Source organism: Streptomyces daliensis (genome assembly GCF_054782395.1).
Map to the genome: position 1 here is coordinate 30,184 of NZ_BAAGSO010000078.1, position 57,671 is coordinate 87,854.

The following is a 57,671-nucleotide window of genomic DNA, read 5'->3' on the forward strand; positions in this document are numbered from 1 at the left end:
GGTGGATCGGGCGGCAGCACCGCCGCTAGAGCTTGCGAAGTCCACTGAGCACCCTTTCGAGCAAGGTCACGTCTGGCTGGCCGTCGGCGGTCGTCTCGTCGCCACCGGGCTGGTGGATGGCCACGAGTCCGGCCTCGGCCAGGTCGGCGACGAGGATCCGGGCGACGCCGAGCGGAATGGAGAGGAGTGCGGAGATCTCGGCGACTGACTTGATCTCGTAGCACAGGCGGCAGATCCGCTGATGCTCGGGCAACTGGCCCTGGAGCTTGGCGGGTTCGGCCGTGGTGTGCACCAGTGCCTCGATGGCGAGCTGGTAGCGGGGACGGGTCCGGCCACCCGTCATGGCATACGGGCGCACGAGCGGCTGCTGCTCGTTGCGCCCACCCGAGCGGGACTCGGGACGCTGGCGGGGCGGGGGCTGCACCGGCTGGATGCGGGGCGGCGGGGGCGCCTGGCCGTACTGGGGAGGCTGGTGCGGCTGCTGCTGGTACTGCTGCCGCGGTGCCTGGGGCTGCTGCTGAGGCTGGTGGGGCTGGTGCGGCTGCTGATACGGGGGTGGCGGTTGCGGGCTCTGCGGCTGCTGCGCTTCGTAGTGCTGCTGCTGCGCGGCCCGCCACTGCTCGTACTGCTGCTGCTCGTAGCGCCGCTGCTGCTCTTGTTGCTGCTGCTCGTACTGCTGCTGTTGCTGCTGCCTGACGTGCTCGCTGGGCGCGGAGGGGAAGTTGAACCGCTTGAGAGCCGGGGACTCTCCGCCTGCGGCAGAGGACGGCTCGTCCTCATGACCACTGCCGTACGACGACGGACCGCCTGGGGGCGTTGCCACGATTCCTCCTCCGAGTCACTGACGTGCGGGCCACATCTTCCAGTACTGCTTCAGCTCCTGAGCGGGCGCCGCGTCTCCGCACCCTATGGCGCGGAGACGCAATGCGCACGGCGTGTCTACTGGTTGAGAACTAGTTGAGGAGGCTGCCCTGCAGTTCGGCGCGGAGGTCCGGGGTGAGGACGGTGCCCGCGCGGTCCACCAGCAGTGCCATCTCGTATCCCACGAGACCGATGTCGGCCTCCGGGTGGGCGAGGACCGCCAAGGACGATCCGTCCGAGATGGACATGATGAAGAGGAAGCCCCGCTCCATCTCCACCACCGTCTGATTCACGGCGCCACCCTCGAAGATCCGGGAGGCACCGGCGGTGAGCGAGGTCAACCCGGAGGCGACCGCGGCCAGTTGATCGGCCCGGTCGCGCGGGAAGCCCTCGGACATCGCGAGCAGAAGTCCGTCCGCGGAGACCACCACCGTGTGCGACACCCCTGGGGTGTTGTCCACGAAGTTGGTGATCAACCAGTTCAGGTTCTGCGCCGCCTGGCTCATCGGGCTCACACTAACGCTCCTGATCGTAGGTGCTGCCGGGGCCGAAGCCCTGTTGGTCATTCTGGGTCGCGTCGCCCGCTGTACGCCCGCGGCGGACGCCACGGTGCAGATTGCTCAGCCTGCCCCGTACGTCCTCGGGGGCGCGGGAGACCGAGGGGCCGCCCTGCGAGCTCTGCTCCGCGGTGCCCTCGACCAGGTTGGCCCTGGGCACCCGCCTCGGGAGACCGGAGGCGGTGACACCGCCGGCCTGCGGGTCGCGCAGCCTGCCCGCCCGGTCCCAGCGCTCGTCGTTGGCCGAACGCCACTCCGAACCGGTTCCGGTCTCTCCGTCGGCCGGAGCCGCTGAGAACCCCTGCGCCTGCTGGGCCGGAGGTTCCGGTTGGGTCTGCTGCGCTTCCGAACCGTCTCCCATGAGCGGTCGCGCCGACTCACGACGAGGAAGACCTGCGCCGGTCGTGGAGCGGAAGTTGCTCGGGGAGGGGCCCGGACGATCGAAGCCTACGCGGTCCTGGGGGGCGTCGGGAACGCCGGGAGCGGATTCCGCTTCGGGCTCTTGAGTCCTGTACTGCCGTTCATACAGCGGCTCTTGGGGCTGACCGTACTGTGCGTACCCCGGCTGCTCGTACTCCTGCCGCGCCTGCTCATGGGGCTGCCCGTACGGCTGCTGCGGCGCCGCGTCCTGCGGCGGCACCTGCTGTCCCGGCTGCTGTCCCGGCTGCTGAGGCGGCTCGTGCCCCTGCTGCGGGGAGGGCTGAGCGGGCTGGGGCGGCCGTGGGGGCTGGAAACCCCCGGACTCGTCCTGCTGGGCCTCCAGCGCCGCTCGGCGGCCCTCGCGCATCAGGGACCTGTTGACCGGGTCCAGCGTCGAGAGGTCGTCGGGGACCTCGTAGCGCCTGTCGTCGAAGCCCAGCTCGGCGGCCGAGGGTGCCTGGCTGTCGTAGCCGGGCTGGATCTGCGGCTGCTGGGGCTGCTGCGGTTGTTGTGGCTGCTGCGGCATGATCCGGGAGACGGTGAAGTCCTCCTCGTACTCCCCCTCGCCGCCACCGCCGTGGGTGATGGCCTCGGGGAGCATCACGAGCGAGGTGGTGCCCGCCTGCTCGCCCGAGGGGCGGAGCTGGACGCGGATGCCGTGCCGGTCCGCGAGGCGGCCGACCACGAAGAGGCCCATGCGCTGGGAGACCGCCGCGTCCACGGTCGGCGGATTGGCCAGCTTGTGGTTGATGTCGGCGAAGTCCTCGGCGGTGAGGCCGATGCCCTTGTCGTGGATCTCCGTCATCACCCGGCCGTCGGGGAGCCGGGTCGCCGTGACCTGGACCTTGGTCTGCGGGGAGGAGAACGAGGTGGCGTTCTCCAGCAGCTCGGCGAGGAGGTGCACGAGGTCGTTGACGACCTGGCCGTGGATCTCGGTCTCCGGGACGCCGGACAGCTCGATGCGCTCGTAGTTCTCCACCTCGGACGAGGCGGCGCGCAGGATGTCCACCAGCGGGACGGGCTCGGTCCAGCGGCGGCCCGGCTCCTCGCCCGCGAGGACCAGCAGGTTCTCGCCGTTGCGGCGCATACGCGTGGCCAGGTGGTCCAGGCGGAAGAGGCTCTCCAGCTGGTCCGGGTCGGCCTCGTTGTTCTCCAGGTCCGTGATCAGGCCGAGCTGGCGCTCGATGAGGCCCTGGTTGCGGCGGGAGAGGTTGGTGAAGATCGCGTTGACGTTGCCGCGGAGCATGGCCTGCTCGGAGGCGAGCCGTACGGCCTCGCGGTGCACCTGGTCGAAGGCGCGGGCGACCTCGCCGATCTCGTCGCGGGTGTCGATGGGGATCGGGGTGACGCGGGTGTCCACGCGGCCCGGGTCCGTGCGGGAGAGCTGGTCGACGATCGCGGGGAGGCGCTGCTCCGCGACGTCGAAGGCCGCCGTGCGCAGGCTGCGCATGCTGCGGCTCATCGAGCGGGCCATGCGCCCGGCGACGATGAAGGCGAGCAGCAGGGCGAGCAGCACGATGACGGAGTTGATGATCGCGTCGCGCTTGGCGTCGGCCGCGATCTGCTCGGTCTCCTCCACCGCGTGGCTGGTGAGGTCCTGCTCGACGGCGCGGTAGGCGTCGAACTTGCCCGTGGCCGTGGCGAACCAGGTGTCCTGGGTGATGCCCTTGCCCTTGAGCGTGGAGGCGCGGGCCCCGGTGCCGATGGCCTCGATCATCTTGTCCATGGCGGGCGGCGTGACGAAGGGCACACCCTTGGCCGCGGCCTCGTTCTTCGCCGCCTCGGACTTCTTCTTGCCCGCTGCCTCCGCCTTGGCCAGCTCGCGCTTGAGGAGGGAGACGTCCTCGGGACGGCCGCCGCCGATGTACTCCTCCAGCGCGATGCGCTCCAGGTAGGCGTACGAGGCGAAGGCGGTGAGCTGCTTCTTCTTGTCCGCGGCTTCCGGGCCCGGCTTCACCAGCAGGTGGGTGCCGATGGAGCGTTCCAGGGACTCGGCGGCCTTGGCGAGGGAGACGGAGTAGACGGTGCGCCCGTAGGAGGTCACGTTGCCGGTGCCGAAGCCCAGCTCGTTGGCGAACTCCATCAGGGGGTGCTGGACGGCTACGTAGCCCTCTTCCGTCTTCACGCCGCTCAGCCGGTCGCTGTAGGCGGCCTGGCGCAGGGCCGCCAGCTTGGGCTCCTGCTTCTCGAAGACGGCGAGCCGGCGCTTGAGGCCTGGCTTGTCGGGCATGCGCTTGACGGCCCGGTCGAACTTCCGTCCGGCCTCGTCCGTCGCAGCGCGGACCTTCTGGACCTCGGGCGCGTTGCGGTCGCCCTTGAGGAGGGGCTCGGCGGTGCGGTCGCGCTCGTCGATGAGGGCGTTGCCGTAGGTGGCGGCTGCCTCGACCAGCTCGGCCGTGCGCTGGGCGTCCTCGGCCTCGTTCCAGGTCGAGATCGAGTCCCACACGCGGAACCCGCCGAGGATGAGGGCGACGATGACGGGGATCAGAAGGATCGCGTTCAGGCGGGTGGGCACCCGCCAGTTGCGTACGGCCATACGGCTGCGGCTGCCGCCACCGCCACCGCCACCAGATCCTCCGGAAGCTCCCCCGGGCGCCGTCCGGACACCGTGGGACGCCGCAGCCGCGCGGGACGGCGGGGTGAAGTTGCCCCGCGACTCTCCACGAGCCTGCGGTGCAGAGCCCGTCTTGCTACGCCTCACTCGACTCCTCACCTCTCGGCGCTCGGCACCCCATCGTCGGCGACGCGCCGTTCGCTACTGCTGAGTTCAGCGAATTCCAGCACGTCAGGGCGACCCTTTCCAAACACTTGGTTGAGCCGCATACGACGCGGAGGCGGCCCGCTGAAACCGGGCATTGCGGTCGCGCTGCGCCAAAAGACCAGAGAATCGTGCGCGGAGTGAAGCCTTCCGCTCGCCAGCAGTGTTCACGGCGGTTCAATTCTCTGTCGAAACGTTATGAAGGTGGAGCCGGGCATGGCGAAGAACACAGGCCGAGTCATTGGCATATGCCACAGCACTGTGTGGTCAACTCCGCGTCCAGAGCGGCCACTTGACCTCGTGCGGGACCCTAGGGCCCGCACGGTCAGCCGCCGCCCCGGATCCGTTTCCTTACCTGCCGGTTCATTCGGGCGGGACCGGCGGTTTTATTTCAGGCGGGCGAGCAGAGCGTGCTCGACGAGCGTGATGAGCCCGCTCTTCGCGTCGGCGCGGTGGCGCGCGTCGGTGGTGATGATCGGCGTGTCGGGACCGATCTGGAGCGCCTCGCGCACTTCCTCCGGCGTATAGGGCTGGTGCCCGTCAAAACCGTTCAGCGCGATGACGAAGGGGAGGCCCGAGTTCTCGAAGTAGTCGACCGCGGGGAAGCAGTCGGCGAGTCTCCGGGTATCGACGAGGACGACGGCGCCGATGGCACCGCGCACCAGGTCGTCCCACATGAACCAGAACCGGTCCTGGCCAGGCGTACCGAACAGGTACAGGATCAGGTCGTCGTCCAGCGTGATGCGGCCGAAGTCCATGGCCACCGTCGTGGTGGTCTTGTCACCGGTGTGCGTGAGGTCGTCGATGCCCGCCGAAGCGGAGGTCATGACGGCCTCGGTACGCAGCGGATTGATCTCCGACACGGCACCCACGAAGGTCGTCTTGCCCACACCGAAGCCACCGGCCACCACGATCTTCGCGGAGGTCGTCGAGCGGCCTGCGGCGGGCGCCCCGTATCCCGACATCTGGCCCGCCTGCGGGCTAGAGCTTGCGAAGTCCACTGAGCACCCTTTCGAGCAAGGTCACATCTGGCGCGCCACCGGGCTCGGCACCGCCGCCGGGCTGGTGGATGGCCACCATCCCGGCCTCGGCCAGGTCGGCGACAAGAATGCGGGCCACTCCCAACGGGATGGCGAGCAGTGCGGAGACCTCCGCCACCGACTTCACCTCGCGGCACAGGTGGCAGATGCGCTGGTGCTCCGGCAGCAGACCCTGCAACTGGACCGGCTCGGCGCTGGTGCTCACCAGTGCTTCTATGGCGAGCTGGTAGCGCGGCCTGGTACGTCCGCCCGTCATTGCGTACGGGCGGACCAGCGGCTGGTCGCCCTCACCCCCGTACGGCGCGTGATGATTCGGGGCACCGTACGGGCCGGGCGAGGCGGGCGGCGGGGTCATGGCTCCTCCGGGCGAGGCATGAGATCGGCTAGCGGACTGTGGTGCTCATGTGGGGGGAGCTGACACGTCAGTGGAGAATGCTCCCCTGGAGCTCCGCGCGCACGTCCGGTGTGAGGACCGTGCCCGCGCGGTCGACCAGCAACGCCATCTCGTACCCGATGAGGCCGATGTCGGCCTCGGGGTGGGCGAGGACGGCCAGTGAGGAGCCGTCCGAGATGGACATGATGAAGAGGAAGCCCCGCTCCATCTCCACCACCGTCTGATTCACCGTGCCGCCCTCGAAGATCCGGGAGGCACCTGCGGTGAGCGAGGTCAGCCCGGAGGCGACCGCGGCAAGCTGATCGGCGCGATCGCGCGGGAAGCCCTCGGACATGGCCAGAAGGAGGCCGTCCGCGGAGACCACCACCGTGTGGGAGACACCTGGGGTGTTGTCCACGAAGTTGGTGATCAACCAGTTCAGGTTCTGCGCCGCCTGGCTCATCGGACTCAACTAACGCTCCTGCTGGTAAGTGGGACCAAGACCGCGGCCATCCGTGTTCCCGGCCTGACGACCCTGCTGGATACCGCGACGGAGGTTGGTCAGCCGACCGCGTACGTCATCGGGCGCACGCGAGACCTGCGGACCTGACCTCGCCGTGGACTGCTGCTGTGCGGTACCCGCGACGAGGTTCGCGCGGGGCACGCGGCGCGGCAGACCCGAGGTGGTGACTCCCCCCGCGGCGGGCTGGCGGACCTGTTCGGCCCTGCGCCAGACCTCGTCGTTCGGGGAAGCTCCCCAGCCGCCGGATTCGCCGCCGCCGTTTCCGGCCGCGGCGTCGCCCGCTGCTCCGCCCGCCGCGGTGCCGCGCGCCGTCTGGCGCTGTGGCATCGGGGGGACGGCGGAAGCGGCCTGCCCCGGGCGCGGGGCGGGCGCCTGTGGCTGCTCCCGTTCCTGGGAAGGCTGGTTGCCGAACAGGTCCGCGGACTGCGGGACCTGCTGGTTCTGTGGAGCCGCCTCCGGCTGGGCAGCGGCGCCCGAGGAACCGCCCGAGGTACGGAACCAGTTCGACTCCATCGACGCGAAGATCGGCGTCGGCGCGTCGGCCGCGGCCGGGGGGACGCTCGGTATGCCGAAGTCCGGGTCGGTGTCGGGGCTGCCGTAGGACGGGGCGTACGGGTCAGGGCCGAGGCCCTGGTCCTGCTGCGGGTCCTGGTTCTGGCCCAGGCCGGGGACGGCGAACTCGCCGGTGTCGTGCGGGCCCTGGCCGCCCTGCGGCTGGTGCGGGTCCTGGTGCTGCTCGTACTGCTGCTGACCCGGCTGCCCCTGCTGACCGGCCTGCGCCGGGAGCCCGCCGGTCTGCTCCTGGGCCCGCTCCTGCGCGTAGCGGTCCTGACCGGCCGGGTTGGCCGGGTTCTGGCCGCCGCCGGACGCGCTGGTGTAGCCGGGGCGGGCGAACTCGCCGGTGGACTCCGGGTCCTCGTGGCCGCGCGGCGCGTCATCGCCGGAGAGCGGCCCGGACGCCCAGCTCGGGCGCGCGAGCGGGACCTGCTCGCCCTGGTCGTCGGACGGTATGTCCGACTGGACGGGGCCGCCGATCTCGGGACGGGGGAACTCGCCGACGGGGATGCCGTCGCGCCAGCCCTCGCCGTCACCGGGCGGCGGGGCGTTGAAGTCGGGCCGCGCGAACTCCGCGGTGTCGCCGGGGCCGCGGCTGGGCTGCGGACGCGGGAACTCACCGGTGTCACCGGGACCGCCCACCTGGGGACGCGGGAACTCGCCCGTGTCGCCCGGACCGCCCACCTGGGGACGCGGGAACTCGCCCGTGTCGCCCGGACCGCCCGTCTGGGGACGCGGGAACTCGCCCGTGTCGCCCGGACCGCCCTGGCCGCCCGTCGAGGGGGCGCCGGGCAGTTCGCCCGCGGGGCCGCCTCGGCTGGGCAGGGGCGGCGGGCCCTGGCGGCCCGTGCCGGAAGCGCCCGAGGGCGCGGGGGCCTCGCCGGGTGTGCCGGGACGCGGCGGCGTGGGCTGGGGCGCACCGGCGCTGGGCCGGGGGCTGCCGAAGAAGTCGGTGGCGGGGGCCTCGCCGCCGGAGCCCGAGCCGACGCCGGCGGGTGCTCCGGGGCGCCCGGGATCGCCGCTGCCGGGGAGCGCTGGGCGCTGGGCTCCGCCCGCGACCTGTCCGCGCGGCGGCAGCGCGCCGAGACGGCTGCCCGCACCGGTCCCGGCGCCGGGGCCCGCTCCCCCGGGGCCGCCGCGCTGGAGTGCGGCGGCGAGACCGCCGCCGCCCTTCGGCGCGCCCGGGCCTCCGTTGCCGCCCGGCAGTCCGGAATTCGTGGATCCGGGCTTGCCCTTGGCGGCCTGCGCTCCACCCTGCGCGACGTCGACGGGGAGCATGACCAGCGCGGTCGTGCCCCCGGAGTCGGAGGGGCGGAGCTGGATGCGGATGCCGTGCCGGAGTGAGAGGCGGCCGACCACGAAGAGGCCCATGCGGCGGGAGACGGAGACATCGACCGTCGGGGGGTTGGCCAGCCGCTCGTTGATCGCGGAGAGGTCCTCGGGCGAGAGCCCGATGCCGGTGTCGTGGATCTCCACCAGCACCCGCCCGTCGGGCAGGGCGTGGCCCGTGACCTTGACCTTCGTCTGCGGCGAGGAGAAGGAGGTGGCGTTCTCCAGCAGCTCGGCGAGGAGGTGCACGAGGTCGTTGACGACGCGGCCCGCGACCTCGGTGTTCGGCACGGAGTTCAGCTCGATGCGCTCGTACTGCTCCACCTCGGAGGCGGCGGCACGCAGCACGTCGACGAGCGGGACGGGGCGGGTCCAGCGGCGGCCGGGTTCCTCGCCCGCGAGGACCAGCAGGTTCTCGCCGTTGCGGCGCATACGCGTCGCGAGGTGGTCGAGCTTGAACAGCGAGGAGAGCTGGTCCGGATCGGCCTCGCGGGACTCCAGCTCGGAGATGAGCGAGAGCTGGCGCTGGATGAGGCCCTGGCTGCGGCGCGAGAGGTTGGTGAACATCGCGTTGACGTTGCCCCGCAGCAGCGCCTGCTCGCCCGCGAGGCGGACGGCCTCGCGGTGGACGTCGTCGAACGCGGCGGCCACGCGGCCGATCTCGTCCCGGCTGTGCACACCGACGGACTCGACCGAGGTGTCCACGTCGTGCGGCTCGGCCTCGGACATCTGCTTGACCAGCTCGGGCAGCCGCTTGCGGGCGACGTCCTGGGCCGTGTCCTGGAGGCGGCGCAGCGAGCGGACCATGGAGCGGGCGACGACGAAGGCGCCGACGAGCGATATGCCGAGGACGAGGAGGATCACGGCGCCGTTGAGGAACGCCTGCTGCTGTGCGTCGGACCGCAGCTCGCGGGCCTGCTGCTCCATCTGCGAGAGGAGCGTGGCCTCGATCTTCGACATTTCGTCGATCTTGGTGCGGTCCTGGTCGTACCAGTCCATGTAGGACCGGTTCTCGCGCGTGATGCCGTCCGAGTTCTGGAGGACGCGGTCCCGGTACTTGTCGGCCGAGGTGATGTTGACGATGCCGCCGTCGAGCGGCTTCGTCAGCTCGGCGGCGCGCTCCTCGCCGTAGATCTGGCCGAAGCTGTTGAGCGAGGCGCGCTCGCTCTCGCTGGCCGTCTTGGCGTAGAGGCGGTCGCTCTCGGAGAGTTCGGGGCCGCCCTTGCGGGCGAGGCCGGCGGAGATGATCGCGCGCTGGATGGACGCGTACTCCTTGGCCGTGGAGAAGGCCGCCAGGGCACGCGTGCTCTGGATCATGTCCGAGTTGCTCGTGGCCTGCGCCATGTCCTGGGAGAGGGACAGCAGGGACTCGATGAGCTGGTTGTAGCTGTTGACGGACTGCGAGACGTAGGCCGGGTTCTCGTAGGCCCGCTCGCGGATGTCCTTGATCGCGGTGAGCTGACGGGTGATGTCCAGGACGGTCGACTGGACGCCCGCCATCACCTTGTCGCTGCCGTCGATGTCCCCGGTGGCTTCCTTGAACGCCTGGAACGCCTGGTCGGTCTTCTCGCGGGGCGCGACGACGGTGTCGTCCTTGGCGTTGCCCGTGCCGACCAGGGGGCCCGCCGAGCGGTCGCGCTCCTCCTGGAGAGCGGCGGCCAGCTCGGTGGCCTGCTCCGTCATCTCCGTGAGGCGCTTCATGTTGTCGAGCTGGTCGACGTCATAGAGGGAGGTCTGGATACGCAGCGCACCCAGCGTCGTCGCGGCGACCACGGGGAGGGCCAGCAGCGAGACGAGGCGGGTGCTGATCCGCCAGTTGCGCAGGGCCATCCGCGTCCCGGGACCACTGCCGGACTTGCTCGCGGCACCTCCGTCGCCGCCGCCCTTGCGGTCCGGCCCCGTGCCGCTTGACTCCTGCACGGCGGCCGTGGGGCCGCTCTCGTGGGCGCGCTGGGGTGAGGAACCGCGGTCGGTCGTACCGCGCGGCTCCGGGTTCGCCGCAGCTTCCCCTCGGCCCTGGCGGGCCTGGGGAGACCCCGTACCTTCCCTCTTGAAACGTCCCTGCACTAGCGTCGCAACCTCTGGACCAGGCGTCCCCCCGCTCAGCGACGGCGGGACGGTATCGAGTCGTGGGGGTCCCCGGTCCCCCTTGGCGGTCGTGGGTGTGACCGGCGCGTCCCCCTCATCCCGCCACGCGGCGCTGCTCTGCGCCCCCTGCGCGCCGGCTGTTCTCCTGCGGCGGTCCGTGGAATTCCAGCACAGTGCCGGATCTCCAACAAGGTCTGTGGATAACCCTGTGACGCACGTGACGCTGCGCAGACGGAGCGTCACGTGCTGTGTAGACCAATGAAGGAGATAACGGACTTCCTCGGGCGAACAGCTCAGCCGCACCCCCTGTCCGGCTAGCGAGCAGTGGGTACGGAACTTCGCTTCTGAACCTGAATGTCCGCTTCACCGCGTGGAGCTGATGCCCCGCTATGCCCAATTTGCCCGTACCTAAGTGAGGAAACTCACAGCCCTGGCGTTGTCTAGGTCACGTCGCTGAGGGGAATAGCGGGCCTACTCTCGGCGTTTACACGGGACGTCAGAACGACAAGTCACAGCAAGTACCGACGAGCTGAGCGAGGAACGGTCGAGAGTGAAGACCACGATGATTATGCGGAACATAGCCAACCCGCGTCGCACCACCCTGGCCCACCTCGGTGACGCGGACGAGCTGACCACCCAGGTCGTCGCCGAGCAGCCTGATCAGGACGCCGCCGAACTCCCCGCGCAGACCGCCAATCCGCGCCGCACCGTCCTCATGGACGCGCCCACCGACTGACCGCGCGAGGCGCGCGAGGCGCGCGTACACGGTTCCTCCTTGTACGCGTTGAGGGGCCCACCGGAAGCATCCGGTGGGCCCCTCAACGCGTTTCGGCACTTGAGGCCGCCGCGCGGCGGCCCGGCTCAGTTGTCGGGCTCAGCCCTGCCAGCTGTGCGGGGCGCGGAAGCCGTGCTGGCGCTCCAGGCGGCGCCAGCCAGCCTTAGAGGAGCGGTCGCGGGCCGCGGGGACGTGGGCGTGGCGGGCCGTGGCGGCGGCGCGGGCGAGGAGGAGGGCCGTGACGGCGGCCAGTTCCTCGGCGTTGGCCTCACCCTTCTCGACGCGCACGAGACTGGTCGCGTCAGCGGTGGTGTGCTGCTCCATGCGGGACTCTCCTGTGGGCGTACGTACTGCTTGGGCGCTGGGTGGCTTACTGGGTGCCGGGGGCTTACTGGGGCGGGTTGCCGTGCTTGCGGGCTGGCAGGTCCGCGTGCTTGTTCGCGAGCATCTCCAGGGAGCGGATGAGGACCTCGCGGGTCTCGGCCGGGTCGATGACGTCGTCGACGAGGCCGCGCTCGGCCGCGTAGTACGGGTGCATCAGCTCGGCCTTGTACTCCTTGACCATCCGCTTGCGCATGGCCTCGGGGTCGTCGGCCGCGGCGATCTGGCGGCGGAAGATGACGTTCGCCGCGCCCTCGGCTCCCATGACCGCGATCTCGTTCGTCGGCCAGGCGTAGGTGAGGTCGGCGCCGATGGACTGGCTGTCCATGACGATGTAGGCGCCGCCGTACGCCTTGCGCAGGACGATGGAGATGCGGGGCACGGTGGCGTTGCAGTAGGCGTAGAGCAGCTTCGCGCCGTGCCGGATGATCCCGCCGTGCTCCTGGTCCACGCCGGGCAGGAAGCCGGGCACGTCCAGCAGGGTGACGATGGGGATGTTGAAGGCGTCGCACATCTGGACGAAGCGGGCACCCTTCTCGGACGCCTCGATGTCCAGCACACCCGCCAGCGACTGCGGCTGGTTGGCGACGATGCCCACCACCTGGCCGTCCATGCGGGCCAGAGCCACTATCAGGTTGGTCGCCCAGCGCTCGTGGACCTCCAGGAAGTCGCCGTCGTCGACGATCTCCTCGATCACCTTGCGCATGTCGTACGGGCGGTTGCCGTCGGCGGGCACCAGGTCCAGCAGCGCGTCCGAGCGGCGGTCCACGGGGTCGCCGCTGGTCTCGCGCGGCGGGTTCTCCCGGTTGTTGGAGGGCAGCAGGGAGAGGAGGTAGCGCACTTCCTCCAGGCAGGTCTGCTCGTCGTCGTAGGCGAAGTGGGAGACGCCCGACGTCCCGGCGTGCACATCGGCACCGCCGAGCCCGTTCTGCGTCACCTCCGCACCCGTGACCGCCTGCACCACATCAGGACCCGTGATGAACATCTGCGAGGTGTCGCGGACCATGAAGACGAAGTCCGTCAGCGCCGGGCTGTAGGCCGCGCCGCCCGCGCACGGGCCCAGCATCACCGAGATCTGCGGGATCACACCCGACGCCCTCGTGTTGCGCTGGAAGATCCCCCCGTACCCGGCGAGCGCCGCCACACCCTCCTGGATACGCGCACCCGCACCGTCGTTCAGCGACACCAGCGGCGCACCCGCCGCGATCGCCATGTCCATGATCTTGTGGATCTTCGTCGCATGCGCCTCACCCAGCGCGCCGCCGAAGATGCGGAAGTCGTGCGCGTAGACGAACACCGTCCGCCCGTGCACCGTGCCCCACCCGGTGATCACACCGTCCGTGTAAGGCTTCTTCGACTCCAGTCCGAAACCGGTCGCGCGGTGCCGCCGCAACTGCTCGACCTCGCGGAAGGAGCCCTCGTCCAGCAGCAGCTCGATGCGCTCGCGCGCGGTGAGCTTGCCCTTGGCGTGCTGCGCCTCGGTCGCCCGCTCGCTCGGGCCCCGCAGCGCCTCGTCACGGATCGCGTGCAGCTCGGCCACACGCCCTCGCGCGTCCGGCGCCTCGGCGGGTTCGGTCTCCTTCGCCTGCGGCGACGGCTGGGACAGATCGGTCATGTATGAATCCTACGAAGCCCGACCCCGCTTCGCCGTCGTCAGATTCGCACAGTCTCTGCGGCGGATTCATGGCTGCGCTGGACAGAACTGGAACCTCTCCTTGCCATGAGGCAGGGAAGTCTCTCACCAGAGGCGCCCGGAGCTGTGGGGTTCTTACAGTCCGCCCCACGACCCCTTGCGGCGCTCCCGCGCCCGCGCGGTCGGTCCCGCCCAGCGGGTCAGAACCCTACAACGCGGGGAGGAGGATCCGGAATATTGAGCGTCACTCAATAGCGCACTTCGCAGTCTCGCAGGTCATCGCTCGCTTCTAGGGTCTTGACTGTTAGAGCGGCGATCTAAAACATGGACCGGAACGGCGGGACCGGGTACCGGCTCGTGGCGAGCGCGTGCACACAGGTGCGGAGAGGCAGGGCGGGATGCGACTGACCCCGACGGAGCGGGACAGGCTGCTGCTGTTCGGCGCCGCCGAACTGGCACGGGCCCGCAGAGCCCGCGGGCTCCGGCTCAACGTCCCGGAGGCGACGGCGCTCATCGCCGACACCGTCTGCGAGGCGGCCCGCGACGGGCGGCGGCTCGCGGAGGCGATCGAGGCGGCGCGTGCCGTGCTGGGCCCGGACGACGTGCTGCCAGGGGTGGCGGAGGTCGTCACACAGGTGCAGGTGGAGGCGGTCTTCGACGACGGCTCACGGCTCGCGGTCGTGGAAGCCCCGCTCGGCGCGGGACCGCCGGGCGGCGACGAGGGGCCGGGCGCGGTGCTGCCCGGTCCGGGGCCGGAGCCGGAGCTGAAGGGGGAGGCGGAGGCGGAGACGGAGCCGAAGCCGGACGGCGGGCCGGTTCCGGAGCCGTCGGCGCCGCCCGTCGTACCCGTCGCGCCCGGCACGTCCCCCGCACCCGCCACAACGGTCACCGTGCGCAACACCGCCACCGTCCCCGTCAGCGTCACCTCGCACTTCCACTTCTTCGAGGCCAACCCCCGCCTGGACTTCGACCGCGCCGCCGCCTACGGGATGCGGCTGTCCGTGCCCGCCGGGTCGTCCGTGCGCTTCGGTCCGGGCGCCGAGCGGGACGTCGCGCTCGTGCCGCTGGGCGGTCAGCGGGTCGCGATCGGGTTCGCGGGGCTGGTCGACGGCCCGCTGGACGCGCCGGGCGCGAAGGAGGAGGCACTGCGGCGGGCCGCGGCCTGCGGATATCTGGGCGTTCCCGGGGCCCCTGATGTCCCCGGAGTCCCCGGAGTTCCTGGGCTTCCGGAGGGGGAGCGATGAGCACGCCGCACACCGGCCACGGCACGGACCCGTACGAGTACGCCGCCGTCCACGGCCCCCGCGCCGGTGACCGGGTGCGGCTCGGGGACACCGGTCTTGTCGTGCGCGTCGAGTCGGACGCGCAACGGCCCGGCGACGAGTTCCTGGCGGGCTTCGGCAAGACGGCCCGCGACGGGCTGCACCTCAAGGCGGCGGCCGTACGCGAGACGTGCGACGTCGTCCTCAGCAATGTGCTGGTCATCGACGCCGTCCAGGGCATACGCAAGGTGTCCGTCGGCATCCGCGAGGGCCGCGTCCACGCCATCGGCAGGGCGGGCAACCCGGACACGCTCGACGGCGTCGACGTGGTCGTCGGCACCGGCACGTCCATCGTGTCCGGCGAGGGGCTGATCGCCACGGCCGGAGCGGTGGACACCCACGTCCATCTGCTCGCCCCGCGCATCATGGAGGCGTCGCTGGCCTCCGGGGTGACCACCATCGTGGGCCAGGAGTTCGGCCCCGTGTGGGGCGTCGGCGTCAACTCGCCCTGGGCGCTGCGGCACGCGTTCGCCGCCTTCGACGCCTGGCCCGTCAACATCGGCTTCCTGGGCCGGGGTTCGTCCTCGCACCCCGCGCCGCTGGTGGAGGCGCTGGCCGAGGGCGGGGCCTGCGGCTTCAAGGTGCACGAGGACATGGGCGCCCACGCGCGCGCCCTGGACACGGCACTGCGGGTCGCCGAGGAGCACGACGTCCAGGTGGCCCTGCACAGCGACGGCCTGAACGAGTCCCTGGCGGTGGAGGACACCCTCGCCGTGCTGGAGGGGCGCACCGTCCACGCCTTCCACATCGAGGGCTGCGGCGGCGGCCATGTGCCCAACGTGCTGCGCATGGCGGGCGTCGCGAACGTCATCGGCTCCTCGACCAACCCGACGCTCCCCTTCGGGCGCGACGCGATCGACGAGCACTACGGGATGATCGTCTCGGTCCACGATCTGAAGCCCGACCTGCCCGGTGACGCGGCCATGGCCCGCGACCGCATCCGCGCGGGCACGATGGGCGCCGAGGACGTGCTGCACGACGTGGGCGCCATCGGCATCACCTCGTCGGACGCGCAGGGCATGGGCCGCGCGGGCGAGACCGTGCGGCGCACCTTCCAGATGGCGGGCAAGCTCAAGGCCGAGCTGGGCCCCATGGAGGGCGACGGGGGCGGGGACGGGGACGGGGACGGCGACGACAACGCGCGCGTCCTGCGCTACATCGCCAAGCTGACCCTCAACCCGGCCATCGCGCACGGCCTCGCGCACGAGATCGGCTCCATCGAGGTCGGCAAGATGGCCGACATCGTCCTGTGGAACCCCGCCTTCTTCGGCGCGAAGCCGCAGCTCGTCCTGAAGTCCGGCTTCCCCGCCTACGGGGTGACCGGGGACCCGAACGCGGCCACCGACACGGCCGAACCCCTCGTCTACGGGCCGCAGTTCGGCGCACACGGCGCTGCCCCCGCCGAACTGTCGGTCGCCTTCGTCTCCCGCGCGGCGGCCGAGCAGGGCGGCGACGGGATGCCCACGCGCCGCCGCCGGGTCGCCGTCCGCGGCACGCGGGGCATCGGCCCCGGCGATCTGGTGCGCAACTCGCGCCTGGGCGAGGTGCGGGTGGACGAGCGCACCGGGCTCGTCACGCTGGACGGCTCCCCCGTCCGCTCCGCACCGGCCGAGCGGGTCTCCCTGAACCGGCTCTACTTCCTCTGACCCTCCCCTGGCCCTCCCCGTTGGCCTCTTTCCGGCCCCCGAAAGGACGACCGCACCATGAACAGCCCCGCCGCCGACGGATTCCGTATGCCACCGGAGTGGGCGCCGCACGAGCGGACGTGGATGGCGTGGCCGGGCGCCAACCCCACCTTCGGTACGGAGCACGAGCTGGACGAGGCCCGTCGCGCCTGGGCCTCGGTCGCGCGGGCCGTGCAGCGGTTCGAGCCGGTGACCGTCGTCGCGAGCACCGGGGAGGCGGCGGGGGCCCGCGCCGTACTGGGCCCGGGGATCGACGTCGCCGAAGCCCCCCTGGACGACGCCTGGATGCGGGACATCGGCCCGACGTTCCTCACCGGGAACGGCCGCCTCGCCGCCGTGGACTGGACGTTCAACGGCTGGGGCGCCCAGTCCTGGGCCCGGTGGGAGCGCGACGCGCGCGTCGGCCGGTTCGTCGCCGCGCGCGCCGGGGCCCGTACGTACGGCTCGCCCCTGGTCAACGAGGGCGGCGGCATCCACGTCGACGGCGAGGGCACCGTCCTGCTCACCGAGACGGTCCAGCTCGATCCGGAGCGCAACCCGGACTGGACGCACGAGCGGGTGGAGGCCGAGATCCACGCACGGCTCGGCACGCGCAAGGCGATCTGGCTGCCGCGCGGCCTGACCGCCGACTACGGCAGGTTCGGCACCCGCGGCCACGTGGACATGGTCGCCGCCTTCGTACGCCCCGGCGTGGTCGTGGCCCACACCCAGCCGGATCCCGCGCACCCCGACCACGACATCTGCCGGGAGACGGTCAAGCTGCTGCGCGCCGCGACGGACGCGCGCGGGCGCCCCCTGGAGGTCGTGGAGCTGCCGGCGCCGACCGTGGCCGAGGCCGACGGGGAACTCGTCGACTACTCCTACGTCAACCACTACCTGTGCAACGGCGGCGTCGTGCTGTGCGGCTTCGGCGACCCCATGGACGAGCACAACGCGGGGATCTTCCGGCGGCTGTTCCCCGGCCGTACGGTGACGCTGGTCGACGCGCGCGCGATCTTCGCCGCTGGCGGCGGCATCCACTGCGTCACCCAGCAGCAGCCGAGGGCCTGAGCGGGGGCTGAGCAGGGGCCGAACGGGGGGCTGACGTGCGGGCCCGTGCCCGTCATCCTGGTCGGCGGAGGCGGCGTCCACCGCGCGCGCCCACCGCGCACCCGGCGAACGGCACGTCCCGTCCCGTTCACGTCACGTCCCGTCACACCACGTCACGCGTGAGGAGCCCCGGATGAGCCACACCGCCGCCCAGGACGCACACCGTCTGGACCCCACGGGAGCCGACCCGCACACCGTCAACGCGCGGCTGCGCGAGCACGGCCCCGCTGCCCACGTCGTGCTGCCCGGCGAGGTGCCCGCGGTCGCCGTCACCGGGTACGAGGAACTGCGCGACTTTCTGACGAACCCTCACGTGGCCAAGGACGCCTGTCACTTCGCGGCACTCCGCGACGGGCGCATACCGGAGGGCTGGCCCCTGACCACGTTCGCGACCGTACGGGGCATGACCACGGCGGACGGCGCTGAGCACCGTCGACTGCGCGGCCTGGTCACCAAGGCATTCACCGCGCGCCGGGTGGAGGCGCTGCGCCCGCGCGTCGAGGAGCTGGCCGGAGAGCTGCTCGACGGACTGCCGTCGGCCGTCGGCGCGGACGGGTACGAGGGCGCCGTCGATCTGCGGCGGCACTTCGCCTACCCGCTGCCGATGCGCGTGATCTGCGAACTCCTGGGCGTGGACCCGGCGTTGCACGACCGGCTGCACACCCTGTCCGAACGTGTGGTGAGCACCGCCGTCGAGCCCGAGCGGGTGGTGGCCGCCAACCGCGAGGTCCTGGCGATCCTCGCGAGCGTCGTCGAGGACCGCCGCGCCTCCCCCGGCGACGACCTCACCAGCGCGATGCTCGCGGTGCGCGAGGAGGACGGCGACCGGCTGGGCGAGGAGGAGATCGTCGGCACGCTGCTGCTGATGATCGTCGCCGGGCACGAGACCACGCTGAACCTCGTCACCAACGCCGTCCGGGCGCTGTGCGCGCACCCGGACCAGCGGGAGCTGGTCGGCTCCGGCGCTGCCACCTGGTCCGACGTCGTCGAGGAGACGCTGCGCCACGACGGCCCCGTCAGCTTCTTCCCGTTCCGCTATCCGACCGCCGACCTCACCATCGGCGGCACCCACGTCCCCGCGGGCACGCCGGTGCTCGCGGGCTACACCGGCGCGGGGCGCGACCCGCGCGCGTACGGGCCCGACGCGGACCGCTTCGACATCACGCGGCGGCCCGCCGTCCGCCATCTGTCCTTCGGGCACGGCGCGCACTACTGCATCGGCGCGCCCCTGGCCAGGCTGGAGGCGGCCACGGCTCTCGGCGCCCTCTTCCGCCGCTACCCCGGGCTCGCTCTCGCGGTGCCCGACGCGCAACTGCCGCCCCACCCGAGCTTCGTCGGCAACAGCACCCGCGTCCTCCCCGTCACGCTGGGTCCACCGGCCGCCTGACCGCTCCGGCGCGTGTGTCCGCGCAGCTCACGGCGTCTATAGTCCTGGTGCCGAACCCCGGCACCGACGCCGACGCCACGCGACGGCGCCCGCCGGGCCCGTACCACGAAGGAGGCGGCGGGAGTGCCAGCACGGCCAGCACGCGACGGGGGCGGGCGCGGCGGGCGTCAGCGCCGCCCCGCGCAGCCCCGGGAGCGGCTGCTGGCCGCCGCCATGGCCACCATCGCGGAGAACGGCCTGGACCGGCTGACCATGGCGGGCCTCGGCCGTCAGGTGGGCATGAGCAGCGGCCATCTCCTCTACTACTTCAAGACGAAGGACGAGCTGCTGCTCCAGACCCTCCAGTGGAGCGAGGAGAAGCTGGGCGCCGAGCGCCGCGCGGCGCTCGCCCGGCAGGTCCCGGCGCGCGAGCGGCTCGACGTCCTCGTCGACCTCTATCTGCCCGCAGGACACCGCGACCCGGCGTGGGCGCTGTGGCTGGAGGTGTGGAACCGCTCGCAGAACGCCGACGAGGAGGTGCGGGCCAGGCAGCTGGAGCTGGAGCTGGCCTGGCACCGGGACCTGGTGGCCCTCGTGGTGGAGGGCACGGCGCGGGGCGAGTTCAGGCCGGTCGACGCCGACCGCTTCGCGACCCGCACCCGCGCCCTCCTCGACGGGTTCGGCACACACCTGGTGGTGGGCCTGCCCGGCACGGACCGCGCACGGGTGCTCGGCCACGTGCGGGACTTCTTCGACGAGGCCCTCACCCCGCAGGGCACCCGGTGAGGGCCTGCTGAGGATCTGCCGGTGAGGGCCTGCCAGCGGGGGCCTACTGGTGCGGACTACTCCGGCGGCTCGACGCCCGCGCGCAGCAGCCCGTACGTGTACGCGTCGTCCAGCGCCTGCCAGGACGCGGCGATGACGTTGTCCGCGACACCCACCGTCGACCACTCCGCCGAGCCGTCGCTCATCGAGATCAGCACGCGGGTCGTGGACGAGGAGCCGTGCGTGCCCTCCAGGATGCGGACCTTGTAGTCGACGAGGGAGAGCCGCGCCAACTGCGGGAAGATCCGCTCAAGGCCCGCGCGCAGGGCGCGGTCCAGCGCGTTGACCGGGCCGTTGCCCTCACCCGTGGTGACGAGCCGCTCCCCCTTGGCCCACGCCTTGACCGTGGCCTCGTTGGCCTGGGTGCCGTCGGGGCGCTGCTCGACGATGGCGCGCCAGGACTCCAGCCGGAAGAAGCGCGGGGCCACACCGGTGACGCCGCCGTGCACCTCGTCGCGCAGCAGCAGCTCGAACGAGGCGTCGGCGGCCTCGTACGTGTACCCCTTCAGCTCCTGCTCCTTGACCCGTGCCACGATCCGCCCGACCAGCTCGCGGTCGCCCGCGAGGTCGTAGCCCAGCTCCTTGCCCTTCAGCTCGACGGAGGCACGGCCCGCCATGTCGGAGACGAGCATCCGCATGGTGTTGCCGACCAGCTCCGGGTCGATGTGCTGGTAGAGGTCGGGGTCCACCTTGATCGCGGAGGCGTGCAGCCCGGCCTTGTGGGCGAAGGCGGAGGTGCCGACGTAGGGCTGGTGCGTGGAGGGGGTGAGGTTGACGACCTCGGCGATGGCGTGCGAGATGCGGGTGGTCTCGCGCAGCGCGCCCTCGGGCAGCACCTGCTTGCCGTACTTGAGCTGGAGCGCGGCGACGACGGGGAAGAGGTTGGCGTTGCCGACCCGCTCGCCGTAGCCGTTGGCAGTGCACTGCACGTGGGTGGCGCCCGCGTCGACGGCGGCGAGGGTGTTGGCCACCGCGCAGCCCGTGTCGTCCTGCGCGTGGATGCCCAGGCGGGCCCCGGTGTCGGCCAGCACGGTGCGGACGACGGCCTGGATCTGGGCCGGGAGCATCCCGCCGTTGGTGTCGCACAGCACGACGACCTCGGCGCCCGCCTCGTGCGCGGCACGCACGACGCGCTTCGCGTAGGCGGGGTTGGCGTGGTAGCCGTCGAAGAAGTGCTCGCAGTCGACGAAGACCCGCCGCCCCTGCTCACGCAGGTGGGAGACGGTGTCCCTGACCATGTCCAGGTTCTCTTCGAGCGTCGTGCGCAGGGCCAGCTCGACGTGCTTGTCGTGCGACTTGGCCACCAGCACGACGACCGGCGCCTGCGAGTCGAGCAGCGCCTTGACCTGCGGGTCGGTCTGTGCGGGTACGCCTGCCCTGCGGGTGGAGCCGAACGCGACCAACTGGGCGTGCTGGAAGTCGATCTCCTTGCGGGCCCGCTCGAAGAACTCCGTGTCGCGCGGGTTGGCTCCCGGCCAGCCGCCCTCGATGAAGCCGACCCCGAAGTCGTCGAGGTGGCGGGCGATGGTCAGCTTGTCGGCGACGGTCAGGTTGATGCCCTCACGCTGTGCGCCGTCGCGCAGCGTGGTGTCGAAGACGTGGAAGGTGTCGTCCGGGGCTTCGGTTGTCATGGCTGGTGGCTCCTGGCTGGGTCAGTGGTTCCGGAAGGAAGCGCTCCACTTGCCCCCATCTTCCCTCGCGCCCCCGCCTCCGGCCCTGGTGGGGCCAGAAAACGAAAAAACCCCTCGCGGGTGCGAGAGGTCTGCGCGCGGGTCTGGGACACGGTGCCGGCTGCCGCACGGATCTGTCTGCGGCAACCGGTCACTGCGGACCGGCGCGCCTGCTGCCGATAATCATGGCGAACGAGGGCACGGTGGCAGTCTTGCACAGGCCCGCGCCCGATTCGCCCGTCGTCTCACGATGCGGATGTGAGGTGGACAACGTCGCGGGGTGCCCCCCTTCGGCCTCTTACGACAATCCGACCCGATGGTGTGTATCTGAGTGTGCCTACTCATGCGCGCTGCGTTTCCACACCAGAGGATGGGCCCGTCACAGGCTGCGGCGAGCGAGGAGTGGACGGGAAATGCCGGAGGGCGAGCACAAGGAGAGCTGGCAGCGGCTCATCGATCAGGCAGGCCGCCCCCGTGGAGACTCGGGAACGAGCATGGCTCTCGCCTCCAGCGACGGCGGAGAGCACAGAGAGCCGTGGCTGGAGGGCCCCGAATCGGGCGGGGTGAGGTCGGAGAAGGCCGCGTGGTCCAGGGCGGGAGAAGGGGTCGGCTCGCTCCGTAAGAACATCGGCAAGAGCCTCACCGAGTTGGAGCGGGGGCAGAAGGGACTCGGCCCCGGCTCGGACACGGGCAATGTGGAGAGCGCCACAGCGCAGCGGGAGGTCTACCGCTCCTGGAAGCGCTACTTAGGGGACGTGGACAAGAGATGCGATCTCCTCCAGGACCGCCTGGAGAAGGCGGGCGGACACTTCTACAAGAACGATCAGGCCATCAAGGCAGCGTTCGGACGGCTCGGAGACCGCTACGAGGACACCTCGCCCGTCGGCGGCCGGCACCGGCGGGGGTGACCGGGAGCCGTGGATTACAAGACCCTCAGCTCCCTGAAGCCCGGCGAGTTCGAAGACGCCGCTGACGGCTACCGCGACACCAGCGACATGGCCGGTGCGGCCAGGGACCGGGTCGAGAAGCAGGTCGGCGCCAAGATGCGGGAAGCACTGGTGGGCAAGGCGCCGAACAAGGCACTCGGCCAGCTCGCGGAACTGGCGAAGAACTTCCATTACATCGAGACCGAGTGCGGCCTGATCAGCACCGCGCTGAACGCCCTCGCCTCCGACCTCCGCGCCGCGAAGAAGAAGCTCGACGGCGCGGTCGAGGACGCGCGGGCCGCGCACTTCACCGTGGAGCCCGACGGATCGGTGCGCTACCCGGCCGGGGGCGACGAAGTCGACGGCGAGGAACCCGAGGGCGGCACCGTCGTCGGCACCACGCAGGAACAGACGCGCACGGAATACGACCAGGCGGCCCGAGCCGCCCCGAACCCGAACCGCGCGCGTGCGCAGGAGTTCGCCGACCGCATCGCCGCCGCCGTCCAGGAGGCTACCGAGGCCGACGAGAAGTGGGCCCCGAAACTGCGCCATCTCAGGGCCGACGACGACTTGGAGGTGTCCTACGCCGACTGGGCCGACGTCCAGAAGGACATGGGGGGTGTGCGCAAGAGCGCCGAAGAGTACCTGGACGGCATCAAGGAGCCGCCGGGGAACGGCAGCCCGAAGGAGAACGCCGCGTGGTGGAAGGGCCTCTCCGAGGACGAGAGAGCCGACTATGTCTCCCTGCACCCGGCGAGCGTGGGGAAGATGGACGGGATTCCGGCCGACGTGCGCGACGACGCGAACCGCGTGGTGCTGGCCGAGAAGAGGGGGCAGTACGAGATGAAGCTGGCCGCCATCGGTCCGGAACCGTGGCCGAAGTACGTGAACGGCGGAGGGCAGGTGGGGATGGTCCAGAGCGACGAATGGATCGCATGGCACAAGAAGGCGAAGCCGTACATCGATTCGATCGACGGCATGAAAGCCATCGAGAACCGCTTCGCCTCCACGGGCCGCAACGGCCTTCCGCCCGCCTACCTGATGAGGTTCTCCCCGGAAGGAAACGGCCGCGCGATCGTCGCGAACGGGAACCCCGACACGGCCGACCACACGGCGGTGTACGTGCCGGGAACCACGTCGAACCTGGGGAAGATCGACGGCGACCTCGAACGCTCGAACAGTCTGTGGCGCTCAACCCAGTCCCTGGACCCGGACAGCAAAGTATCGACCATCACCTGGCTGGGCTACGACGCCCCGCAGGACATTGTGAAGGATTCACCCCAGAGTCACTACGCGGACGAGGGGGCACCCGCCTTCAACAGGTTCATGGACGGTCTAGCGGCGGCCAACACGACGGATTCGGGAGGCCACCACACCGCTGTCGGCCATTCATATGGCACTACGCTCATCGGCTCGGCGGCCCGGCAGGGCGAGCTGAACGCGGATGACGTGGTGTTCGCCGGGAGCCCGGGTGTGCAGGTAGGCGAGGCTTCCGAACTGGATGTCCCCAAGGGGCATGTCTGGAACGAAGAGGCGGAGGGAGATGCGGTTCCGGACATCGGACGCTACGGCCACGGCGGGAGCCAGTGGAACATCGGTGGCGGCACACAGCTCATCCCCAGCGACGACGCGTTCGGCGCCCGTCAGATGCAGACCGACACCGAAGGACACAGCGACTACTGGTCCCCCGGATCGCGGAGCCTGAGAAACCAGGCCGCGGTCGTCATCGGGGAGTACGGCAGGGTGACGATTGAAGACTAAGCAAGCCGCGGGCATTCCGCTGCTCTCGGCTTTTCTCGTACTGACAGGATGCGGCGTGAACAGCTCCGAGGACCCGAAGGAATCCGAACCCGTCGCAGCGCGAAGTGTCGAGGATGCGGACGAAGAAACGAAGGAAGTATCGAGCCGCATTCTCGACATCATCGACCTGAAAGGAAAGGTTTCCGAGCCGGGGCCAGGAGTGAATTCCTGCGAGGGGCGGGACACGGAGAAGTTCTACAAGATGATCCACCCCTGGAGCCTGACCGGCGCGGAGAACGGAGAGCTGAGGCAAGCCATGACGCGCCTCAGGGAAAAGCTCCCCAAGGAAGGCTGGAAGATCGTCGCTTACGGCAGGAACAGCAGCCGCGCCAAATCCCTGGAACTCACGGCGGACAACCACGAGAAGAAATTCGGTGTCAACGTGGAGCTGTGGGAGGAGAAGGAGAGCAGCGGAAAGAAACCGAAGCTGGTCGTCAGCGTCATCTCCGCCTGCTACCAAACACCGAAAGGTGAGAAGGTCGAACCGTACTGAGACCCCGCCGCCGACGAGCAGCCCCCGTCGGCGGCGGCACCGGAATCAGCCGTACCGGCGCAGCCTCAGCCCAGCCGGTGCATCCACCCGTGCGCGTCCTCGGCGCGCCCCGTCTGGACCCCGAGCAGCGCTTCACGGAGCCGCATCGTGATCTCGCCGGGTTCGCCGTCGCCGACGGTCCAGGAGCCGTGGGTGGACTTCGCCTCGCCGACGGGGGTGATCACGGCCGCCGTGCCGCAGGCGAAGACCTCGCTGATGGAGCCGTCCGCGTTGCCCTGGCGCCAGTCGTCGGTGGAGATGCGGGCCTCGGCCGTCTTGTAGCCGAGGTCGGCCGCGATGGTGAGCAGGGAGTCGCGGGTGATGCCGGGCAGCAGGGTGCCGGTCAGCTCGGGGGTGACGATGGTGGCCTCCGGGCCGGTCCCGTACACGAAGTACAGGTTCATGCCGCCCATCTCCTCGATCCAGCGGCGCTCGTTCGCGTCCAGCCAGACCACCTGGTCGCAGCCGTGCTGCGCGGCCTCGGCCTGGGCGACGAGTGACGCGGCGTAGTTGCCCGCGCACTTGGCCTCGCCCGTGCCGCCGGGCGCGGCGCGCACGTAGTCCTCGGAGAGCCAGACGGAGACGGGCTTGATGCCGCCGGAGAAGTAGGGCCCTGCGGGCGAGGCGATGATCATGAAGAGGTACTCGTTGGCCGGGCGCACGCCCAGGCCGACCTCGCTCGCGAACATGAAGGGCCGCAGGTACAGCGACTCCTCCCCCACGCCGGGGACCCACTCCCTGTCCTGCTGGACGAGCAGGTCGCACGCCTCGATGAAGGTCTCGACGGGCAGCTCGGGCATGGCGAGCCGCCGGGCGCTGCGCTGGAAGCGCTTGGCGTTGGCGTCGGGGCGGAAGACGGCGACGGAGCCGTCGGGCTGGCGGTAAGCCTTCAGGCCCTCGAAGATCGACTGCGCGTAGTGCAGCGTCATGTTGGCCGGGTCCATCTGGAGCGGCGCGTACGGCTGGAGCTGCGCGTCGTGCCAGCCCCGGCCCTCGGTCCACTTGATGGTGATCATGTGGTCCGTGAAGTGGCGGCCGAAGCCCGGGTCGGCCAGCACTGCCTCGCGCTCCGCGTCGGACAGCGGCTGAGAGGAGGGCTTGAGATCGAAGTCGATACGGGGCGTCGTCATGTGAGCGCGTCCTTCGCTGAGTGTCGTGGCGGACCGCGCTCCCGTCGCCCCTGTGCGCTGGGGTACGTGGACGTCCGAGCTTTCCCTCGTACTGCGGCCCCGCGTCCGATTATCGCTCGCGGAGTTCCGCACAGGGATCGCGGGTGGGCGGTCCTGAGATCGATGGTGACACCCAACCGCTGAGTAGCACAGCGGCCGGGCGTCTGAGGCCCGGCCGCTGTGGTGTGACAGCCGGGGCTACTGCGCTACTCGTACCGCGAGCGCGTCGCCGATCTCGTCCGTCGTACGGGAGTCCGCGCGCTCGGAGAGGTCGGCCGTGACGGCGTCCTCGATACGGGCGGCCTCGGCCTCGAAGCCGAGGTGCCGCAGCAGCAGGGCGACGGAGAGGACCGTCGCCGTGGGGTCGGCCTTGCCGGTGCCCGCGATGTCGGGCGCCGAGCCGTGGACGGGCTCGAACATGGAGGGGAACTCACCGGTCGGGTTCACGTTCCCGGAGGCGGCCAGGCCGATGCCGCCGCTGACGGCGGCGGCGAGGTCGGTGAGGATGTCGCCGAAGAGGTTGTCGGTGACGATCACGTCGAAGCGGGCCGGGTCGGTGACGAGGAAGATCGTCGCGGCGTCGACGTGGAGGTAGTCGGTGGTGACCTCGGGGTACTCCTCGCCGATCTTGTCGAAGAGGTTCTTCCAGAGGTGGCCCGCGTGCACGAGCACGTTGTTCTTGTGCACGAGGGTCAGCTTCTTGCGGGTGCGTGCGTTGGCCCGCTCGTAGGCGTCCCGCACGACGCGCTCGACGCCGTACGCGGTGTTCACGCTGACCTCGTTGGCGACCTCGGCGGGGGTGCCGGTGCGGATGCTGCCGCCGTTGCCCACGTACGGGCCCTCGGTGCCCTCGCGGACGACGACGAAGTCGATGTCCGGGCGGCCCGCGAGCGGGCTCTCCGTGTTCGGGAACAGCTTCGAGGGGCGGAGGTTCACGTAGTGGTCGAAGGCGAAGCGCAGCTTCAGCAGGAGCCCGCGCTCCAGCACACCGGAGGGAACGCTCGGGTCGCCGATCGCGCCCAGCAGGATCGCGTCGTGCTCCTTGAGCTGCTCCAGCTCGGCGTCCGGGAGGGTCTCCCCCGTCGCGTGCCAGCGCTGGGCGCCGAGATCGTACTGCTTGGTCTCCAGCTTCACGTCCTGCGGAAGGACGGCGGACAGGACCTTGAGACCCTGGGCCACGACCTCCTTGCCGATTCCGTCACCGGGGATCACTGCGAGGCTGATGCTGCGAGACATGGGGGGACCCTACTCCCCGTCCCATGGGATGACACAACCCGTCCACATCGCGGACGCGCTCGGTGGGCTTGCGCTCGGGCTCCCACCGTGGCTTCTCCCCGTGGGCTCTCACCGTGGCAGTCGGGTGTCGTTCACCGTGTGTACGTCCCAGGGTCTACCGCGAGTTGTTACCCGCTGGGAATTTGGAGCACATGACCTCAGCGCGCGATCTACCGAACATGGGAGTTCCGGCACGGCTCGCCGAGCGGATGAGCATGGCCGAGCAGCACGAATACCTGCGCGGCAAGCTGTCGCGCGGCGCGAAGCGGAGCGCCGTGTCCCGGCGCGGCGTCCTGCGCGGCGGCGGCATCGTGACGGCGGGCGCGCTCGGCGGCGCCGGACTGGTCACGGCGGGCGACTCCGCGCTGGGCTCGGGCGCACCGGGCGGGCAGCAGCTCTCGCCCACGCTCGTGGCCAGTCCGGTGCGGGTGGACGGCTCGCTCGTCGCGCCCTTCGGCCGCCATCTCGCCTTCGGGGCCGACCCGAAGACCCAGATGCGCGTCTCGTGGCAGGTGCCCTTCGCGGTCAAGCGCCCCTATCTGCGGGTCGGGCGCGCACCGTGGGACCTCGGCAAGAAGATCGAGGCCGAGGTGCGCGCGCTGCACACCCCGTCGCTGTCCAAGGAGCTGCCCGAGGTCGACCAGCTCTATCTGCACGCGGCGCTGGACGGGCTGCGGCCCGGCACCACGTACTACTACGGCGTCGGACACGACGGCTTCGACCCGACGGCGGCCGACCGGCTCGCCACGATCGGCTCCTTCACCACGGCCCCGGCCGGCTCCGGCGAGAAGTTCGTCTTCACGGCCTTCGGCGACCAGGGCGTCAGCTACGACGCGCTCGCCAACGACCAGTTGATCCTCGGCCAGAACCCGTCCTTCCATCTGCACGCGGGCGACATCTGCTACGCCGACGACTCGGGCCACGGCAAGGAGTCCGACCACTACGACGCACGGGTGTGGGACCAGTTCCTCGCGCAGACCGAGTCGGTGGCCGCGCGGGTGCCGTGGATGGTGACGACCGGCAACCACGACATGGAGGCGTGGTACTCGCCGAACGGGTACGGCGGCCAGTCGGCGCGCTGGTCCCTGCCGGAGAACGGGCCGGACGCCAGGAACGCGCCGGGGGTCTACTCGTTCGTCTACGGCAACGTCGGCGTGATCGCGCTGGACGCCAACGACGTCTCCTACGAGATCCCCGCCAACAAGGGCTACACGGACGGCGCCCAGACCCGCTGGCTGGCCCGGCGCCTCAAGGAGCTGCGGGCCTCGGACGCGGTGGACTTCATCGTGGTCTTCTTCCACCACTGCGCGTACTCGACGAGCACCCACGCCTCGGACGGCGGCGTCCGCGACGCGTGGGTCGGCCTCTTCGAGAAGCACGAGGTGGATCTCGTCGTCAACGGCCACAACCACGTCTACGAGCGCACCGACCCCGTGCGGGGCGGCGAGCCCACCAGGAAGCTGCCGGTCGGCGAAACCACCGATCCCACCAGGGACGGGACGGTGTATGTGACGGCGGGCGGCGCGGGCAAGAAGCTCTACGACTTCCCCGTGCCGGACAGCTACGAGGGGCACGTGGACGACCGCGACAGCGTGCGCACCTTCCACTGGACCGAGAGCCGGGTCCCGGACCCGGACCGCGTCGAGTGGTCGCGGGTGCGCTACACCGGCTTCTCGTTCCTCGCCGTCGAGTCCGACCCGGGTGCTTCGGGGCGTCCGCCGTCGCTGGACGTCACGGCCCTGGCCGAGTCGGGCGAGCGCGTCGACCACTTCAGGGTGACGCGCCGGGCTCAGTGAGCCCTCGGCACTCGCGGGTCGGCGCGTGCGGGACGGACGGGACGGGGCGCGGCGGGAAAGTGGAGGTCAGTGGCCCGTCGCGCCGCCGTTGTCGCGGCGGTCGAGCGCGCGCTGGAGCGCGGCGGCGGCGTTCTTGCGGTCGGCGTCCTGGCCGTCCGTACGGACGGCGGCGGCGTGGCGGGCGCGGCGGCGAGTGGTCGCGTTCATGATCGGCAACTCCTTCTGCACACATGGACGAAGAAGGGACTCAACGCGCCGGAAGGGGCGGGGGCATCAGGTGCGGCAGGGGTCACCTGCCTCGGGGCACCAAGCCTCACCCGCCATTCGCTGATGAAGCGAGACGTTCGGCTCCTACAAAGGTAGAAGCCATGAGCCGTGATGTCTCGCCAATTAGTTGGCCTTCCTACTATCTGAGACGAACGCCACCCCGGACGCCGCCCTCCCCCGGCCCCCGGGAGCCTCGCGGCGAAGGCGTCAGGACGCCCGGGAAAGGCCCGTGAGCAGGGCGGGAAGCTCCGCCAGCGTCGTGATCCGCAGCGACGGCGCGACGGCACCCGGTGCGGCCCCCTCCGCTTCGGGATCGGACGCGGGGGCGGGGGCGGGGGCGGGTTCAGGGCCCGTGCGGTCCAGCCAGACGCCCCGCAGGCCCGCGGCCTCGGCGGCGAGTGCGTCGATGTCGGCGCGGTCGCCGACGTACGCGACCTCCCCCGGCGGCAGCCGCAGCGCCTCGCAGGCCGCGAGGAACGCCTCGGGCGCGGGCTTGGCGTGGCCGACGCGGTCGGCGCACAGCAGCAGCTCCAGCCGGTCGCGGATGCCGAGGGTGCGCAGCTTGCGCTCCTGGATCGTGGTGGCCGCGTTGGACAGGACGCCGTGCCGGTAGCCGGGGGTGAGCGCGTCGAGCGCCGGGAGGGCGTCGGGGAAGAGGGCCCACGCCTCCTCGTAGAGCGTCACGTAGCGCGCGAACCAGGCGTCGGCCTCGGCATCGGTGAGCGGAGTGCCGAGGAAAGCCCGCGCCCGCTCCCTGCGGTGCTCCTTGAAGCCCAGTTCGCCCGCGACGAAGCGCCCGAACTGCTCCTCCATCACCGCCGCCCAGCGCGTCAGCGCCTCCTCGGCCGAGCCGTACCGCTCCAGCAGCCCCTCGGTCTCGATGTGCCGCAGGGCGGCGGCACGGTCCGAGTTCGTGTAGTCGAAGAGGGTGTCGTCAACGTCCCACAGGACGGCGCGAATCGGCATGTCAGGACGGTAACAGGGGCTGCCGCCACGTCATCTGACCGTTCTGGACTGCATCCGACGGTCCTAGACTGCGCGGCCATGACAGACGACCAGGCCACTGACCACGCCACGGAGCCGGTGCCCGGATCCGGGCCTCCGCTCTTCGAGACCATGTCCACGATGCGCGCGATGCGGCGGCTCAAGCCCGATCCCGTGCCGGAGGAGATGCTGGAGCGGCTCGTCCAGGCCGCCGTGTGGGCGCCGAGCGGCTCGAACCTCCAGCAGTTCCACTACCTCGTGGTGACCGACCGGGAGGTGATGGCGCGCCTCGCCCCGCTGTGGAAGCGGTGCGTGGACGCGTACCTCGGCTCGGCGGGCAAGGCCACCCCGCCCACCATGGACGCGGACGCCTACCGGCGCATGGTCGCCGCCATCGAGTACCAGCGCGACCACTTCGCCGAGACCCCCGCGCTGATCATGCCCTGCTACCGCTACCTCCAGGACAAGGGCAGCGCCGAGGGGCTGCGCGCGATGAAGGACGCGCTCGGCGCGGGCGCGACGGCGCGGCTGCTGCGGGGCAACGTCTTCGGCTCGATCGCGGAGGCGTCCAGCGTCTACCCCGGGGTGCAGAACCTGCTGCTCGCGGCGCGCGGCATGGGTCTGGGGGCCACGCTGACCGTCTGGCACCTGTTCCTGGAGCGGGAGTGGAAGGAGGCGCTGGGCATCCCGAAGGACGTCCACACCTTCGGCGTCGTCCCGGTGGGCTGGCCCAAGGGCAGGTTCGGCCCCGTGAGCCGCCGTCCCCTGGGCGAGGTCATCCACCGCGACCGGTGGTGACCCGTACACGGGTGCCGTACACGGGTGCCGTACACCGGTGCCGTACGCCGGACCCGGCGCGACCCGTACGCCCGTGGTCCCGGCGGTCCGTGCGAGGGGCCGCCGGGACCACGGGGGCTTGAGGTCCTGGGACCTCAGCCCATGTGCGGGTAGCGGTAGTCCGTCGGGGCCACCTGGGTCTCCTTGATGGCGCGCGGGGAGGACCAGCGCAGCAGGTTGAACTTCGAGCCCGCCTTGTCGTTGGTGCCCGAGGCGCGGGCGCCGCCGAAGGGCTGCTGGCCGACGATCGAGCCCGTCGGCCGGTCGTTCAGATAGAAGTTGCCCGCCGCGAAGCGCAGCTTCTCAGAGGCCGCGGCCAGGACCGCGCGGTCCTGGGCCAGGACGGCGCCGGTCAGCGCGTAGGCGGAGGCGGACTCCATCTGCTCCAGCATGGCGTCGAACTCGGCGTCCTCGTAGACGTGGACGGCGATGACCGGGCCGAAGTACTCGGTCTTGAAGACCTCGTTCTCCGGGTCGGAGCAGGCGATGACCGTCGGGCGGACGAAGTAGCCGACCGAGTCGTCGTAGGTGCCGCCCGCGACGATCTCGCAGGTCGGGTCCTCCTTCGCGCGGTCGATCGCGGCCTTGTTCTTGGCGAACGCGCGGTCGTCGATCACGGCGCCCATGAAGTTGGACAGGTCGGTGACGTCCCCCATGGTGAGCCCGTCGGCCTCCTGGGCCAGCTCCTCCTTGAAGCCGTCCTCCCAGATGGAGCGCGGGATGTACGCGCGGGAGGCGGCGGAGCACTTCTGGCCCTGGTACTCGAAGGCGCCGCGCGTGACGGCGGTCTTCAGGATCGCCCGGTCGGCGCTGGAGTGGGCGACGATGAAGTCCTTGCCGCCGGTCTCGCCGACGATCCTCGGGTACGAGCGGTAGCCCGAGATGTTGTTGCCGACCTGCTGCCACAGGTGCTGGAAGGTGGCCGTCGAGCCGGTGAAGTGGATGCCCGCCAGCTCCGGGTGCGGCAGCGCGACCTCGGAGACCTCCTTGCCGTCGCCCGTCACCAGGTTGATGACGCCCTTGGGCATGCCCGCCTCCTCCAGCAGCTCCATGAGGAGGATCGCGGAGTGGGTCTGCGTCGGGGAGGGCTTCCAGACCACGACGTTGCCCATGAGGGCCGGGGCCGTGGGGAGGTTGCCCGCGATGGCGGTGAAGTTGAACGGCGTGATCGCGTAGACGAAGCCCTCCAGCGGGCGGTGGTCCATGCGGTTCCACACGCCCTTGGGCTGGATGAGCGGCTGCTCGTTGAGGATCTCGCGGCCGAAGTGGACGTTGAAGCGCCAGAAGTCGATCAGCTCGCAGGGCGCGTCGATCTCGGCCTGCTGCGCGGTCTTGGACTGGCCGAGCATGGTGGACGCGGCGATCTTCTCGCGCCAGGGCCCGGACAGCAGCTCGGCGGCCTTGAGGATGATCGCGGCGCGGTCGTCGAAGGACAGCGCGCGCCAGGCCGGGGCCGCGGCCAGGGCCGCGTCGATCGCGTCCTGCGCGTCCTGGCGGGTGGCGTTGCGGTAGCTGCCGATGACGGCCTTGTGGTTGTGCGGCTGCACGACGTCCACGCGCTCGCCGCCGCCCATGCGCTTCTCGCCGTTGATGGTCATCGGCAGGTCGATCGGGTTCTCGGCCAGCTCCTTGAGCTGCTGCTCAAGGCGGGCACGCTCGGCGCTGCCGGGCGCGTAGGTGTGGACCGGCTCGTTGTACGGGGCGGGAACCTGGGTCACAGCGTCCATGACTGCCGTGCCTCCTTCACTCGTGCGAACTGTCAGGTATCTCAGGTTTCAGGGTCTGTGCCGGCGCTGTGCCGCCTGAGCGCCAGCGGCCCCGGGCGCGCGGCCCCGGGTTCAGCCGCGGGTGGCCAGTGAGCGCAGGAAGAACGCGAGGTTGGCCGGGCGCTCGGCGAGACGGCGCATGAAGTACCCGTACCAGTCTGTCCCGTATGGGATGTAAACGCGCATACGGTGACCCTCCGCCACCAGCCGCTCCTGCTCGGCGGCGCGGATGCCGTACAGCATCTGGAACTCGTACTCGTCGGGCTTGCGGCCGAAGCGCCGTGCCAGCTCCTGCCCGATGGCGACCATCCGGGGGTCGTGCGAGCCGATCATGGGGTAGCCGTCGCCCGCCATCAGGATCTTGAGGCAGCGGACGTACGCCCTGTCCACCTCGCGCTTGTCCTGGAAGGCGACCTCGGCGGGCTCCTTGTACGCACCCTTCACCAGGCGCACCCGCGAGCCCTCACCGGCCAGCGCGTGGCAGTCGTCCTCGGTCCTGAAGAGGTACGACTGCACGACGGCGCCGGTCTGCGGGAAGCGCTCGCGCAGCTTCGCGAGGATCGCGAGGGTGGAGTCCACGGTGGTGTGGTCCTCCATGTCCAGGGTGACCGTCGTGCCCGCGGCGGCCGCGGCCTCGACGACGGGCAGGACGTTCGCGTACGCGAGGTCGTCGCCGCCGGGGAGCGCCTGCCCGAAGGCCGACAGCTTCACGGACATCTCCGCGCGCGGCCCCAGGCCCTCGCCCGCGAGGGAGTCGGCGAGGGCGAGATAGGCGTCGCGGTTGCGGAGCGCCTCGGACCGGTCCGTGATGTCCTCGCCCAGGTGGTCGAGGGTGACCTCCATGCCGTGGCCGGCCAGCGACCGCACGGATTCGAGGCACTGGTCGAGCCGCTCGCCCGCCACGTAACGGTCCACGACGGGACGGGTGACCGGCGCGGCCGAGACGACGCGACGGATGCTGTCGCTGCGCGCGGCGGCGAGAAGCACGGGACCCAGCACGGGCACCTCCACAAATGATCTTTTCAACGGCAGGGAAGCCACCCAGAACATAAGGATCGCGCCCTCGCGGGACCATCGACACCTGTCACGCTTCCGTGGCCCGGATCTCAGACATCTGTATGAGGCTGTACGAGAATGGACCGTGACGGTGGAGCAGAGCGGGACACGAGAGGGCGACGGGGACACATGCGCGAGGACTACCAGGCGCTCATCGACGAGGTGTCCACGCTGCTGGGCACCCCCGCCACGCTGGAGGGGCGCGACTTCGGGCTGATCGCCTTCGGCGCCCACGAGAGCGACGGCGAGAGCCCGGACCTGACCCTGGACACGGTCCGCACCCGCACGATCCTCCAGCGCCGCTCCACGGCCGAGGTGCGCGCCTGGTTCGAGAGCTTCGGCATCACCCGCGCGACGGGCCCCGTCCGCATCCCGCCCGAGCCCGCCGCCGGTGTGGTGCACGGCCGCGTCTGCCTCCCGGCGCGCAGCGGCGGGGTGGCGTACGGCTACATCTGGCTGCTCGACGACGGCGCCCTCGACCTCGCGGGCCCGCGGCTGGCCGCCGCCATGGAGTCGGCCTCGCGCATCGGCGCGCTGCTGGCGGCCGAGGCACGCGCGGGCGCCCGCACGGGCGAGCTGCTGCGGGCCCTGCTGACGGGGCCCGCGGCTTCGGGGCGCCGTGACGAGACCGTCGCCGAGCTGCGCCGCGTGCTGGGGCAGGGCGCGCAGGGGCCGATGGCGATGGTGGCGGTCACGCCCTGGGCGCCGGGCGGGGGCGGGGGCGGGGGCGGCTCCGGGGCGGCCGGGGGCGAGGGCGCGGGCGCGGCGCCGTCGGCGGTGCCCGGCGGCACGGCCGGGATGCCGAACGTGGCGGCGCAGTGCGTGGTGCCCGTGGCGCGCCCTGACGGGAGCGGCGGGGGCGGCGGGGGCGGGCCCGCGAACGGGGCCGTGGGCGGTGCCGAAGGAGCGGGCGGCGACGCGGCGCCCCGGAACGCCGCGAGCGGCCCCGGTGCGGGCGAGGGCGAAGCGGGCGGGGGCGGCGGGGACGGCTCCGGCACATCCGCGCTCGCCGTGCTCGTGCGGCTGCGCTCCTCCGACGGCCTGGGCCCGGCCCGCACGGCGGCACAACGGCTGCTGCGCTCGCACCCGGGGGGCGGGGGCGGGGCGGGCACGACGGGTGCGACGGGCGCGAGCGCCGGGATCAGCGCGTCCCGCACCGGGCTCGCCCAACTGCCCGCCGCATGGCGGGAGGCCGTGGCCGCGGCGCGCGCCGCACACGCCGAGCCCTCGCTGGGCGCGCCGGCCGAGTGGGCGTCGATCGGCCCGTACCGGCTGCTCACCGCGCTGCCCCCGGGCGGCGTCCCGGACCCCGCCGTACGCGAACTGCTGCGGCCCGCGCACCGCGAGATGGCCCGCACAGCCGAGGTGTACCTCGACTGCGCGGGCCAGGCGGGACGCACGGCCGCGGCGCTCGGCATCCACCGGCAGACCCTCTACTACCGCCTCTCGCGCGTCGAACAGCTCACGGGCCTCGACCTGGACGACGGCGAGCACCGGCTGCTGCTGCACATGGCGCTGAAGGCGGCGCGGATGTGAGGACGGATCGGGTACGCGAACGCGGCGCCACGGGCGTTACGGGTGCTACGCCGGGCGGAGCCGCGCGATGATCCCGTCGAGGTCGCGCCGGAACAGGTGCTCGCGGACGAAGTGCCCGCCCGGCTCCTCGTACCACTCGTGCGGGATGCCGACGTCGCCGAGGCGGGCCCGGAACTCCCGCTGGCCCGCGAGGACCTGGGTCTCGTTGACCGTGTCGAACCAGTTGACGGGGTCAGGGCTGGTGCCCGCGACGAGGAAGACCCGCTTGTTGCGGTAGCTCTCGATGCGCTCGACCGGGTTGTCGGCGCTGACCCTGGTCTCGTCCCAGAACGGGGCCCCGTAGACCGTGCCGCCGCCCAGGTCCAGCGCCGCCGAGGTCGCGTTGGCCCAGTGGACGACCAGCCCCGAGTCGCGGCGCAGGCTGGCGGGTCCCGAGTGCGCGCTCACCGAGGCGAAGTGGCCGTAGTACTTGGCCGCGTACTTCAGCGCGCCGAAGCCGCCCATCGAGAACCCGGAGACGGCGCGACCGTCGTACTCCGCGTAGGCGCGGAAGTTCGCCTCGACCCACGGGAGCAACTGGTTGATGTGGAAGGTCTCCCAGTTCCGTGGCCCGGTGAACGAGTTGACGGGGTTGGAGTACCAGCCCGCGTGCCCGCCGTCGGGCATCACGACGATGAGCGGCTTGCCCTCGGTCCAGGCGCGGATGCCGAGCCGGTCGAAGGTGATGAAGTCCTGGTCGGTGCCGCCGCCGTGGAACAGATAGAGGACGGGGTACGTGCGTCCGCTGGTGTGGTAGCCGTCGGGGAGCAGGACGTTGACGCCCGGGTCCCACTCGACCGCGTCGGTCGCGAACCGGTAGTACCACATGCGGGGGTCGCTCTCGTTGCGGTCGACGATGCGCAGCCCGAAGCCGTCGTCGGCCGTCGGAGCCTTCGGCGCCGCGGCGGCGCCCGAAGCGGACGCGACGACGCCGCCTCCGGCGAGGGCCATCGCCGTCGAGATGCCTCCGACGGTCCTTAAGACACTTCTGCGGGTGGGTCGGTGCTCGCCCAACGCGGGCCTCCTGGTCGGGAAGTGACACGGACGCGGCTACGTGACGGACATGACGGACGGGCGGGTTCCGCGCCGGGCGGACCGCCGCACCTACGCGCCGGTAGCCGCAGCAGAGGAAACCACGGGCTCCCCCGGCCCGCCAGAGCGCCGCCGGGCGGCTGCGCGGCTCGGACCCCGGACCCGGGCGCGGTCGCGAGGCTGCCGCACATCACCGAGCACGGCTGGCCGACGGGCCCCGAGCGCTCCGCGGAACGCCAGGCGGAGGTGGTCCGCACGGTGGTCGGCGCGGTCGCGGCGCACGCGCGGGAGCTGCGGCTCAGCGGCTACACCCACTTCGCGCTGCGCGACGCCGACAGCGCGCGGACGGGACTGTTCCACCGCTTCGGCCTGCTCACCGACGACTACGCGCCCAAGCCCGCGTTCGCCGCGTACCGCGAGCTGATCAGCACGCTCGGCGGCGGCTGAGCCGCGAGTCGGCCGGACCGGCCCCCCCCGTTCTGGCTCCGGTTCCGCTTCCGGTTCCGGTTCCGCATACGCCGGGGCGCCGCCCCCGAGTGAGGGACGGCGCCCCGTGCCATGCCGCGTATCGACGGCCCGGAGGCCGCGCGCGTCAGTCCTGGAGGTTGACGCTGCGCGCCGACGTCGCGCCGACCTCGCCCTTGATCTCGGTGAGGACGGCGGCCGGAATCGTGTCGTCCACGGTGAGCGCGACCAGCGCCTCGCCGCCCGCCGTGGCGCGCGAGACCTGCATGCCCGCGATGTTGATGCCCGCCTCGCCCAGGATGCGGCCGACGGTGCCGACGACGCCGGGACGGTCGCCGTAGCTGAAGAAGGCCATGTGGTCAGCGAGGGCCAGATCGATGTCGTGGTCGCCCACGGCGACGAGCTTCTGCTGGTGCTTCGGGCCCGCCAGGGTGCCCGAGACCGAGATCTCCTCGCCGCCGGAGAGGGTGCCGCGCACCGTCACCACGTTGCGGTGCTCCGTCGACTCGCTGGAGGTGGTGAGGCGGACCTCGACGCCGCGCTCCTGCGCGAACAGCGGGGCGTTGACGTAGGACACCGTCTCGTCCACGACGTCCTCGAAGACACCCTTGAGCGCGGACAGTTCCAGCACCTTGACGTCGTGCTGGGTGATCTCGCCGTAGACCTCGACGTCCAGCCGGACGGCGACCTCGCCCGCCAGCGCGGTGAAGATACGGCCCAGCTTCTCGGCCAGTGGCAGACCGGGCCGCACGTCCTCGGCGATGACGCCGCCCTGGACGTTGACCGCGTCCGGGACCAGCTCGCCCGCCAGCGCCAGCCGCACGGACTTGGCGACGGAGATGCCCGCCTTCTCCTGCGCCTCGCCCGTCGAGGCGCCCAGGTGCGGGGTGCACACGACCTGGTCGTACTCGAAGAGCGGGGAGTCGGTGCAGGGCTCGCTCGCGTACACGTCGAGACCGGCGCCCGCGACCCGGCCCTCCTTGAGCGCGGAGGCCAGCGCCGCCTCGTCGACGATCCCGCCGCGCGCGGCGTTGACGACGCGGACGCTCGGCTTGACCTTGTGCAGCGCCTCGTCGCCGATGAGACCGAGGGTCTCGGGGGTCTTGGGGAGGTGGACGGTGATGAAGTCCGAGACCTCCAGCAGATCGTCCAGGGACAGCAGCTTGACGCCCATCTGCGCGGCGCGCGCGGGCTGCACGAAGGGGTCGTAGGCGACGACGTTCATGCCGAACGCCGACATCCGCTGGGCCACCAGCACGCCGATGCGGCCGAGGCCGACGACGCCGAGGGTCTTCTCGCTCAGCTCGACGCCCGTGTACTTGCTGCGCTTCCACTCGCCGTTCTTGAGCGCCGTGTTCGCCTGCGGGATGTTGCGCGCGGTGGCGATGATCAGGCCGCAGGCCAGCTCGGCGGCGGTGACGATGTTGGAGGTGGGGGCGTTGACCACCATGACGCCCGCCTTGGTGGCGGCGGGCACGTCCACGTTGTCGAGGCCGACGCCCGCGCGGGCGACGACCTTGAGCTTCCGCGCCGCGGCGATGGCCTCGGCGTCGACCTTGGTGGCGGAGCGCACCAGGATGGCGTCGACATCGGCGATGGCGGAGAGCAGCTCCGTCCTGTCGGCGCCGTTGCAGTGCCGGATCTCGAAGTCCGGGCCGAGCGCGTCGACGGTGGCGGGCGAGAGTTCTTCGGCGATCAGTACTACGGGCTTGCTCACGTGGTCTCCAGTCCTGGCGGATCGTCCCCGCCGCGGCGGGGCTGGGCGGCCGAGTCCCGACGGCCGTCCTAGACGGTGGAGGGGGTCATCCCCGCGGGCGCAGGGCAGACGCACGACGCTGTGAGCCTGTGAACGCGCTGCTTGTGCTGTGCAGTGTATATAGGGAAGGTGCGTGCGGTCGGCCCCTCCGCCGAATCGATCTCCCCGTCACAGGGGGCGCACATACGCACGCCCGACGACACCTGTGAACCCTTGCGCGCAGCCGCGCCGGGCCCCTCGCGTGGCCTCCGGCCGCCCCTGCCGTCCGGCGCCGGACGCACCGGCGGCCGGGCCGCGCGCGCCCCTCCCGCCCGGGAACGTGTCCCGGCGGAAGGCGCGCCCGCGGCCCGGCCCGGGATCACCGTGCCGGAGGACCCGGCAGACTCACCCTGCCGGAGGCGCGAGGCTCACGACCCGTGGCTCACGCCTCCTCGTCGACCCAGCTCATCAGCTTGCGGAGCTTCTTGCCCGTGGTCTCCAGCAGGTGGTCCTCGTCGGCCTTCTTCAGCTCGTTGTACTTCGGCAGACCGGCGTTGTACTCGGCCATCCAGTTGTTGGCGAAGGTGCCGTCCTGGATCTCGCCGAGGATCTTCTTCATCTCGGCCTTGGTGCCCTCGTTGATGATGCGCGGGCCGCTGACGTAGTCGCCCCACTCGGCGGTCTCCGAGATGGACCAGCGCATCTTCTCCAGGCCGCCCTCGTACATGAGGTCCACGATCAGCTTCAGCTCGTGGAGGCACTCGAAGTACGCGATCTCCGGCTGGTAGCCCGCCTCGACCAGGGTCTCGAACCCGGCCTTGACCAGCGCCGAGGTGCCGCCGCAGAGCACGGCCTGCTCCCCGAAGAGGTCGGTCTCGGTCTCCTCGGTGAAGGTGGTCTTGATGACGCCCGCACGGGTGCCGCCGATGCCCTTGGCGTAGGACAGCGCCAGCTCGAACGCCTTGCCCGTGGCGTCCTGCTCGACGGCCGCGATGCACGGCACGCCGCGGCCCTCCTCGTACTGGCGGCGCACCAGGTGGCCCGGGCCCTTGGGCGCGACCATGCACACGTCGACGCTGGCCGGGGGCTTGATGAAGCCGAAGCGGATGTTGAGGCCGTGGCCGAAGAAGAGCGCGTCGCCGTCCTTGAGGTGCGGGGCGATGGACTCCTCGTAGACCTTGGCCTGGATCGGGTCCGGGACCAGGACCATGATCACGGTGGCTTCCTTGACCGCCTCGGCTGGCGTGGTCACCTTGAGGCCCTGCTCCTCGGCCTTCGCGCGGGACTTGGAGCCCTCGTGCAGGCCCACCCGGACGTCGACGCCCGAGTCGCGCAGCGACAGCGCGTGGGCGTGGCCCTGGCTGCCGTATCCGAGAACCGCGACCTTGCGGTCCTGGATGATGGACAGGTCGGCATCGTCGTCGTAGAACAGCTCGGCCACTTCGGGAATCTCCTTGTATACGGGGTTGTGCTGCCCAACCTATGACGGCCGGGCGGTGCGGAAGGTCCGGGGTTCGCCATACGGACGGCGCGGGGGTGCGAATGCGCCGCCGGCGGCCTCCTCGGGGTCAGGCCGAACGGTCCAGGGCGCGCAGGCTCCGGTCGGTGATGGAGCGGGAGCCGCGCCCTATGGCGATGGTTCCTGACTGGACCAGCTCCTTGATGCCGTACGGCTCCAGCATCTTGAGCATGGCGTCGAGCTTGTCGCTGCTGCCGGTGGCCTCGACGGTGACGGCTTCCGGGGACACATCCACGGTCTTGGCGCGGAAGAGCTGGACGATCTCGACGATCTGGGAGCGGGTCTCGTTGTCGGCCCTGACCTTCACCAGAACGAGTTCGCGCTGGACGGCGGAGGACTGCTCCAGCTCGACGATCTTGAGCACGTTGACCAGCTTGTTGAGCTGCTTGGTCACCTGCTCCAGCGGCAGGTCCTCGACGTTCACCACGATGGTGATGCGCGAGATGTCGGGGTGCTCGGTGACACCGACCGCGAGCGAGTCGATGTTGAAACCGCGGCGGGAGAAGAGCGCGGCGATCCGGGCGAGGATGCCGGGGGTGTTCTCCACCAGGACGGAGAGCGTGTGCTTGGACATCTTCCTGATTCTCCGATTTCTCCGGTCTTCGCCGTCAGTCGTCTTCGCCGTCGCCGAAGTCCGGGCGGACGCCTCGGGCCGCCATGACCTCGTCGTTGGAGGTGCCGGCCGCGACCATCGGCCAGACCATCGCGTCCTCGTGGACGATGAAGTCGACCACGACGGGACGGTCGTTGATGGCGTTCGCCTTCTCGATGACCGCGTCGAGCTGGTCCGGGTCCTCGCAGCGGATGCCGACGCAGCCCATGGCCTCCGCCAGCTTCACGAAGTCGGGGACGCGGGTGCCCTTGCTGGGCTGGCCGTCCTCGCCGTCGTGGAGCTTGGTGTTGGAGTAGCGCTGGTTGTAGAAGAGGGTCTGCCACTGGCGGACCATGCCCAGGGCGCCGTTGTTGATGATGGCGACCTTGATCGGGACGTTGTTGAGGGCCGCGGTGACCAGCTCCTGGTTGGTCATCTGGAAGCAGCCGTCGCCGTCGATCGCCCAGACCGTGCGCTCCGGCTGGCCGACCTTGGCGCCCAGGGCTGCGGGGACCGCGTAGCCCATGGTGCCGAGACCGCCGGAATTCAGCCAGGTGGCGGGCTTCTCGTAGTCGATGAAGTGCGCGGCCCACATCTGGTGCTGGCCGACGCCCGCCGTGTAGATCGTGTCCTCCGGCGCGAGCTGCCCGATGCGCTGGATGACCTGCTGCGGGGAGAGCGAGCCGTCCTCGGGCAGGTCGTAGCCCAGCGGGTAGGTCGCGCGCCAGCGGTCGAGCTGCTGCCACCAGTCGGCGTAGTCGCCGCGGTGCCCCTCGTCGTGCTCGGCGTGGACCGCGACGATCAGATCGGCGAGGACCTCGCGCGCGTCGCCGACGATCGGCACGTCGGCCGCGCGGTTCTTGCCGATCTCGGCGGGGTCGATGTCGGCGTGCACGATCTTGGCGTACGGGGCGAAGGAGTCCAGCTTGCCGGTGACGCGGTCGTCGAAGCGGGCGCCCAGGGCGACGATCAGGTCGGCCTTCTGGAGCGAGGTGACCGCGGCGACGGAGCCGTGCATGCCGGGCATGCCCAGGTGCTGCGGGTGGCTGTCAGGGAAGGAACCCAGGCCCATCAGGGTGGTGGTCACCGGGGCTCCGGTCAGCTCGGCCAGGACCTTCAGTTCGCCCGTCGCGCCCGCCTTCATGACGCCGCCGCCGACGTACAGCACCGGACGCTTGGCCTCGGTGATCAGCTTCGCGGCCTCGCGGATCTGCTTGGCGTGCGGCTTGGTGACCGGGCGGTAGCCGGGCAGGTCCGTGGCCGGCGGCCAGCTGAAGGTCGTCCTGCCCTGGAGCGCGTCCTTGGCGATGTCGACGAGGACGGGGCCCGGACGGCCCGTCGAGGCGATGTGGAACGCCTCGGCGATGGTGCGCGGGATGTCGTCGGCGTCGCGGACCAGGAAGTTGTGCTTGGTGACGGGCATCGAGATGCCGCAGATGTCGGCTTCCTGGAAGGCGTCGGTGCCGATGGCGGCCGACGCGACCTGTCCCGTGATCGCGACCATGGGCACCGAGTCCATGTGCGCGTCGGCGAGCGGGGTCACCAGGTTCGTCGCACCCGGGCCCGAGGTGGCCATGCAGACTCCGACCTTGCCGGTGGCCTGCGCGTAACCCGTGGCCGCGTGCCCGGCGCCCTGCTCGTGCCGCACCAGCACGTGGCGGACCCTGGCGGAGTCCATCATCGGGTCGTAGGCCGGGAGGATGCACCCGCCGGGAAGACCGAATACGGTGTCGGCGCCGACCTCCTCAAGGGAACGGATGAGGGACTGCGCGCCCGTCATCTGCTCGTTGGTGGCGGGCTGCTGCTGCCCGCCGTTACGGGCCCGCGGCTGCGGCTTGGGGGCCCCGGTGGCCTGCTCGGTCATCGTCTTCTCTTCCCGGAGAGTGAGGGTTGACGCTCGATGTGTGCTGTTCGGGCGATTTTGACGCGGTCTGCGGTGGGGCCGACGGAGGCCCCGCGAGGGTGCTGGTGCAACAAAAAACCCCCCGTGCCGTGAGGCAAGCGAGGGGAGCGCGCCGCTGGTGGTCGCGGAATCGTGGCGATTCCGGTCAGCCGACGCGCTTTCCAAGTACGAGAATTCGGGTGCGCATGGCACTGACCCTCTCCCCGTCAAGCCATGAGTGTCAAGTGGGTGGGACAGGCGTCTCAGCATTCGAGCGCATCGGCGGATGCCCCGTGACCGGATCCGGTCCCTCCCTCGCGTCCGCCGCGGCGACCCACGGCGGCAGCGTCTCGCGCCCCTCCTTGTGACGTACGGGGAGGGCCCCGGCGACCACCATCGAGCGCCCTCCCTTGCGATCCTCACCGGTGCACGCCTGCGCGGGCACCCGCTGGCCGGGCCCCGGGCCGCCCTGGCCGGAACCCGGGCCACCGGAACCGGAGCCGGAGCCGCCCTGGACCGGAACCCCCTTCCCCGCCCCCGCAGCCCCCGCCCCCGCCCCCACGGGCGCGGCGGACGGCACGGAGCGCCCCGTGTACGCGGCGTCGTCCGGCACCGGGTAGGCCCCTCGCGCGAGCGCCCGCCGCAGCCGGTGCTCGTCCAGCGGACCCGAGAAGACCGCGCCCAGACCGTGCGTACAGCCCATCTCGCGCAGCGTCGTGACCTGCTCCGGCAGATCGACGCCCTCGGCCACGGAGGTGAGGCCCAGGTCTCCCGCTATCCGCAGCAGCCCCGCCGTGATCTTGCGCTGACGGGGGGACTCCACGACGCCGTCGACCATGCCCCGGTCCAGCCGCAGGATGTCCACGGGCAGCCGCCGCAGCGCCGAGATGGCGAGGGAGCCGCTCCCGAAGCCGTCCAGGGCCAGCACCACGCCCATGCGCCGCAGCGCGGTGAGCCGCATCTCCAGCTCGTCCAGCGGGAGGCGTGGATCGCTCTCGGACAGTTCCAGTATCAGCGTCCCCGGCGGCAGCGCGTGCCGGGACAGCAGCGCCTCGATGTGGTTGAGGCGCAGCGAGCGGTCGGTGAGCCGCCGCGCGGGCAGCCTGACGGTCACGGGCGCGCCGAACCCGGCCTGCTGCCTGGCCGCCGCCTGCTCGACGGCCTCCTCCAGCAGCCAGCGGCACACCTCGGCCGCGCGGTCGCCCTGCCCGTCCTTCGCGGCTGCCCCACTGGCCCCACCGGGCCCGGCGGCTCCACCGGCTCCGCCCTCCGTGCGGAGGAACTCGGCGGGCGTGAAGAGGATGCCCTGCGCCGAGCGCCAGCGTGGCTGCGCCGCGACGGCGCTGACCTTGCCGCTGGACAGCTCCACGACGGGCTGGTGAAGTAACGCGAACTCGCCGTCGTGCATCGCGCCGCGCAGCCTCGTGCCCAGCTCGGAGCGCTTGACGGCCGCGTCGGTCTCGTTCCGCATCTGCGGCGCGTACAGCTCGACCCGCGCCTTCCCGGCCTGCTTGGCGCGGTACATCGCCAGATCGGCGTTGCGCATCAGGGCGGCCGGTGAGATGCCGGGCTCGGCGAAGGCGATGCCGATGGAGGCGGCCACCTTCACCTCGGTGTCGCCCTCGACGCGGTACGGCTCGGAGAGGGTGATGCGGAGGCGGTCCGCGATCTCCTGGATGCGCAGTTCGCGTTCGGCCCCCGCGTGTTTGCTGGGGTCGCTGTCGCCGAGGATGAGCACGGCGAATTCATCACCTCCCAGGCGGGCCGCGGTGTCGCCCGCGCGTACCGACTCCTGGAGGCGGCGGGCGGCCTGGATCAGCAGCTCGTCGCCCGCCTGATGCCCTGCCGTGTCGTTCACCGCCTTGAAGCCGTCGAGATCGATGAACAGGACGGCCGCCTCGCTGTCCCCGCCGCGCCGCCCCGAGAGCGCCTTGCGCACGCGCTCGGTGAACAGGGCGCGGTTGGGCAGGTCGGTCAGGGAGTCGTGCGAGGCGTTGTGCTGCAACTGGGCCTGGAGACGGACCCGTTCGGTCACGTCCCGGCTGTTGAAGATGAGGCCGCCCTGATAGCGGTTGACCGTGGACTCGATGTTGAGCCAGTGGCCCGCGCCGTGCCGGAAGCGGCACTCGATGCGGGTGGAGCACTCCTCCTTGGGCTTGGCGGCCAGGAAGCGCCGCAGTTCGTGCAGGACTCGCCCCAGGTCCTCAGGGTGGATGAGGGAGGACAGCTCGGAGCCGACCAGTTCGTCGCCGTCCCTGCCGTAGACCCCGGCGGCGGCCGGGGAGACGTAGCGCAGCACGCCCGTGGACGACGCGATCATGATGACGTCGCTGGAGCCCTGCACCAGGGACCTGAAGTGGTTCTCCTTCTGGGCCAGTTCCTGGGTGAGGGTGATGTTGTCCAGCAGCATGATCCCCTGCCGGACGACCAGGACGAGCACGACGGTGCAGCCGGTGAAGAGCACCACGCGGTCGATCTCGCGGCCGTCCAGGGAGTTGTAGAGGATCCCCAGTGTGCAGACGGCGGCGGCCAGATACGGGGTGAGCGCGGCCAGTGAACCGGCGATCGGGCGGCTGGCGGCCCGGACGGCGGCCTCGCGCGAGGCCGCGGCCGGATCAGCACGTCCGGTGACCGCGGGGCCCGCGCTCGCGGCGGGCGGCTCGGCCGGGCCCCACGGCCCGGCGTCCCGCCTGGCAACCCAGGGCGCGTAGGCGAGGAGCAGCGAGCCCGCGAACCAGCCCGCGTCCAGGAACTGCCCCGAGCTGTAGTGCTCGCGCAGCAGCGGCGAGGTGAACAGCGCGTCGCACAGCACTGTCAGCGCCAGGGCGCCGATGGCCGTGTTGACCGCGGAGCGGTGTGCGGAGGAGCGCTTGAAGTGCAGCACCAGCACCATGCTCACCAGCGCGATGTCCAGCAGGGGATACGCGAGGCTCAGCGCGGCTCTGGCCACGGAGGCGCCCTGCCAGTAGGCGGTGTGGGCCAGCGCGAGCGACCACGAGAGCGTGATCAGCGAGCCCCCGATGAGCCAGGCGTCCAGGCCCAGGCAGATCCATCCGGCACGGGTGACGGGCCGCTTGGCCAGAACCAGTAAACCGATGATGGCGGGTGGCGCGAAGAGCAGGAAGCAGTAGTCGGCGACGGAGGGGCGCGGCACCGGCTGGTTGAGCACGATCTCGTACCAGCCCCAGATGCCGTTGCCGAGCCCGGCCATCAGCGAGGAGAACCCGAACAGCAGCCAGGCCGGCCGGAACGGGGTGGAGTGCTTGTACGCGTACCAGAAACAGGATGCGGAGGCGAGCAGCCCGGCGGCGCTCAGCCCGAAGTCCCCCATGATGAGGGCCACTCGCTCGGATCCCCAGCCGGTGGCGGCGCCCACCGCGTACGCGGCGCAGACGGCGGACAGCACCAGTTGGGGCAGCACGCCCGTCCTCCCGGCTCCGTCACGGGGCCGGGGTGACCGGGGCGGCGTCCAGTACCGGCCCTGCTCCGGGGCCGCGCCGTGTGCGCTCATCGCGCCGCCCGTTCGGACGGCGGCTTCTTCTCGTACTTCCTGAGACGGCGGCAGCGACCGCCGTCCTGTGGATGGCGCGGCCGGGAGACCGCCCGCCCCATCCGCCGGTTCGTCCAATGGCCGTGCATTCGCCCGTCGCCCCCCTCGTGTCCGGGTTCGCCCCCCGATCGGGACGATACACCAGATCCGTCACTCAGGGACATAGTGCCGATACGTTCCGTGACGACAAGGGGTGTTGTGGGCACAGGGAGGAGTCATACGCATCCGTAGAGTGGCCTCTCGCGGCTTCGGGGGCCTTCCTGTCACTCCGCTACGGCCACCGTGTGCTCAAGCTCTTCACCGGCCGCCCAGCGCCTCAACTGCGCACGCAGCAGCTTTTTGGCACGCGGGAGGAAGGCGGAAGTGGGTCCGCCGACGTGCGGAGTGATCAACGTATTGGGTGCCCGCCAGAGCGGATGATCTTCGGGCAGTGGCTCCGGATCCGTGACGTCCAGGGCGGCCAGCAGGCGCCCCGACTCCAGTTCGGCGAGCAGCGCCTTGGTGTCGACGACACCGCCGCGCGCGACGTTGACCAGCAGCGATCCGTCCTTCATCCGGCCCAGGAAGTCGGCCCCGACGAGGCCGCGGGTGTCCTCCGTGAGCGGGGTGCACAGGATCACGACGTCGGCGTGGGGCAGCAGTCCGGGAAGGCTCGCGAGCGGGTGTACGGAACCGCGCGGGGTGGTACGCGCGCTGCGCGCGACACGGGTCACCTCGGCCACCTCGAAGGGGAGCAGACGGTCCTCGACGGCCGAGCCGATCGCTCCGTAGCCCACGATCAGCACGGACTTGTCCGCGAGCGCCTCGTACATGCCCGGATGCCAGTTGCCCGTCTCCTGCGCCCGTACGAACTCGGGGATGTGCCGCAGCGAGGCGAGGGTGAGGGCGAGTGCCAGTTCCGCCGTACTGGCGTCGTGGACGCCGCGGGCGTTGCAGAGGCGGGTCCCGGCGGGGAGGCGCGGGATCGCCGGGGACACGTGGTCGATGCCTGCCGTCAGCGTCTGCACGACCCGCAGCCGGGTCATGTGTTCGAGCGGCCGTACGGAGACCGCGGCCCCCTTCATGTAGGGGACGACGTAGAAGCCGCAGTTGGCGGGGTCTGCGGGGAAGTCGGGGCCGCCGTCCCAGAAGTGGTACGTGAGGGAGGAGGGCAGCCCGTCGATCTCCGAGGGCGGGACGGGAAGCCAGACGTCGGTGGCGGCGGGCTGGGGCGGAGGGGTAGGGGCAGAGGCCATGGTCGTCAGGCTAGGGGGTGTCGTCAACGTAGCGTCGTCCGGCCGCCAGGCCGGGGGCTGCCGGGGGTACCTCCCAGCGGTAGCTGGGGGAGTCTGGTGCGTGCGGTCGCAAGGCGGAGGGAGGAGAGCGCCGGGGGTACCTCCCAGCCCGCAGGGCCTGGGGGAGGGTACCTCCCGCCCGCAGGGCCTGGGGGAGGGCTGCGCTGACGACCGACAACGTCGCGAGCGTGCGTGCCAGGCGTCGCGGCCCAGACGGGACGTTGACGACGCCCCCTAGAGGCTCTGCGTCACCCGCTGGAGGTACCCGCTAGTTTGGGGAGCCGTCAGGAGGGAGCTCGTGCAGGTGGAGCGCAGGACAATCGGTGCGGCGGCGCTCGAGGTGGGCGCGGTCGGCCTCGGCTGCATGCCGATGAGCTGGGCGTACTCCGCGTCCCAACAGGACGGCGAGGAGTCGCTGCGCGCGGTGCACACGGCGCTGGACCGGGGCATGACGCTGCTCGACACGGCCGATATGTACGGACCCTTCACCAATGAGCTGCTGCTGGGGCGGGTGCTGAGGGAGCGGCGGCGCGAGGCGTTCGTCTCGACGAAGTGCGGGCTGCTGGTGGGCGATCAGCACATCGTCGCCAACGGGCGCCCCAGCTATGTGAAGCGCGCCTGCGACGCCTCGCTGCGCCGCCTCCAGAGCGACGTGATCGACCTCTACCAACTGCACAGGGCCGACCCCGAGGTTCCCGTCGAGGAGACCTGGGGCGCGATGGCCGAGCTGGTGACGGCGGGCAAGGTGCGCTCGCTGGGCTTCTGCGCGGTGGGTGCGCGCGCGGACAGGCGCAGCGGCGCGGGGATCTATTCGGCGACGATACGGCAGTTGGAACGCGTGCAGCAGGTGTTCCCCGTGAGCAGCGTGGAGGCCGAGCTGTCGGTGTGGTCGCGGGAGGCGCTGGACGCGCTGCTGCCGTGGTGCGAGTCGCGCGGGGTGGGCTTCCTGGCGGCGATGCCGCTGGGCAACGGCTATCTGACCGGGACGCTGACGACCGGCGGCGGCTTCGAGCGGGACGACGTACGGGCGCGGCACCCGCGCTTCACGGCCGAGATGATGGCCGCCAACCAGCCGATCGTCGCGGGGCTGCGGCGCGTGGCGCGGCGGCACGGGAGCGCCACCCCGGCCCAGGTCGCGCTGGCGTGGCTGCTGGCGCTCGGGCGGCACGTGGTGCCGGTTCCCGGCACGAAGAAGTGCCGCTGGGCGGCGGAGAACGCCGAGGCGGCCCAACTGGTGCTCACGGCCGAGGACATGGTGGAGATCGGCGCGCTGCCCGCGGGGCGGGGCTCGTGGGAGTGACGGCGTAGGCGCCTGGTGGGGGCCCGGGTTCCGGGTGCGGGTGGCGCGGGTCGGGGTCCGGGTCCGTTTCGGGTTCCGGTTCGGCCGTACGGGCTGTCGCGTCGCGTCCGTGCGACGCGTCCGGGCGACGCGTCGGGCCGCAGGCGGGAACTCGGCGGTGTGCTGCGCCGTATGAGGGGGTGTGGTCTGCTGGGCGGATCCACCGCGTCACAGTGACACCGGGAGGCACAGATCATGCGTAGCCGTTCCCTCACGACCGGGCTCGCGGCCGGGCTCGCGGCGTTGGCCGTGCTGGCCTCGGGCTGCTCGTCGGGCGACGGGGAGGAGGGGTCGCCCGATCCGTCGGGTTCCGCTTCCTCCCGCACCGGGGAGTCGTCGGCGTCCTCCGGGGCGAAGGAGTCCGCGGCGCCCGCGAAGGGTTCGGCGAAGGTGGAGCGGACGGTGGCCACGGGGCTGAAGTCCCCCTGGGGCCTGGCCCCGCTGCCGGGCGGCGATCTGCTGGTCTCCTCGCGCGACGAGGGCACGATCCTCCGGGTCGACGGCGAGGACGGCGGGAAGACCGAGCTGGGCTCCGTGCCCGGGGTCGCGGCGGGCGGCGAGGGCGGGCTGCTGGGGATCGCCGTGCCGGGGGACGACGCGAAGATGGTGTACGCGTATCTGACCACCGAGTCCGACAACCGCATCGTGCGCATGCCGTACGACGCGAAGAAGAGCGAGGGCAACCAGCTCGGCGCCCCGGACACCGTCTTCAAGGGCATCCCCAAGGGCACGATCCACAACGGCGGGCGCATCGCCTTCGGCCCGGACAAGATGCTCTACGCGGGCACCGGCGAGTCGGGCGACGGCGGACTGTCGCAGGACAAGAAGTCGCTGGGCGGCAAGATCCTCCGGATGACGCCGGACGGCGATCCTCCGGACAAGGGCAACCCCGAGGCGGACTCCGTCGTCTACTCCTACGGCCACCGCAACGTCCAGGGGCTGGACTGGGACGCGGAGAACAGGCTGTGGGCGGCCGAGTTCGGCCAGGACACCTGGGACGAGGTGAACCTCATCGAGCCCGGCAAGAACTACGGCTGGCCGGACGTCGAGGGGAAGGCGGGCGAGAAGGGCTTCACCGACCCCGTCGCGCAGTGGAAGCCGGCGGACGCGTCGCCGAGCGGCCTCGCCGTCGCCGAGGGCTCGGTGTGGGTGGCGGGGCTGCGGGGCGAGCGGCTGTGGCGCGTGCCGCTGAAGGGCACGGAGCCGGTGGCCGAGCCGCAGTCCTTCTTCGAGGGGAAGTACGGGCGGCTGCGCACGGTGGTCTCGGACGGCGGCGACGGGCTCTGGCTGGTCACGAGCGAGACCGATTCGCGGGGAACGCCCGAAAAGGGCGATGACCGTATCCTGAAGGTGAAGGTGAGCTGAGGGTGGGCCACGAGGCGGGCTGACGTACCGCGGGGCGAGCCGAGCCGAGGGGCGAGGGACGGGCCGGGAGCCCGCCCGGAAGGGAACGGTATCGCCATGTTCAACCTGATCGAGCAGATCTTCTCCCCCGGCCGCCGCCACACCGAGGACGAGCGGCGGCGTCGGGACCACACGCGTGTGGAGGCGGGCAGCAGCGACCCGGGCAAGGGCCCGATAGACCTCGCCTCGGGCCAGGTCCGGATACGGCGCTCCGACGTCCCGGCCCAGCCCCCGCCCGACGGGGAGTCCCGCGCTGACGAGCGGCCCCGCTCCGACGAGGGGCCCAGGCCCGGTGAGGAGCCCCGGCGCGGCGAGGGGTGAGCCTCCTCGGGCCCCGGGCCCTCGGGCCCGCCCCCGTCCCGCCCCGGACACACAGACGCCGCGGCGGCCCGCGCTCCCCGGGTCCCGCCGCGGCGAAGCCGCGTCTCCTCCGTATCAGCCGCCCGCGCTCGGCACCTCGGGCGCGGAAGCGACCAGGTCGAAGTACATGCCGCCCGCGACCAGGAGCCCCAGCACGCCGAGGACCAGGCCACCGAGCGCGACGGGCCGCACCCACGCCTGAGCGCCGGAACCGGGCGCCGGGCGATTGGCCAGGACCGCGAGGAGGACGCCGCCGACGATCACGGCGAGCAGCGCGAAGATGCCGTTGAAGACGGCGGTGGTGTGCCAGGGGGAACCGTAGATCGCGTCGACCTGGTCACCGGCGCTGCCGCCCGTCGCGCTGCTGCTCTCGATCTGGCCGATGAGCTGCTTGCGGTCGCGCAGCATCTCGCTCAGCGAGGTGCCGGTCAGGGAGACCAGCCCGAGGCCCGCGCTCACGACGGCCGCGGCGCCCGCACCCAGTCCGCCCCGGGGAGCGGTCGTGACGTGGTCGTGGTCGTCGTGCTCCAGGATGTCGTCCGAGGAGTCGTCGATGTCGGCTCCGTCGTCGGTTTCCGGGGTGTCGGCGGGGACCTTGTCCTCGACGGCGTCCGTCGCGGTGGTGTCCTTCGCCTCCGTCTTCCCGGTGGACGCCGTGCCCTCGGCCGTTCCGGCCTTTTCGGTCTTTTCGGCCGCCTCGGGCTGTTCGGCGTTCTCGGCCTTTCCGGCCTCGTCGTTCTTCTCAGTCTTCGTCGTCTCGGTAGCCATGGGGCCCGACCGTAGGGGCCCTTTCTGAGAGTCCGATGAGAGCATCCGAAGGCTGTGTCGGAATCGTGATACTGGCGGGTTCCGACGCCCTTCCGCGCGCCGTCACATACGCCCCCTCCGGCACACCCGTCGGCACCGGCACCGGCTCCGTTCCGGAGCCCGGCGCGGACTCCGCATCAGGCCCTGGGCCCGGCTCCCGCGCCTCGTCCCCCGGCTCCCCCGGCTCGATGCTGACCCTCGGCAGCCACCGCTCCAGCCAGCCGGGCAGCCACCAGTTGGCGCCCCCGAGCAGATGCATCAGGGCCGGGACCAGCAGCGTACGCAGCACGAACGCGTCGAGCGCGACGGCCGCGGCGAGGCCGACGCCGAACATCGCGATGACCCGGTCGCCGCTGAGGACGAAGGCGCCGAAGACCGCGATCATGATGACGGCGGCCGAGTTGATCACGCGCCCGGTCTCGGCGAGCCCGACCCGTACCGACCGCCGGTTGTCCCCTGTGAGGCGCCACTCCTCGTACATCCGGCTGACGAGGAAGACCTGGTAGTCCATCGAAAGACCGAACAGCACCGAGACCATGATCACAGGCAGGAACGGTTCGATGGGCCCGCCCCCGCCCAGCGCGTCCGGCGTGTCCAGGCCCAGCAGTGCCAGCAGCCCGCTCCCCCACCCCCACTGGAAGACAGCGACGACGATCCCGAAGGAGGCGGCCACCGCGAGCACGTTCATCAGCGCCGCCTTCACCGGTATGCCCACGCTGCGGAAGGCGACCAGCAGCAGCGCGCACCCCAGGGCGATCACGACGCCGACGAACAGCGGCAGCTTGCCCAGGATCACGGATGCGAAGTCGTCGTAACTCGCCGTGAGTCCGCCGACGCTCACCCGCAGCCCGCTGTCGGCCTCCGACTCCGGGACGACGTCCGTGCGCAGCCGCTCCACGAGGCGCGAGGTGGACTCGTCCTGCGGGGCGCTGTCCGGCACGACCGTGATCACCCCGGTGGTGCTGGTGCCGCTGCCGTTCAGCTCGCCGCCCGAGACCTGGGCCACGCCCTCCGTGCCGCGCAGCTTGTCCGGCAGTTCCTCAAAGGCGAGCTTGTCCGCTGCCCCGTCGATCTCCGCGACGAGGGTGAGCGGCCCGTTGGAGCCGGGCCCGAAGCCCTTCTCCATCAGGTCGTACGCCTGGCGTGTGGTGGCCGTCGCGGGGCCGTTGCCCTGGTCGGAGGTGCCCAGGTGGAGCGCGGAGACGGGCAGGGCCAGCACCAGCATCAGCGCTGCCGCGATCCCGCCGAGCAGCTTCGGGTGGCGCTCGACGAAGGCCGACCAGCGCGCGGCGAAGCCCGTGCTCCCCTGCTGGGCTGGGAGCGGCCCGTGCTCGGCGAGCCGTCTGCGCTCCCGCGCGCTCAGCGCCCGCATGCCGATCATGCCGAGCAGCGCGGGCAGCAGGGTCACCGAGGCGAGCACCGCGAGGACGACGGTCAGCGAGGCCGCGACGGCGACGCCGTTGAGGAAGCCGAGCCGCAGCACGAGCATCCCGAGCAGCGCGATACACACCGTCACACCAGCGAAGACCACCGCGCGTCCCGTCGACGTCACGGCCCGTCGCGCGGCCTCATCGACGGGCAGCCCCCGCTTCAGGCCCGCGCGGTGCCGGGTGACGATGAACAGCGCGTAGTCGATGCCGACGCCGAGCCCGATCAGGGTGCCCAGCATGGGCGCGAAGTCGGCCACCGTCATGGCGTGGCTGAGCAGCCCGATGCCGAGCGCCGAAGTGCCGACGCTCACCAGCGCGGTGACGATCGGCAGCAGCATGGCCGCGAAAGAGCCGAAGGCCAGCAGGAGCACGACGGCGGCGACGGCGAGCCCGACGGCCTCGCTCAGGTGCCCGCTCATCCCCTCCGTGAGCGCGATCCCCGCGCCGCCCAGCTCCACCTCCAGGCCGCCGTCCGTGTCGCCCTCGGCCGCCTTCGCGGTGTCGACGACGGCCCGCACCTCCGCCTCGTCCAGCTCGTCCGAGGGCGCGTCGAAGGCGACGGTGGCATAGGCCGTACGCCCGTCGGCGCTGATCCGGGAGTCGGCGCCGCTGCCGTACGGGCTCTCGACGCCGGACACGCCGGGCAGCGCGGCGATCTCGTCCAGGGCGCGCTGCATCCGCTCCTCGACCCCGGCCTCGCGCACCCCGCCGCCGTGGGCAGCGGCCGTGTGCCAGACGACGGTGTCGCTGTCGCCCGCACGGTCGGGGAAGCCCTCGCTCAGGAGCTGGGTGGCGCGCCCGGACTCGGTGCCGGGGACCTCGTAGTCGTTGGAGTAGGCGGAGCCGGTGAGACCGGAGGCCGTGGCGACGCCCGCGAGCACGGCGAGCCAGAGCGCGACGACGGCGACGCGCCGTCGCAGGCACCAGCGGACAAGGGCGGTCATGAAGGCCGTCCTCCTCCCGGGTCGTGCGCCGATCTGCCCGGAAGGTACCGGTCGTGCCGAACGCGGTGGTGCGGATGTTCCCTGCACCCTGACAGCCCGAAAAGATCCTTTGCCCGCTTTGTGGCGATAGCCACAGAGCGGACCACAAGGACCGCGCTCAGCCGGTCACGGACTCCCGCCCGTTCTCGATGTGCCCCATCAGCCTGCGCCGGAAGCCCTCGTCCTCCGCCACGCGCAGGTCCAGGTCGTACCAGCCGTGCGCGTGCCGCGCCTCGTGCGCGACGGTGCGGGTGCTGCGCGGCCCGACGGTGAGGGTGCGCGGCTTGGCGCCCGGGTGCGGGTGCGGGTCCGCGTACGCGAGGGGCGTCAGCTTCAGCGTCAGGGCCGAGGCGCCGCCGTTGACGACGGTCACATGGACCTCGCGGCGCTCCGCGTCGAGGCGGGTGGTGACCTTCAGCGCCGCCGCCGCGCCCTCCCTCGTGCCGCGGAACTCGCGCCGGAACCCGTTCGGGCCCGTCACCGTGAAGTCGTAGGCACCGTCCTCGACCGGGACCCGCACGACCGTGCCGCCCGTCACGTCGTGGTGCCGGGGCGTCTCGTACTCGCCGGCGTACGGGTACAGCGTGAAGTGGGAGCCGCGCTTCCCCTTGTCTCGGAGCGCGAGCAGGAAGACCCCGGCGCCCGGGTCGTAGATGCCGTCGGCGTCGGACCGGTACGGGAGCGGGCGCGCGGGACGGGTGCCCTCCTCCTGTTCCGGCATCCGCTGCTCCGACGGGGGCTCCGGGTGCCAGCGCCCCTCGAAGGCGGGCACCGGGCCCGGCTGCTCGACCTCGGGGAGCTTTCGGCCGCGCGAGAAGTCGAAGGCGGAGGTGAGATCGCCGCACACCGTGCGCCGCCACGCGGAGATGTTGGGCTCGCGCACCCCCGTCCAGCGCTCCAGGAAGCGGATGACCGAGGTGTGGTCGAAGACCTCGGAGCACGCGTAACCCCCCACCGTCCAGGGCGAGATGACGGTCATCGGCACCCGCATGCCCAGACCCACGGGGCGGCCGTCCCAGAACTCCTCGGCCGTACCCTCCGGCGGCTCGGGCGGCGGTACGTGATCGAAGAGGCCGTCGTTCTCGTCGTACGTCAGGAAGAGCGCCGTGTGCCGCCACACCTCGGGGTGGCTGCCGAGCGCGTCCAGCACCTTGTAGACGAAGTGGGCGCTCTCCACCGGCGAGGAGCCGCCGGGGTGCTCGCTGTCCTTCGCGGACGGCACCAGGTAGGAGACGGCGGGGAGCTTGCCCGAGGCGACGTCGGCGGCGAACGCGTCGGCGGTGCTGTCCGGCTCCCCGCGCCGCAGCGCCCGCTCGAAGTACGACCGCTCCCGCCGCGACAGCGCCCGCACCCCCTCCTCCAGCAGCCCTTCGAGCCGCGCGCGCTCCTTCTCGTCCGCGTCCGCGAGCTTGCCGTAGTAGGCGGTCATGTTCGCCACGCCGTCGACCTTGGCGAGGGCCTTCGCCATCACCGCCTTGAAGGAGGCGAAGAACTCCAGGTTGTTGTCGGTGAAGTTGTCCCACTCCTGGTAGACCCGCCAGCTCACCCCGGCCTTCTCCAGGCGCTCGGCGTATGTCGTCCAGCCGTAGCCGGGGTGGTCGTCCTCGTCGTAGCAGTCGTTATTGACCGCGCGCCCCTTGTCGCCCGGCTCGAAGCCGGTCCAGCCGCTGACCAGGTGGTTACGGTTGGGGCTGGTCGAGGTGTGGATCGACGAGTGGTAGGCGTCGCACACCGTGAAGGTGTCCGCCAGCTCGTGGTGCAGCGGGACGTCGGCGCGGTCGTAGTACGCCATGGTGGCGGCGGTCTTGGCGGTGACCCAGTTGTCGTACCAGCCGCCGTTGCGGGCCTTGCCAGCGCCGCCCCAACTGTGGTCGAGGTCGCCGATGTACTGAAGCTCTTTCCGCTGGCGCTCGGCCGCCTCCCGTACGGAGTACGGCAGTACGGTGCCGGCGCCCAGCGCGCCGGGCTGCTCGAAGACCGACCGCTTGCCGTCCGGGAGGCGTACGGCGTTGCGGTCGCCGAAGCCGCGGACGCCGCGCAGGGTGCCGAGATAATGGTCGAAGGACCGGTTCTCCTGCATCAGCACGACGACGTGCCGCACGTCTTCGAGGCCGCTGGCCCCCATCGGCTGCTGGGCGATCGCCTCCCGCAACGACGGCGGCAGCAGCGACCCTGCCGCCGCGAGCCCGGCGGCCCCCGCTCCCATGCCGAGCACCCGGCGCCGCGATATGTCCGTTGCCACCCGTTCCTCCCACGCCTCGTCCAAGATCAGCGCCCTGCAAGCTACGCGGCACACGTGTCCGAAGGAAGTCCCGTCACCGCCTCTGGGGTGAACGGGTCCCCTTCGCGGGGGGGGCGGAAGGAAACGGGGGGTTCTGGTTGTCCGGGGGTGTTGCGCGGGACGGTTCACCGGTGTGGTGGGTGCCGCAGGGTCCCGCGCTGGTTTTTGTGCCGTTGCACGCAGTGGGGTGGCGGGGCGCCGTCGATTTTCGGGTGCGGGCCGGTGGCTACGGCGCGGCGTGTGGACCGGTACGACGCGGCTGGCGCCGCGTGACTCTTGGCTTGCGCCGGTGGCCGTGTGGGGTTGCCGTGTGGTGGGGGTCGGCGCCGCGGTGGGGTGTCTCCTCGGCGTGAAGGTCTCGTGTTCCGCTCTCGGCCGGTGACTTGCTCGACCTGCGGGGACACCCCACCGCACCACCTCCCACCCGGTGGCCAACCTCCCGTACGAGGTCAGCCGGGGCACGGGCCAGGATCGCGGCCTGCTCCGTCCGCCTCGTCCTCAACGACGTACGGGGATGCCGACTGCGGGTCATCTCCCCATGTTTCCAAGGGCTGTATCGCCTTCAGGTCCAGACTCCCGTGCTCGTCCCTCGCTGGGATGGGTACGAGTTCTTTGGCGTGTCCGAGAGCGCTCGCCAAGCGTACGCTGCGGGAACTAAGGCCCTATCTGTCAAGGGAGCGTGCACCATGACTGATCTGCCCTCAGAGCTGACGACCGGTGAGCGCATCCGCATCATCCGAGAACGCCGGGGGTTGACGCGCGTTGTGCTCGCTGGTCTGGTCGGCCGGTCGTCCGACTGGCTGAAGAAGATCGAGAACGGCGAGCGAGACATTCGGTCGATCACACACCTTGTCCGGCTCGCTCACGCGCTGCATGTTTCAGATGTGGCCGTACTGACCGGGGATGAGTTGGCGATCCCCGTGGACTCGGTGGGCAAGCTGTCGCACGCGTCCGTGACGCCGATCCGGGCGGCTCTGCACGGCGTTTCTTTCGCTGGCACGCCGACTGTGCGCCCCGATTCCCCAGAAACCCTGAAAGGCCGTGTCGAGGGCGCGTGGCGACTCTGGCACAGCAGCCAGCACCAGCGGACCGAAGTGGGGGCGCTGCTGCCTGAGCTGATCCGGGATGCGCACGCCTGTATCCGGGCTCACCAGTCGGACGACCGGCGAGCCGCTCATGCCGCTACCGCTGATCTGTACCGACTCGTGCAGCGCCTCTTGGCCCACATCTGTGAGCCTGAGCTGTACTGGCTCGCGCTGGAGCGTGGACGAGCCCACAGCGAGGAGTCCGACAACCCCGTCTCCCTGGCCCTGGCTGCCTGGTCTACGGCTATCGGCCAGCGGGCGGCGGGCTTCGCGGAAGAGGCCGTGCAGACCGACGAAGCGGGCATGGCTCTGCTGCGTGATCAACTCGAAGACAATTCGCCGGAAGTCCTGGGCGTCTATGGGGCGTTGAACCTGCAAGCGGCTATTTCGTGCGGCCTTGACGGGCGCTCGGGGGACGCTGAGCGGTATCTGACGGAGGCGGACCGAACGGCCGGACGCCTTCCCGTCGGCTACACGCACACCCCGTCAGCGTTCGACGCGTCCAACGTCGCCATTCACGGCGTCAGCGTGGGCGTGGGGCTGCTGACCCCTGGCGAGGCTCTGCGACGCGCTGAGTCGATCACGCCGGAAGTCGTCGGCTCGCTGGAGCGTCGGTCCCGACTACTGCTGGATATCGCGACCGGGCACCACCAGAAGCACGAGACGGCGGCAGCGATGCACTACCTGTCAGCGGCGCACC

42 protein-coding genes and 1 pseudogene (1 of these 43 running past the window's edge) are annotated in these 57,671 nt (G+C 71.3%); 17 read left to right on the top strand and 26 right to left on the bottom strand.

Annotated elements, in window-relative coordinates:
• Positions 1-25 precede the first annotated feature (25 nt).
• From ACYVOO_RS17265 to ACYVOO_RS17295, 7 genes are all read right to left on the bottom strand, one after another.
• Entirely contained in the window at positions 26-823 is a 798-nt protein-coding gene (locus ACYVOO_RS17265; protein ID WP_461016527.1) for a DUF742 domain-containing protein, read from the bottom strand.
• Between the two features lie 130 nt (positions 824-953).
• A complete protein-coding gene (locus ACYVOO_RS17270; protein ID WP_026057603.1) occupies positions 954-1,367 on the bottom strand; it encodes a roadblock/LC7 domain-containing protein in 414 nt (137 codons plus the stop codon).
• Positions 1,368-1,377: 10 nt separating this feature from the next.
• Positions 1,378-4,539, bottom strand: a complete 3,162-nt coding sequence (locus ACYVOO_RS17275; RefSeq protein WP_461016528.1) for a nitrate- and nitrite sensing domain-containing protein — start codon at positions 4,537-4,539, stop codon at positions 1,378-1,380.
• Positions 4,540-4,982: 443 nt separating this feature from the next.
• Positions 4,983-5,597, bottom strand: a complete 615-nt coding sequence (locus ACYVOO_RS17280; protein ID WP_453349172.1) for a GTP-binding protein — start codon at positions 5,595-5,597, stop codon at positions 4,983-4,985.
• Positions 5,578-5,991 (bottom strand): DUF742 domain-containing protein, encoded by a 414-nt coding sequence (locus tag ACYVOO_RS17285; RefSeq protein WP_461016529.1) that lies wholly within the window; start codon positions 5,989-5,991, stop codon positions 5,578-5,580. Before ACYVOO_RS17285 ends, ACYVOO_RS17280 begins: the two co-directional genes overlap by 20 nt.
• 67 nt (positions 5,992-6,058) lie before the next feature.
• Entirely contained in the window at positions 6,059-6,472 is a 414-nt protein-coding gene (locus ACYVOO_RS17290) for a roadblock/LC7 domain-containing protein (protein WP_453349212.1), read from the bottom strand.
• A gap of 9 nt (positions 6,473-6,481) precedes the next feature.
• Entirely contained in the window at positions 6,482-10,483 is a 4,002-nt protein-coding gene (locus ACYVOO_RS17295) for a sensor histidine kinase (protein WP_461016530.1), read from the bottom strand.
• Between the two features lie 571 nt (positions 10,484-11,054).
• Here ACYVOO_RS17295 and ACYVOO_RS17300 point away from each other — a divergent pair.
• Complete coding sequence (locus ACYVOO_RS17300) at positions 11,055-11,240, top strand: hypothetical protein (RefSeq protein WP_453349169.1); 186 nt, start codon at positions 11,055-11,057, stop codon at positions 11,238-11,240.
• A gap of 138 nt (positions 11,241-11,378) precedes the next feature.
• On the opposite strand, the gene ACYVOO_RS17305 is transcribed toward ACYVOO_RS17300, so the two are convergent.
• Both ACYVOO_RS17305 and ACYVOO_RS17310 read right to left on the bottom strand, forming a co-directional pair.
• Entirely contained in the window at positions 11,379-11,603 is a 225-nt protein-coding gene (locus ACYVOO_RS17305; RefSeq protein WP_453349168.1) for an acyl-CoA carboxylase epsilon subunit, read from the bottom strand.
• 64 nt (positions 11,604-11,667) lie between these two features.
• Positions 11,668-13,275 (bottom strand): acyl-CoA carboxylase subunit beta, encoded by a 1,608-nt coding sequence (locus ACYVOO_RS17310; RefSeq protein ID WP_453349167.1) that lies wholly within the window; start codon positions 13,273-13,275, stop codon positions 11,668-11,670.
• A gap of 416 nt (positions 13,276-13,691) precedes the next feature.
• Here ACYVOO_RS17310 and ureA point away from each other — a divergent pair, with 416 nt between their 5' ends.
• The 5 genes from ureA to ACYVOO_RS17335 all read left to right on the top strand — a co-directional run bounded on the left by ureA (position 13,692) and on the right by ACYVOO_RS17335 (position 19,541).
• Positions 13,692-14,537 carry an urease subunit gamma gene (gene ureA, locus ACYVOO_RS17315; RefSeq protein WP_461016531.1) on the top strand — a complete coding sequence of 282 codons (846 nt, stop codon included), beginning with the start codon at positions 13,692-13,694 and terminating at the stop codon, positions 14,535-14,537.
• Positions 14,534-16,261 (top strand): urease subunit alpha, encoded by a 1,728-nt coding sequence (locus tag ACYVOO_RS17320; protein ID WP_461016532.1) that lies wholly within the window; start codon positions 14,534-14,536, stop codon positions 16,259-16,261. The genes ureA and ACYVOO_RS17320 overlap by 4 nt, the downstream gene beginning before the upstream one ends.
• A gap of 57 nt (positions 16,262-16,318) precedes the next feature.
• A complete protein-coding gene (locus tag ACYVOO_RS17325) occupies positions 16,319-17,350 on the top strand; it encodes an agmatine deiminase family protein (RefSeq protein WP_461016533.1) in 1,032 nt (343 codons plus the stop codon).
• Between the two features lie 172 nt (positions 17,351-17,522).
• The gene (locus ACYVOO_RS17330; protein ID WP_461016534.1) at positions 17,523-18,776 is read left to right on the top strand and encodes a cytochrome P450 family protein; all 1,254 of its coding nucleotides are present in this window, start codon (positions 17,523-17,525) and stop codon (positions 18,774-18,776) included.
• A 123-nt stretch (positions 18,777-18,899) separates the two neighbouring features.
• Positions 18,900-19,541 (top strand): TetR/AcrR family transcriptional regulator, encoded by a 642-nt coding sequence (locus tag ACYVOO_RS17335; RefSeq protein WP_461016535.1) that lies wholly within the window; start codon positions 18,900-18,902, stop codon positions 19,539-19,541.
• Between the two features lie 56 nt (positions 19,542-19,597).
• Here the strand turns inward: ACYVOO_RS17335 and cimA are convergent, their stop codons facing one another.
• The gene (gene cimA / locus ACYVOO_RS17340; protein WP_461016536.1) at positions 19,598-21,211 is read right to left on the bottom strand and encodes a citramalate synthase; all 1,614 of its coding nucleotides are present in this window, start codon (positions 21,209-21,211) and stop codon (positions 19,598-19,600) included.
• A 452-nt stretch (positions 21,212-21,663) separates the two neighbouring features.
• On the opposite strand from cimA, the gene ACYVOO_RS17345 reads away from it, so the two are divergent.
• The 3 genes from ACYVOO_RS17345 to ACYVOO_RS17355 are packed head-to-tail and all read left to right on the top strand — an operon-like array spanning position 21,664 to position 24,469.
• Positions 21,664-22,158 carry a hypothetical protein gene (locus ACYVOO_RS17345; RefSeq protein WP_461016537.1) on the top strand — a complete coding sequence of 165 codons (495 nt, stop codon included), beginning with the start codon at positions 21,664-21,666 and terminating at the stop codon, positions 22,156-22,158.
• A 9-nt stretch (positions 22,159-22,167) separates the two neighbouring features.
• Positions 22,168-23,937, top strand: coding sequence for an alpha/beta hydrolase (locus ACYVOO_RS17350; RefSeq protein ID WP_461016538.1), 1,770 nt, complete (start codon positions 22,168-22,170; stop codon positions 23,935-23,937).
• Positions 23,938-23,992: 55 nt separating this feature from the next.
• A complete protein-coding gene (locus tag ACYVOO_RS17355) occupies positions 23,993-24,469 on the top strand; it encodes a hypothetical protein (protein ID WP_461016539.1) in 477 nt (158 codons plus the stop codon).
• Positions 24,470-24,534: 65 nt separating this feature from the next.
• Here ACYVOO_RS17355 and ACYVOO_RS17360 read toward each other — a convergent pair whose 3' ends face one another.
• Together ACYVOO_RS17360 and ACYVOO_RS17365 are read right to left on the bottom strand one after the other, a co-directional pair.
• Positions 24,535-25,638 carry a branched-chain amino acid aminotransferase gene (locus ACYVOO_RS17360; RefSeq protein ID WP_461016540.1) on the bottom strand — a complete coding sequence of 368 codons (1,104 nt, stop codon included), beginning with the start codon at positions 25,636-25,638 and terminating at the stop codon, positions 24,535-24,537.
• A gap of 237 nt (positions 25,639-25,875) precedes the next feature.
• Positions 25,876-26,913 (bottom strand): 3-isopropylmalate dehydrogenase, encoded by a 1,038-nt coding sequence (locus ACYVOO_RS17365; RefSeq protein ID WP_453349156.1) that lies wholly within the window; start codon positions 26,911-26,913, stop codon positions 25,876-25,878.
• 218 nt (positions 26,914-27,131) lie between these two features.
• Between ACYVOO_RS17365 and ACYVOO_RS17370 the strand changes: the two genes are divergently transcribed.
• Positions 27,132-28,748: a purple acid phosphatase family protein gene (locus ACYVOO_RS17370; protein WP_461016541.1), complete on the top strand. Its 1,617-nt coding sequence runs from the start codon at positions 27,132-27,134 to the stop codon at positions 28,746-28,748.
• Positions 28,749-28,814: 66 nt separating this feature from the next.
• Here the strand turns inward: ACYVOO_RS17370 and ACYVOO_RS17375 are convergent, their stop codons facing one another.
• Complete coding sequence (locus ACYVOO_RS17375) at positions 28,815-28,955, bottom strand: hypothetical protein (protein WP_453349154.1); 141 nt, start codon at positions 28,953-28,955, stop codon at positions 28,815-28,817.
• A gap of 267 nt (positions 28,956-29,222) precedes the next feature.
• Entirely contained in the window at positions 29,223-29,981 is a 759-nt protein-coding gene (locus tag ACYVOO_RS17380; RefSeq protein WP_461016542.1) for an HAD family hydrolase, read from the bottom strand.
• 78 nt (positions 29,982-30,059) lie between these two features.
• On the opposite strand from ACYVOO_RS17380, the gene ACYVOO_RS17385 reads away from it, so the two are divergent.
• On the top strand, positions 30,060-30,797 hold the full coding sequence (locus ACYVOO_RS17385) for a nitroreductase family protein (protein WP_461016543.1): 738 nt from the start codon (positions 30,060-30,062) through the stop codon (positions 30,795-30,797).
• Between the two features lie 134 nt (positions 30,798-30,931).
• On the opposite strand, the gene pruA is transcribed toward ACYVOO_RS17385, so the two are convergent.
• Positions 30,932-32,563, bottom strand: a complete 1,632-nt coding sequence (gene pruA, locus ACYVOO_RS17390) for an L-glutamate gamma-semialdehyde dehydrogenase (protein ID WP_461016544.1) — start codon at positions 32,561-32,563, stop codon at positions 30,932-30,934.
• Between the two features lie 111 nt (positions 32,564-32,674).
• Positions 32,675-33,601 (bottom strand): proline dehydrogenase family protein, encoded by a 927-nt coding sequence (locus tag ACYVOO_RS17395; protein WP_461016545.1) that lies wholly within the window; start codon positions 33,599-33,601, stop codon positions 32,675-32,677.
• 186 nt (positions 33,602-33,787) lie between these two features.
• Between ACYVOO_RS17395 and ACYVOO_RS17400 the strand changes: the two genes are divergently transcribed.
• A complete protein-coding gene (locus tag ACYVOO_RS17400) occupies positions 33,788-35,194 on the top strand; it encodes a PucR family transcriptional regulator (RefSeq protein ID WP_461016546.1) in 1,407 nt (468 codons plus the stop codon).
• Positions 35,195-35,239: 45 nt separating this feature from the next.
• Here ACYVOO_RS17400 and ACYVOO_RS17405 read toward each other — a convergent pair whose 3' ends face one another.
• Positions 35,240-36,247, bottom strand: coding sequence for an alpha/beta hydrolase (locus ACYVOO_RS17405; RefSeq protein ID WP_461016547.1), 1,008 nt, complete (start codon positions 36,245-36,247; stop codon positions 35,240-35,242).
• Between the two features lie 198 nt (positions 36,248-36,445).
• On the opposite strand from ACYVOO_RS17405, the pseudogene ACYVOO_RS17410 reads away from it, so the two are divergent.
• A pseudogene (locus ACYVOO_RS17410) lies at positions 36,446-36,712 on the top strand (hypothetical protein); the annotation flags it as partial.
• A 145-nt stretch (positions 36,713-36,857) separates the two neighbouring features.
• Here ACYVOO_RS17410 and serA read toward each other — a convergent pair.
• From serA to ACYVOO_RS17440, 6 genes are all read right to left on the bottom strand, one after another.
• On the bottom strand, positions 36,858-38,447 hold the full coding sequence (gene serA, locus ACYVOO_RS17415; protein ID WP_461016548.1) for a phosphoglycerate dehydrogenase: 1,590 nt from the start codon (positions 38,445-38,447) through the stop codon (positions 36,858-36,860).
• A 460-nt stretch (positions 38,448-38,907) separates the two neighbouring features.
• The gene (gene ilvC / locus ACYVOO_RS17420) at positions 38,908-39,906 is read right to left on the bottom strand and encodes a ketol-acid reductoisomerase (RefSeq protein ID WP_461016549.1); all 999 of its coding nucleotides are present in this window, start codon (positions 39,904-39,906) and stop codon (positions 38,908-38,910) included.
• A 127-nt stretch (positions 39,907-40,033) separates the two neighbouring features.
• Complete coding sequence (ilvN, locus tag ACYVOO_RS17425; RefSeq protein ID WP_453351052.1) at positions 40,034-40,558, bottom strand: acetolactate synthase small subunit; 525 nt, start codon at positions 40,556-40,558, stop codon at positions 40,034-40,036.
• Positions 40,559-40,592: 34 nt separating this feature from the next.
• Positions 40,593-42,440: an acetolactate synthase large subunit gene (locus tag ACYVOO_RS17430; protein WP_461016550.1), complete on the bottom strand. Its 1,848-nt coding sequence runs from the start codon at positions 42,438-42,440 to the stop codon at positions 40,593-40,595.
• 259 nt (positions 42,441-42,699) lie between these two features.
• Positions 42,700-45,969 carry a putative bifunctional diguanylate cyclase/phosphodiesterase gene (locus ACYVOO_RS17435; protein WP_461016551.1) on the bottom strand — a complete coding sequence of 1,090 codons (3,270 nt, stop codon included), beginning with the start codon at positions 45,967-45,969 and terminating at the stop codon, positions 42,700-42,702.
• A 302-nt stretch (positions 45,970-46,271) separates the two neighbouring features.
• Entirely contained in the window at positions 46,272-47,243 is a 972-nt protein-coding gene (locus ACYVOO_RS17440; RefSeq protein ID WP_461016552.1) for a 2-hydroxyacid dehydrogenase, read from the bottom strand.
• Positions 47,244-47,586: 343 nt separating this feature from the next.
• Between ACYVOO_RS17440 and ACYVOO_RS17445 the strand changes: the two genes are divergently transcribed.
• From ACYVOO_RS17445 to ACYVOO_RS17455, 3 genes are all read left to right on the top strand, one after another.
• Positions 47,587-48,582, top strand: a complete 996-nt coding sequence (locus tag ACYVOO_RS17445; protein ID WP_461016553.1) for an aldo/keto reductase — start codon at positions 47,587-47,589, stop codon at positions 48,580-48,582.
• A gap of 234 nt (positions 48,583-48,816) precedes the next feature.
• Positions 48,817-49,986 (top strand): PQQ-dependent sugar dehydrogenase, encoded by a 1,170-nt coding sequence (locus ACYVOO_RS17450; protein ID WP_461016554.1) that lies wholly within the window; start codon positions 48,817-48,819, stop codon positions 49,984-49,986.
• Between the two features lie 96 nt (positions 49,987-50,082).
• Complete coding sequence (locus ACYVOO_RS17455) at positions 50,083-50,346, top strand: DUF6191 domain-containing protein (protein WP_461016555.1); 264 nt, start codon at positions 50,083-50,085, stop codon at positions 50,344-50,346.
• Positions 50,347-50,460: 114 nt separating this feature from the next.
• Here the strand turns inward: ACYVOO_RS17455 and ACYVOO_RS17460 are convergent, their stop codons facing one another.
• The 3 genes from ACYVOO_RS17460 to ACYVOO_RS17470 form a co-directional block, all read right to left on the bottom strand.
• Entirely contained in the window at positions 50,461-51,153 is a 693-nt protein-coding gene (locus ACYVOO_RS17460; protein ID WP_461016556.1) for a hypothetical protein, read from the bottom strand.
• A complete protein-coding gene (locus ACYVOO_RS17465; RefSeq protein ID WP_461016557.1) occupies positions 51,128-53,566 on the bottom strand; it encodes an MMPL family transporter in 2,439 nt (812 codons plus the stop codon). The genes ACYVOO_RS17460 and ACYVOO_RS17465 overlap by 26 nt, the downstream gene beginning before the upstream one ends.
• Positions 53,567-53,723: 157 nt before the next feature.
• Positions 53,724-55,847 (bottom strand): phosphocholine-specific phospholipase C, encoded by a 2,124-nt coding sequence (locus tag ACYVOO_RS17470; RefSeq protein ID WP_461016558.1) that lies wholly within the window; start codon positions 55,845-55,847, stop codon positions 53,724-53,726.
• Between the two features lie 725 nt (positions 55,848-56,572).
• Here ACYVOO_RS17470 and ACYVOO_RS17475 point away from each other — a divergent pair.
• Positions 56,573-57,671, top strand: partial view of a helix-turn-helix domain-containing protein gene (locus tag ACYVOO_RS17475; protein ID WP_461016559.1) — the 5' portion only. The gene runs 134 nt beyond the window's last position; only the first 1,099 of its 1,233 coding nucleotides appear in the window; its start codon is at positions 56,573-56,575; its stop codon lies off the right edge, out of view.

Bases quoted from the DNA above. Each gene is read 5' to 3' on its own strand.
- ACYVOO_RS17270 (WP_026057603.1), bottom strand. From the start codon at position 1,367: ATGAGCCAGGCGGCGCAGAACCTGAACTGGTTGATCACCAACTTCGTG.
- ACYVOO_RS17430 (WP_461016550.1), bottom strand. From the start codon at position 42,440: ATGACCGAGCAGGCCACCGGGGCCCCCAAGCCGCAGCCGCGGGCCCGT.
- ACYVOO_RS17435 (WP_461016551.1), bottom strand. From the start codon at position 45,969: ATGAGCGCACACGGCGCGGCCCCGGAGCAGGGCCGGTACTGGACGCCG.
- ACYVOO_RS17325 (WP_461016533.1), top strand. From the start codon at position 16,319: ATGAACAGCCCCGCCGCCGACGGATTCCGTATGCCACCGGAGTGGGCG.
- ACYVOO_RS17400 (WP_461016546.1), top strand. From the start codon at position 33,788: ATGCGCGAGGACTACCAGGCGCTCATCGACGAGGTGTCCACGCTGCTG.
- ACYVOO_RS17320 (WP_461016532.1), top strand. From the start codon at position 14,534: ATGAGCACGCCGCACACCGGCCACGGCACGGACCCGTACGAGTACGCC.
- ilvN (WP_453351052.1), bottom strand. From the start codon at position 40,558: ATGTCCAAGCACACGCTCTCCGTCCTGGTGGAGAACACCCCCGGCATC.
- pruA (WP_461016544.1), bottom strand. From the start codon at position 32,563: ATGGACGCTGTGACCCAGGTTCCCGCCCCGTACAACGAGCCGGTCCAC.
- ACYVOO_RS17455 (WP_461016555.1), top strand. From the start codon at position 50,083: ATGTTCAACCTGATCGAGCAGATCTTCTCCCCCGGCCGCCGCCACACC.
- ACYVOO_RS17365 (WP_453349156.1), bottom strand. From the start codon at position 26,913: ATGTCTCGCAGCATCAGCCTCGCAGTGATCCCCGGTGACGGAATCGGC.
- ACYVOO_RS17285 (WP_461016529.1), bottom strand. From the start codon at position 5,991: ATGACCCCGCCGCCCGCCTCGCCCGGCCCGTACGGTGCCCCGAATCAT.
- ACYVOO_RS17465 (WP_461016557.1), bottom strand. From the start codon at position 53,566: ATGACCGCCCTTGTCCGCTGGTGCCTGCGACGGCGCGTCGCCGTCGTC.
- ACYVOO_RS17380 (WP_461016542.1), bottom strand. From the start codon at position 29,981: ATGCCGATTCGCGCCGTCCTGTGGGACGTTGACGACACCCTCTTCGAC.
- ACYVOO_RS17360 (WP_461016540.1), bottom strand. From the start codon at position 25,638: ATGACGACGCCCCGTATCGACTTCGATCTCAAGCCCTCCTCTCAGCCG.
- ACYVOO_RS17290 (WP_453349212.1), bottom strand. From the start codon at position 6,472: ATGAGCCAGGCGGCGCAGAACCTGAACTGGTTGATCACCAACTTCGTG.
- ACYVOO_RS17330 (WP_461016534.1), top strand. From the start codon at position 17,523: ATGAGCCACACCGCCGCCCAGGACGCACACCGTCTGGACCCCACGGGA.
- ACYVOO_RS17345 (WP_461016537.1), top strand. From the start codon at position 21,664: ATGCCGGAGGGCGAGCACAAGGAGAGCTGGCAGCGGCTCATCGATCAG.
- ACYVOO_RS17310 (WP_453349167.1), bottom strand. From the start codon at position 13,275: ATGACCGATCTGTCCCAGCCGTCGCCGCAGGCGAAGGAGACCGAACCC.
- ACYVOO_RS17375 (WP_453349154.1), bottom strand. From the start codon at position 28,955: ATGAACGCGACCACTCGCCGCCGCGCCCGCCACGCCGCCGCCGTCCGT.
- ACYVOO_RS17460 (WP_461016556.1), bottom strand. From the start codon at position 51,153: ATGGCTACCGAGACGACGAAGACTGAGAAGAACGACGAGGCCGGAAAG.
- ACYVOO_RS17370 (WP_461016541.1), top strand. From the start codon at position 27,132: ATGGGAGTTCCGGCACGGCTCGCCGAGCGGATGAGCATGGCCGAGCAG.
- cimA (WP_461016536.1), bottom strand. From the start codon at position 21,211: ATGACAACCGAAGCCCCGGACGACACCTTCCACGTCTTCGACACCACG.
- ureA (WP_461016531.1), top strand. From the start codon at position 13,692: ATGCGACTGACCCCGACGGAGCGGGACAGGCTGCTGCTGTTCGGCGCC.
- ACYVOO_RS17385 (WP_461016543.1), top strand. From the start codon at position 30,060: ATGACAGACGACCAGGCCACTGACCACGCCACGGAGCCGGTGCCCGGA.
- ACYVOO_RS17440 (WP_461016552.1), bottom strand. From the start codon at position 47,243: ATGGCCTCTGCCCCTACCCCTCCGCCCCAGCCCGCCGCCACCGACGTC.
- ACYVOO_RS17450 (WP_461016554.1), top strand. From the start codon at position 48,817: ATGCGTAGCCGTTCCCTCACGACCGGGCTCGCGGCCGGGCTCGCGGCG.
- ACYVOO_RS17305 (WP_453349168.1), bottom strand. From the start codon at position 11,603: ATGGAGCAGCACACCACCGCTGACGCGACCAGTCTCGTGCGCGTCGAG.